The sequence below is a fragment of the Pantoea sp. GbtcB22 genome (assembly GCF_019091025.1).
Taxonomy (GTDB): domain Bacteria; phylum Pseudomonadota; class Gammaproteobacteria; order Enterobacterales; family Enterobacteriaceae; genus Pantoea; species Pantoea leporis.
The window spans coordinates 298,149-353,320 of sequence record NZ_JAGXKB010000003.1 but is presented as its reverse complement, the minus strand read 5'-3'; the positions used below and the strand labels follow the sequence as shown (position 1 = coordinate 353,320).

At 52.6% G+C, this 55,172-nt stretch carries 66 protein-coding genes and 1 tRNA gene (2 of these 67 cut by a window edge); 56 read left to right on the top strand and 11 right to left on the bottom strand.

Annotated features, from left to right (window positions below; all coding sequences use genetic code 11):
* The 4 genes from KVT28_RS13065 to KVT28_RS13050 form a co-directional block, all read left to right on the top strand.
* Nucleotides 1–104, top strand: partial view of a lysozyme gene (locus KVT28_RS13065; protein ID WP_305801708.1) — the final stretch only. The gene continues 400 nt to the left of window position 1, outside the view; the window shows 104 of its 504 coding nt (coding positions 401–504); the start codon falls outside the window, past its left edge; its stop codon occupies nt 102–104.
* Nucleotides 105–135: 31 nt separating this feature from the next.
* Entirely contained in the window at nt 136–471 is a 336-nt protein-coding gene (locus KVT28_RS13060; RefSeq protein ID WP_254633551.1) for a hypothetical protein, read from the top strand.
* A 182-nt stretch (nt 472–653) separates the two neighbouring features.
* A complete protein-coding gene (locus tag KVT28_RS13055; protein WP_217548839.1) occupies nt 654–1,220 on the top strand; it encodes a hypothetical protein in 567 nt (188 codons plus the stop codon).
* Nucleotides 1,221–1,273: 53 nt separating this feature from the next.
* Nucleotides 1,274–1,450, top strand: a complete 177-nt coding sequence (locus KVT28_RS13050; RefSeq protein WP_217548837.1) for a hypothetical protein — start codon at nt 1,274–1,276, stop codon at nt 1,448–1,450.
* 53 nt (nt 1,451–1,503) lie between these two features.
* Here the strand turns inward: KVT28_RS13050 and KVT28_RS13045 are convergent, their stop codons facing one another.
* Nucleotides 1,504–2,082: a hypothetical protein gene (locus KVT28_RS13045; RefSeq protein ID WP_217548835.1), complete on the bottom strand. Its 579-nt coding sequence runs from the start codon at nt 2,080–2,082 to the stop codon at nt 1,504–1,506.
* Nucleotides 2,083–2,103: 21 nt separating this feature from the next.
* Here KVT28_RS13045 and KVT28_RS13040 point away from each other — a divergent pair, with 21 nt between their 5' ends.
* From KVT28_RS13040 to KVT28_RS12950, 19 genes are all read left to right on the top strand, one after another.
* Nucleotides 2,104–2,673 (top strand): terminase small subunit, encoded by a 570-nt coding sequence (locus KVT28_RS13040; RefSeq protein WP_217548833.1) that lies wholly within the window; start codon nt 2,104–2,106, stop codon nt 2,671–2,673.
* Nucleotides 2,660–4,132: a DNA-packaging protein gene (locus KVT28_RS13035; RefSeq protein ID WP_217548831.1), complete on the top strand. Its 1,473-nt coding sequence runs from the start codon at nt 2,660–2,662 to the stop codon at nt 4,130–4,132. The genes KVT28_RS13040 and KVT28_RS13035 overlap by 14 nt, the downstream gene beginning before the upstream one ends.
* Nucleotides 4,133–4,144: 12 nt before the next feature.
* Nucleotides 4,145–5,542 (top strand): DUF4055 domain-containing protein, encoded by a 1,398-nt coding sequence (locus KVT28_RS13030; RefSeq protein WP_254633531.1) that lies wholly within the window; start codon nt 4,145–4,147, stop codon nt 5,540–5,542.
* 120 nt (nt 5,543–5,662) lie between these two features.
* Nucleotides 5,663–6,415 (top strand): DUF6651 domain-containing protein, encoded by a 753-nt coding sequence (locus KVT28_RS13025; RefSeq protein WP_217548829.1) that lies wholly within the window; start codon nt 5,663–5,665, stop codon nt 6,413–6,415.
* Between the two features lie 14 nt (nt 6,416–6,429).
* A complete protein-coding gene (locus tag KVT28_RS13020) occupies nt 6,430–7,554 on the top strand; it encodes a P22 phage major capsid protein family protein (RefSeq protein ID WP_217548827.1) in 1,125 nt (374 codons plus the stop codon).
* 45 nt (nt 7,555–7,599) lie between these two features.
* Nucleotides 7,600–7,845: a hypothetical protein gene (locus KVT28_RS13015; protein ID WP_217548825.1), complete on the top strand. Its 246-nt coding sequence runs from the start codon at nt 7,600–7,602 to the stop codon at nt 7,843–7,845.
* A complete protein-coding gene (locus tag KVT28_RS13010) occupies nt 7,845–8,237 on the top strand; it encodes a hypothetical protein (RefSeq protein ID WP_217548823.1) in 393 nt (130 codons plus the stop codon). The genes KVT28_RS13015 and KVT28_RS13010 overlap by 1 nt, the downstream gene beginning before the upstream one ends.
* Nucleotide 8,238: 1 nt before the next feature.
* Nucleotides 8,239–8,883: a hypothetical protein gene (locus tag KVT28_RS13005; protein WP_217548821.1), complete on the top strand. Its 645-nt coding sequence runs from the start codon at nt 8,239–8,241 to the stop codon at nt 8,881–8,883.
* A gap of 1 nt (nt 8,884) precedes the next feature.
* Nucleotides 8,885–9,706, top strand: a complete 822-nt coding sequence (locus KVT28_RS13000) for a hypothetical protein (RefSeq protein ID WP_217548819.1) — start codon at nt 8,885–8,887, stop codon at nt 9,704–9,706.
* A gap of 3 nt (nt 9,707–9,709) precedes the next feature.
* On the top strand, nt 9,710–9,910 hold the full coding sequence (locus tag KVT28_RS12995; RefSeq protein ID WP_217548817.1) for a hypothetical protein: 201 nt from the start codon (nt 9,710–9,712) through the stop codon (nt 9,908–9,910).
* Nucleotides 9,911–9,968: 58 nt separating this feature from the next.
* Entirely contained in the window at nt 9,969–11,525 is a 1,557-nt protein-coding gene (locus KVT28_RS12990; protein ID WP_217548815.1) for a phage tail protein, read from the top strand.
* Between the two features lie 45 nt (nt 11,526–11,570).
* Nucleotides 11,571–12,002, top strand: coding sequence for a hypothetical protein (locus KVT28_RS12985; RefSeq protein WP_217548813.1), 432 nt, complete (start codon nt 11,571–11,573; stop codon nt 12,000–12,002).
* 9 nt (nt 12,003–12,011) lie between these two features.
* On the top strand, nt 12,012–12,383 hold the full coding sequence (locus KVT28_RS12980; RefSeq protein WP_217548811.1) for a hypothetical protein: 372 nt from the start codon (nt 12,012–12,014) through the stop codon (nt 12,381–12,383).
* A 181-nt stretch (nt 12,384–12,564) separates the two neighbouring features.
* Entirely contained in the window at nt 12,565–13,002 is a 438-nt protein-coding gene (locus KVT28_RS12975) for a hypothetical protein (RefSeq protein ID WP_217548809.1), read from the top strand.
* 365 nt (nt 13,003–13,367) lie between these two features.
* Nucleotides 13,368–13,940, top strand: a complete 573-nt coding sequence (locus KVT28_RS12970; RefSeq protein ID WP_217548807.1) for a Panacea domain-containing protein — start codon at nt 13,368–13,370, stop codon at nt 13,938–13,940.
* 29 nt (nt 13,941–13,969) lie between these two features.
* A complete protein-coding gene (locus KVT28_RS12965) occupies nt 13,970–14,371 on the top strand; it encodes a hypothetical protein (RefSeq protein ID WP_368734928.1) in 402 nt (133 codons plus the stop codon).
* A gap of 134 nt (nt 14,372–14,505) precedes the next feature.
* Nucleotides 14,506–14,853: a hypothetical protein gene (locus KVT28_RS12960; protein ID WP_217548803.1), complete on the top strand. Its 348-nt coding sequence runs from the start codon at nt 14,506–14,508 to the stop codon at nt 14,851–14,853.
* An 82-nt stretch (nt 14,854–14,935) separates the two neighbouring features.
* Nucleotides 14,936–15,286, top strand: a complete 351-nt coding sequence (locus KVT28_RS12955; protein ID WP_217548801.1) for a hypothetical protein — start codon at nt 14,936–14,938, stop codon at nt 15,284–15,286.
* Nucleotides 15,287–15,350: 64 nt separating this feature from the next.
* Entirely contained in the window at nt 15,351–17,648 is a 2,298-nt protein-coding gene (locus tag KVT28_RS12950; protein WP_217548799.1) for a hypothetical protein, read from the top strand.
* Between the two features lie 40 nt (nt 17,649–17,688).
* On the opposite strand, the gene KVT28_RS12945 is transcribed toward KVT28_RS12950, so the two are convergent.
* Nucleotides 17,689–18,240, bottom strand: coding sequence for an ATP-dependent Clp protease proteolytic subunit (locus tag KVT28_RS12945; RefSeq protein ID WP_217548797.1), 552 nt, complete (start codon nt 18,238–18,240; stop codon nt 17,689–17,691).
* Between the two features lie 96 nt (nt 18,241–18,336).
* Here KVT28_RS12945 and KVT28_RS12940 point away from each other — a divergent pair, with 96 nt between their 5' ends.
* From KVT28_RS12940 to KVT28_RS12905, 8 genes are all read left to right on the top strand, one after another.
* Nucleotides 18,337–19,326 (top strand): hypothetical protein, encoded by a 990-nt coding sequence (locus KVT28_RS12940; RefSeq protein WP_217548795.1) that lies wholly within the window; start codon nt 18,337–18,339, stop codon nt 19,324–19,326.
* A gap of 2 nt (nt 19,327–19,328) precedes the next feature.
* Nucleotides 19,329–20,444: a type IV secretion protein Rhs gene (locus KVT28_RS12935; RefSeq protein WP_217548793.1), complete on the top strand. Its 1,116-nt coding sequence runs from the start codon at nt 19,329–19,331 to the stop codon at nt 20,442–20,444.
* Entirely contained in the window at nt 20,441–21,040 is a 600-nt protein-coding gene (locus KVT28_RS12930; protein WP_217548791.1) for a phage baseplate assembly protein V, read from the top strand. Before KVT28_RS12935 ends, KVT28_RS12930 begins: the two co-directional genes overlap by 4 nt.
* Before the next feature lie 9 nt (nt 21,041–21,049).
* Nucleotides 21,050–21,415, top strand: coding sequence for a phage tail protein (locus KVT28_RS12925; RefSeq protein ID WP_217548789.1), 366 nt, complete (start codon nt 21,050–21,052; stop codon nt 21,413–21,415).
* Between the two features lie 4 nt (nt 21,416–21,419).
* Nucleotides 21,420–22,547 carry a baseplate J/gp47 family protein gene (locus KVT28_RS12920; RefSeq protein ID WP_368734927.1) on the top strand — a complete coding sequence of 376 codons (1,128 nt, stop codon included), beginning with the start codon at nt 21,420–21,422 and terminating at the stop codon, nt 22,545–22,547.
* Nucleotides 22,548–23,210: a hypothetical protein gene (locus KVT28_RS12915; protein ID WP_217548787.1), complete on the top strand. Its 663-nt coding sequence runs from the start codon at nt 22,548–22,550 to the stop codon at nt 23,208–23,210.
* A 67-nt stretch (nt 23,211–23,277) separates the two neighbouring features.
* On the top strand, nt 23,278–24,942 hold the full coding sequence (locus tag KVT28_RS12910; protein WP_217548785.1) for a phage tail protein: 1,665 nt from the start codon (nt 23,278–23,280) through the stop codon (nt 24,940–24,942).
* Nucleotides 24,942–25,367, top strand: a complete 426-nt coding sequence (locus KVT28_RS12905) for a tail fiber assembly protein (protein WP_217548783.1) — start codon at nt 24,942–24,944, stop codon at nt 25,365–25,367. The genes KVT28_RS12910 and KVT28_RS12905 overlap by 1 nt, the downstream gene beginning before the upstream one ends.
* Before the next feature lie 60 nt (nt 25,368–25,427).
* Here the strand turns inward: KVT28_RS12905 and KVT28_RS12900 are convergent, their stop codons facing one another.
* From KVT28_RS12900 to KVT28_RS12890, 3 genes are read right to left on the bottom strand one after another with little or no spacing between them, the layout of a single operon-like run.
* The gene (locus tag KVT28_RS12900; protein ID WP_217548781.1) at nt 25,428–27,434 is read right to left on the bottom strand and encodes a DUF6311 domain-containing protein; all 2,007 of its coding nucleotides are present in this window, start codon (nt 27,432–27,434) and stop codon (nt 25,428–25,430) included.
* A gap of 18 nt (nt 27,435–27,452) precedes the next feature.
* Nucleotides 27,453–28,376 (bottom strand): glycosyltransferase family 2 protein, encoded by a 924-nt coding sequence (locus KVT28_RS12895; RefSeq protein ID WP_217548779.1) that lies wholly within the window; start codon nt 28,374–28,376, stop codon nt 27,453–27,455.
* Nucleotides 28,373–28,735, bottom strand: coding sequence for a GtrA family protein (locus KVT28_RS12890; RefSeq protein WP_217548777.1), 363 nt, complete (start codon nt 28,733–28,735; stop codon nt 28,373–28,375). Before KVT28_RS12890 ends, KVT28_RS12895 begins: the two co-directional genes overlap by 4 nt.
* Nucleotides 28,736–28,957: 222 nt before the next feature.
* On the opposite strand from KVT28_RS12890, the gene KVT28_RS12885 reads away from it, so the two are divergent.
* From KVT28_RS12885 to KVT28_RS12865, 5 genes are all read left to right on the top strand, one after another.
* On the top strand, nt 28,958–29,155 hold the full coding sequence (locus KVT28_RS12885; RefSeq protein ID WP_217548774.1) for a hypothetical protein: 198 nt from the start codon (nt 28,958–28,960) through the stop codon (nt 29,153–29,155).
* A gap of 397 nt (nt 29,156–29,552) precedes the next feature.
* Nucleotides 29,553–29,786 carry a DNA polymerase V gene (locus KVT28_RS12880; RefSeq protein WP_192234490.1) on the top strand — a complete coding sequence of 78 codons (234 nt, stop codon included), beginning with the start codon at nt 29,553–29,555 and terminating at the stop codon, nt 29,784–29,786.
* 63 nt (nt 29,787–29,849) lie between these two features.
* Entirely contained in the window at nt 29,850–30,272 is a 423-nt protein-coding gene (umuD, locus tag KVT28_RS12875) for a translesion error-prone DNA polymerase V autoproteolytic subunit (RefSeq protein WP_217548772.1), read from the top strand.
* Entirely contained in the window at nt 30,272–31,534 is a 1,263-nt protein-coding gene (gene umuC / locus KVT28_RS12870) for a translesion error-prone DNA polymerase V subunit UmuC (protein WP_217548770.1), read from the top strand. Before umuD ends, umuC begins: the two co-directional genes overlap by 1 nt.
* Nucleotides 31,535–31,563: 29 nt before the next feature.
* A complete protein-coding gene (locus KVT28_RS12865; protein WP_217548768.1) occupies nt 31,564–31,830 on the top strand; it encodes a hypothetical protein in 267 nt (88 codons plus the stop codon).
* Nucleotides 31,831–31,837: 7 nt separating this feature from the next.
* On the opposite strand, the gene KVT28_RS12860 is transcribed toward KVT28_RS12865, so the two are convergent.
* The 3 genes from KVT28_RS12860 to KVT28_RS12850 all read right to left on the bottom strand — a co-directional run bounded on the left by KVT28_RS12860 (nt 31,838) and on the right by KVT28_RS12850 (nt 34,234).
* Nucleotides 31,838–32,995, bottom strand: coding sequence for a tyrosine-type recombinase/integrase (locus KVT28_RS12860; RefSeq protein WP_217548766.1), 1,158 nt, complete (start codon nt 32,993–32,995; stop codon nt 31,838–31,840).
* A gap of 162 nt (nt 32,996–33,157) precedes the next feature.
* Nucleotides 33,158–33,232: transfer RNA gene (locus KVT28_RS12855), tRNA-Arg, on the bottom strand.
* Between the two features lie 87 nt (nt 33,233–33,319).
* Nucleotides 33,320–34,234 carry a formate/nitrite transporter family protein gene (locus tag KVT28_RS12850; protein WP_137386225.1) on the bottom strand — a complete coding sequence of 305 codons (915 nt, stop codon included), beginning with the start codon at nt 34,232–34,234 and terminating at the stop codon, nt 33,320–33,322.
* Nucleotides 34,235–34,477: 243 nt separating this feature from the next.
* Between KVT28_RS12850 and ccmA the strand changes: the two genes are divergently transcribed.
* Genes ccmA through mlaA form a run of 10 tightly spaced genes read left to right on the top strand, consistent with a single transcriptional unit; the run spans nt 34,478 to nt 42,236 of the window.
* On the top strand, nt 34,478–35,092 hold the full coding sequence (gene ccmA, locus KVT28_RS12845) for a cytochrome c biogenesis heme-transporting ATPase CcmA (protein ID WP_217548764.1): 615 nt from the start codon (nt 34,478–34,480) through the stop codon (nt 35,090–35,092).
* Entirely contained in the window at nt 35,092–35,751 is a 660-nt protein-coding gene (ccmB, locus tag KVT28_RS12840) for a heme exporter protein CcmB (protein WP_217548762.1), read from the top strand. The genes ccmA and ccmB overlap by 1 nt, the downstream gene beginning before the upstream one ends.
* Nucleotides 35,752–35,808: 57 nt before the next feature.
* Nucleotides 35,809–36,549 carry a heme ABC transporter permease gene (locus KVT28_RS12835; protein ID WP_110866541.1) on the top strand — a complete coding sequence of 247 codons (741 nt, stop codon included), beginning with the start codon at nt 35,809–35,811 and terminating at the stop codon, nt 36,547–36,549.
* Nucleotides 36,546–36,779, top strand: a complete 234-nt coding sequence (gene ccmD, locus KVT28_RS12830) for a heme exporter protein CcmD (RefSeq protein WP_217548760.1) — start codon at nt 36,546–36,548, stop codon at nt 36,777–36,779. Before KVT28_RS12835 ends, ccmD begins: the two co-directional genes overlap by 4 nt.
* Complete coding sequence (gene ccmE / locus KVT28_RS12825; RefSeq protein WP_008101293.1) at nt 36,776–37,261, top strand: cytochrome c maturation protein CcmE; 486 nt, start codon at nt 36,776–36,778, stop codon at nt 37,259–37,261. The genes ccmD and ccmE overlap by 4 nt, the downstream gene beginning before the upstream one ends.
* Complete coding sequence (locus tag KVT28_RS12820) at nt 37,258–39,216, top strand: heme lyase CcmF/NrfE family subunit (RefSeq protein ID WP_192233233.1); 1,959 nt, start codon at nt 37,258–37,260, stop codon at nt 39,214–39,216. Before ccmE ends, KVT28_RS12820 begins: the two co-directional genes overlap by 4 nt.
* Entirely contained in the window at nt 39,213–39,770 is a 558-nt protein-coding gene (locus KVT28_RS12815) for a DsbE family thiol:disulfide interchange protein (RefSeq protein WP_101763614.1), read from the top strand. The genes KVT28_RS12820 and KVT28_RS12815 overlap by 4 nt, the downstream gene beginning before the upstream one ends.
* Nucleotides 39,767–40,222 carry a cytochrome c-type biogenesis protein gene (locus KVT28_RS12810; protein ID WP_101763615.1) on the top strand — a complete coding sequence of 152 codons (456 nt, stop codon included), beginning with the start codon at nt 39,767–39,769 and terminating at the stop codon, nt 40,220–40,222. The genes KVT28_RS12815 and KVT28_RS12810 overlap by 4 nt, the downstream gene beginning before the upstream one ends.
* Nucleotides 40,222–41,433: a c-type cytochrome biogenesis protein CcmI gene (gene ccmI, locus KVT28_RS12805; protein WP_217548758.1), complete on the top strand. Its 1,212-nt coding sequence runs from the start codon at nt 40,222–40,224 to the stop codon at nt 41,431–41,433. The genes KVT28_RS12810 and ccmI overlap by 1 nt, the downstream gene beginning before the upstream one ends.
* A 35-nt stretch (nt 41,434–41,468) precedes the next feature.
* Entirely contained in the window at nt 41,469–42,236 is a 768-nt protein-coding gene (gene mlaA, locus KVT28_RS12800; RefSeq protein ID WP_217548756.1) for a phospholipid-binding lipoprotein MlaA, read from the top strand.
* Nucleotides 42,237–42,283: 47 nt separating this feature from the next.
* Here mlaA and fadL read toward each other — a convergent pair whose 3' ends face one another.
* Nucleotides 42,284–43,567, bottom strand: a complete 1,284-nt coding sequence (gene fadL, locus KVT28_RS12795) for a long-chain fatty acid transporter FadL (RefSeq protein ID WP_101763618.1) — start codon at nt 43,565–43,567, stop codon at nt 42,284–42,286.
* Nucleotides 43,568–43,926: 359 nt separating this feature from the next.
* On the opposite strand from fadL, the gene KVT28_RS12790 reads away from it, so the two are divergent.
* From KVT28_RS12790 to sixA, 4 genes are all read left to right on the top strand, one after another.
* The gene (locus KVT28_RS12790; protein ID WP_101763619.1) at nt 43,927–44,223 is read left to right on the top strand and encodes a YfcZ/YiiS family protein; all 297 of its coding nucleotides are present in this window, start codon (nt 43,927–43,929) and stop codon (nt 44,221–44,223) included.
* Nucleotides 44,224–44,389: 166 nt separating this feature from the next.
* A complete protein-coding gene (gene fadI / locus KVT28_RS12785) occupies nt 44,390–45,700 on the top strand; it encodes an acetyl-CoA C-acyltransferase FadI (protein WP_217548754.1) in 1,311 nt (436 codons plus the stop codon).
* Nucleotides 45,700–47,829 (top strand): fatty acid oxidation complex subunit alpha FadJ, encoded by a 2,130-nt coding sequence (fadJ, locus tag KVT28_RS12780; protein ID WP_217548752.1) that lies wholly within the window; start codon nt 45,700–45,702, stop codon nt 47,827–47,829. Before fadI ends, fadJ begins: the two co-directional genes overlap by 1 nt.
* A gap of 195 nt (nt 47,830–48,024) precedes the next feature.
* Complete coding sequence (sixA, locus tag KVT28_RS12775) at nt 48,025–48,507, top strand: phosphohistidine phosphatase SixA (protein WP_101763719.1); 483 nt, start codon at nt 48,025–48,027, stop codon at nt 48,505–48,507.
* Nucleotides 48,508–48,561: 54 nt separating this feature from the next.
* On the opposite strand, the gene smrB is transcribed toward sixA, so the two are convergent.
* A complete protein-coding gene (gene smrB / locus KVT28_RS12770) occupies nt 48,562–49,110 on the bottom strand; it encodes an endonuclease SmrB (protein WP_101763622.1) in 549 nt (182 codons plus the stop codon).
* 160 nt (nt 49,111–49,270) lie between these two features.
* Here smrB and prmB point away from each other — a divergent pair, with 160 nt between their 5' ends.
* The 6 genes from prmB (at nt 49,271) to KVT28_RS12740 (ending at nt 53,898) form a co-directional block, all read left to right on the top strand.
* Nucleotides 49,271–50,203, top strand: coding sequence for a 50S ribosomal protein L3 N(5)-glutamine methyltransferase (prmB, locus tag KVT28_RS12765; protein ID WP_137386216.1), 933 nt, complete (start codon nt 49,271–49,273; stop codon nt 50,201–50,203).
* A gap of 46 nt (nt 50,204–50,249) precedes the next feature.
* Nucleotides 50,250–51,335, top strand: a complete 1,086-nt coding sequence (aroC, locus tag KVT28_RS12760; protein ID WP_101763624.1) for a chorismate synthase — start codon at nt 50,250–50,252, stop codon at nt 51,333–51,335.
* A gap of 8 nt (nt 51,336–51,343) precedes the next feature.
* Entirely contained in the window at nt 51,344–52,168 is an 825-nt protein-coding gene (mepA, locus tag KVT28_RS12755) for a penicillin-insensitive murein endopeptidase (RefSeq protein WP_210081371.1), read from the top strand.
* Nucleotides 52,169–52,176: 8 nt separating this feature from the next.
* Nucleotides 52,177–52,974, top strand: coding sequence for a sulfite exporter TauE/SafE family protein (locus tag KVT28_RS12750; RefSeq protein WP_210081319.1), 798 nt, complete (start codon nt 52,177–52,179; stop codon nt 52,972–52,974).
* Nucleotides 52,975–53,040: 66 nt separating this feature from the next.
* On the top strand, nt 53,041–53,586 hold the full coding sequence (locus KVT28_RS12745) for an elongation factor P hydroxylase (RefSeq protein WP_110866550.1): 546 nt from the start codon (nt 53,041–53,043) through the stop codon (nt 53,584–53,586).
* A gap of 30 nt (nt 53,587–53,616) precedes the next feature.
* Entirely contained in the window at nt 53,617–53,898 is a 282-nt protein-coding gene (locus KVT28_RS12740; RefSeq protein WP_008101252.1) for a YfcL family protein, read from the top strand.
* A gap of 29 nt (nt 53,899–53,927) precedes the next feature.
* Here the strand turns inward: KVT28_RS12740 and mnmC are convergent, their stop codons facing one another.
* Nucleotides 53,928–55,172, bottom strand: partial view of a bifunctional tRNA (5-methylaminomethyl-2-thiouridine)(34)-methyltransferase MnmD/FAD-dependent 5-carboxymethylaminomethyl-2-thiouridine(34) oxidoreductase MnmC gene (mnmC, locus tag KVT28_RS12735; RefSeq protein ID WP_217548750.1) — the 3' portion only. It continues 768 nt past the right edge of the window; the window shows 1,245 of its 2,013 coding nt (coding positions 769–2,013); the start codon falls outside the window, past its right edge; the stop codon is at nt 53,928–53,930.

Below are 55,172 nucleotides of genomic sequence, written 5' to 3'. Positions count from 1 at the left end.
TGCGCCGCTGGGTATATGCCGGTGGAATGAAGTGGAAAGGCCTGATGAACCGCCGCGATATGGAGCGTTCTCTCTGCCTGGCGGATGGCCCAAATGACATTTAGCCTGCGCATCTACCTGATCAGCATCGCTGTGATGATAGCCGTTGCCATCGGATACGGGGAAATCCGTTACCTGAATGGCTGGTATGCACATAGCGCCAAAGTGAATGCCGACCATGCGCTGAAAAAGCAGAAAGCTGAAATAAAGCTGGCGCCCACTGAAGCTAAGGCGGCAACGGCCAATGCTAAAGGCAAGGTCATCTACCAAACCATTTACCGCGACGTGGTGAAATATGTTCAGGATCCGAATCGCACTGTGTGCCGGTTTGATGATGATGCTGTCAGCATGCGCCAGCGTGCCATCGACGCTGCCAACAATATCTCAGGATTTGATGACGCCACCATGCAAGTTAAGCCCGGCGGGAAGTGACAGCGACGCAGACCTGCAGGCGGATATTGAGAGCGCGGAATGCGTAAGAACGCTTCGCCTCAACACTTACCGTTGGCAGGCGTGGTATAGAGCTGCTCAGTAAGGATGTGCCTTTTTATAATAACTCTCAATTTTTCTAAAGCGTTTAAGTTATCATTACCAACTCACATAAGGAGGTGGTAATGAAACAATTGCTTGATTCAATAGAAAATTCATTAGTATCTAAGAACTGGCTTTCAGCCTTATACATGGCAATAACATTGCCAGATATCTGTGCCGCTTCTGAGAATGTAGTAAGCGGCAACGGAGCTAGGTACAAGGACTGGTTCAATCGCTACATGAAGAAAAAATATGACTCAGCTAATTATTATGAATATGTTGAGGCTAATCGTCCTGAAAGGTTGAATGAACTACCGCAAGAAGTTTTGGATGAATATAAAAATCAACCAATTAAAGTTAAATTTACAGCTGATAGTTGTTGGGCGCTTAGAAATGCGACATTGCATGAAGGGATGGATGAAGACAGGCTCAGAAAATTTCGGCTAACTGTGCCGGATGAATTTAACAATATTCACCACCTCACCCATGATGAAACTGGTGAGATAGTCCAGATTGATGCAAGCATTTTTTGCCAAGACATCATAGAAGCAGTTAAGACTTGGGAGGTCGATATGGCTAGCAGACCTGACGTGGTAAGCAAGCTAGGGAAAATGATACGTATTCGTGATCAAAGATTCATTTTCGATTAAAGATAATGATTTCCATATAGCCGCCTACGGGCGGTTTTTTTATTGGAGCCAATATGACTGACACCTACCGCATCACAGTAAAAACAAAGTCAGGTGAAACTCACGTTGGCCTGATGAACAGAGCACAACCTGAAATCGTTAACGGCTTCATCGGTGTAGCCAAAGAACACGGCTCATGGGTTTACCTGGCTCCGGATGACGTACTCAAAATGGAGTACGTGCCGGTGTAAGTGCGCTAAGAAATGTCTAAAATTTCACACGAACATTTCTAAAATTATTTTTTTCAAGACGGTTTTGCTGAAGAGTGAATGCGTTCAAATAACTGAAGTGCTTCATCAGATAGCTCTCTTCGAGTTATCCAATCCTTGTCGCCTAATTGCCACGCCATACCATGCACTTGATGAAGCCCAGGATAAGCGATAGGACTATCATCTGGATTACTCTTTGCAGCTTCCATTTTTGCCAGGGGTATTCTTAATCGGTTTATTTTCCTCTTATACGAATTTATATCTTGATACACGTCGTGTAATGGGGAATCCGCTGGTCTGGCGAATTGATCAAGAGTGCGGACTAATTCATACATACCCAAAACCCAGAGGTATGAAGCTGTTATATGATCGCTTAAATCATTATAAGGTGTTTTAGGGAATCCAGTTTTAACAACTTCAGCATCATCAGGGATTAAGCGAGAATCTAAAGTGCCAAGATACTGAAGCGTGGGCACTGACCAGAAGTTCAGGGCTGCTATAGAGTGTGAGCAATCTACCCACCTTTTATTACGGTCTGTGTCAAATAATCCAGCCGCGTAAGCCCTAAGCCTCCCATTATGTGGCTTTTTAAGTTCTTCTTCCCATTGATCCATAATTGTTCCTTGGAAAATTAAATGGCACTCACCGACAAACAAGAAATGTTCTGTCGCGAGTACCTCATCGATTTGAACGCCACGCAAGCGGCAATTCGGGCGGGGTACAGCGATAACACCGCCCGCAAGATTGGTAGTGAAAACCTCACAAAACCAGACATTGCGCAACGCATCATTGACCTTAAATCAAGTCGAAACGAAAGGGTAGAGGTTGACGCGGATTACGTGCTCCGCCGCCTGGTTGAAATCGACGAGATGGACGTGCTCGACATCCTGAAAGATGACGGCGGCCTGAAGATGGTGCATGAGTGGCCCAAGGTATGGCGCACGACGCTAAGCGGCTTGGACATTCTCACCACCGTCACCAACTTCGATGAAACGACGATGGAGAACATCCTCAAGAAAATTAAGTGGCCGGATAAGGTCAAAAATCTTGAGTTGCTTGGTAAACACATCAGCGTGATGGCATTCAAAGAGCAGGCGTCACATGAGCACACCGGCAAGAACGGCGGGCCGATTGAAGTGGCTACACTGACTAAAGACGAATACAAAGCTGCGCGGCGGGAGATGTTGGAGGATGACGACTGCTGAGCAGAAGAATTACGCGCGCAGGTTAGAGTGTGAAGAGGACGGGCTGTATTACGCTCGTTACTTCTTCAAGCAGCGCACTGGCGGCAAGATGATTGTCGCGCCACACCACAAAGTTATTCAGCAAACGCTAGATCGCGTAATCAGCGGGGAAATAACCCGCCTGATAATCAACGTTCCACCGGGCTACACCAAAACCGAACTGGCGACCATCAACATGATGGGGCGTGGGCTGACGCTGAACAATCGCGCCCGCTTCATGCACCTGTCTTACTCGCACAATCTGGCGCTGCTCAACTCATCAACCGCGCGCGGCATGATTCGCTCAAAAGCCTATCAGGCCATGTGGCCCATGGAATTGCGTGATGACGCAGATAGCAAGGCGATGTGGTGGAACGAGTTCGGCGGTGGCGTATATGCATCATCAGCAGCTGGTCAGGTAACGGGATTTCGTGCCGGACATATGGAGCCAGGCTGGCAGGGTGCATTAATAATCGATGATCCGGTCAAGCCAGATGACGCATACAGCGAAACCGTTCGCGATGGCGTGAACAACCGATTCAACGAAACCATCAAATCACGCCTGGCGATTGAAACGACGCCGATGATTGTGATTATGCAGCGCATCCACTATCACGACCTGAGTGGCTACCTGCTGCGTGGTGGTAGTGGAGAGAAATGGCACCACCTGAATCTGCCAGTGCTGATTGATAACAGTCAGAGCTACTCTGGTCAGTATCCGGACAACACCCACGCCATACCTATTGACCATGGCCTGCCTGATGGCTGGCTATGGCCTTTTAAGCACAACGAAACTCACCGGGTATCGCTTTTCTCTCACCGTCGCACTGCTGAAGCGCAGTATATGCAGAAGCCTCGTCGCTTTAACGCGGAGGGAGCGCTGTGGAATGAGGCGATGATATCCGGCGCTCATGCACTGCAAATTGCTTTAGAGGCGACCCGTACAGTTATCGCGATTGACCCTCAGGCAGTGAACAACGAGGACAGCGATGAAACCGGTATTGTGGCTGCCAGCTCATATGGAAAAGGCAATGAGCGCCTGTTCTCAGTCGATGGCGACTACTCAGGCAAGTTCTCACCAAATGGTTGGGCTAAAAAAGCCATATGGGCTTATAACGAGCACCGCGCTGAAGCGATAGTGATCGAAACCAACCAGGGCGGTGATATGGCCGAGGATACGCTGCGCAATGCGGGGTATACCGGTCGCATCATCCGGGTTCACGCCAGCAAAGGTAAGTACGCTCGCGCTGAGCCAATATCTGCTTTGTATGAGCAGGGCCGGGTGGCGCATCTCGGCAATCTCTACACGCTGGAAAATCAGCTCATGGAGTATGTGCCAGCTACTGCCAAAAAGTCACCTGACCGCCTTGATGCGCTGGTCTGGGCTATCACCGAACTGTTCCAGCCGAAAGGCGTAACTGTCAGACCTTTCTCTGCTTAACCGGAAATCACAATGAGTAATGACGTTCGCAAGCGGTCCGCAAAAATCGAGGCCATTGCCGGTTGCTGGCCTATGATCGCCGCTCTGCTGGGCGGCACTTCAGCAATGCGTGATGCAGGCAAGACATACCTGCCCAAGTGGCCTAATGAAGATGAGAGATTTTATATAAACCGCCTCGCTACGGCCACGCTGTTTCCGGCGTTCTCACGCACCGTCGAGGTTCTCAGCGGTAAGCCATTCTCGCGCCCGGTTTCATGGGATGAGAAAAAGGTCCCTGAGCGCATTCAGCAGATGTTTCCGGATATCGATCAGCAGGGCACCAACCTGCATTCTTTCCTGGCTGATATCTGTGAAGAGGTTATGGCTAACGGTATCTGCGGCATTCTGGTTGAGCACCCGCCAACCGAAGGCAACCTTTCGATAGCTGAAGAGAAAAGGCGCGGGCTGCGGCCTTACTTTGCAAAAATTGGGGCAAACAGCCTGCTCGATTTTGATTCAAAGCGCATCGACGGTCGCGAGACCTTTACCATGCTCCGCTTTGTCGAGACTGTGAGTGAACGCGATCCGGGAAATGAGTTCGTCGTGAAAGAGATTGAGCAGGTTCGGGTGCTGAATCCGGGCCGGTGGCGCATCTATCGCCAGAAGCTCAATGCTTCAAATGTTATGGAATGGCAGCTGCATCAGGAAGGCGAGACCAGCCTGAAGAAAATCACCTTTGTTCCGGTTTACGGCGACAAGCGTGGGTTCATGCAATCCCGCCCGCCGCTGGCACAGCTCGCTTTCCTCAATATTGAGCACTGGCAGTCACGAAGCGATCAGCAGACTATTTTGCATGTCGCACGCGTGCCGATCCTGTTTGGTCGCAAGCTTGGTGATGCGCCAATTACGGTAGGTGCTGCAAACGCGATTGTTTCCGATGAAGATGACGCCGACCTCAAATACGTTGAGCACACTGGCAAGGCTATTGAAGCCGGACGCACTGACCTGCGCGACCTTGAAGACCTGATGCGTCAGATTGGCGCTGAATTACTCGTCATAAAGCCGGGGCGTCAGACGGTCGCACAGACTGTAGCTGATAATGAGGCGGGAACCTGCGCATTACAGCGCGTTGTGGGTGACCTGACTGATGCAGCTAATCTGGCACTGCAATATGCGGCAGAGTGGATAAATGAGAAAGACGGCGGGACGGTTACCATATTCCGCGACTTTGGCGCTGCCACGCTTGCCGAGGCATCAGCAACACTGCTCATGGATATGAATGTCGCTAATGCTCTCTCCAATGAGACGCTGTTTAACGAGATGCAGCGCCGTGGGCTGATTGACATCGAACTCAACTGGGTTGATGAGCAGGCGCGTATTGCGAAACAGACACCTCGCCCGGGTGAAACCAAGACAACACTGACCGGCTGATCCTCAGCCGTAAAGACACAGGCTCATGCTCACGCATGGGCCTTTTTTATTGCCGAAATCTGCGGATGCGGAACGGCGAAACGGGCCGGATGGCTCACCGATAAGGTTGGATAACCCGCAATGAAACTGAAAATCGACGAAAACGGCCATGTGTTCGTATCCGATGGCAAGCCTGTCTACGTGAACGATGACGGCAAAGAAATTGCTTTTGACGCACCAGGCACCCTCCAGTCAATTTCACGCCTTAACGGTGAGGCCAAATCTCATCGTGAGCGCGCAGAAGCGGCTGAGACATCCCTGAAAGCGTTTGAAGGTATTGCTGATCCGAAGGCGGCTATCAAAGCGCTGGAAGTCATCAAAAACCTCGACGACAAAAAACTGGTGGATGCCGGTGAAGTCGACAAGGTCCGCGCAGAAGCGATCAAGGCAGTTGAAGAAAAGTATGCGCCCATCGTTAAGGAGCGCGACGACCTCAGTGGCCGCCTGATTGCCGAAAAAGTGGGGGGAAGCTTCGCACGTTCGAAGTTCATTGCCGACAAGCTGAACATTCCGGCCGACATGGTGGAATCACGCTTCGGTTCAAGCTTCAAACTCGAAGGTGACAGCGTAATCGCCTACGACAAAGCAGGTAACAAGATTTTCAGCGCAAGCAACCCCGGTGAACCGGCTGGTTTCGATGAAGCGCTGGGCATCCTCGTCGAACATTACCCGTACAAAGACCAAATCCTCAAAGGCACCGGCGCATCAGGCGGCGGCTCCAGTGGCGGTAACGGCGGTACGGGCGGCAAAACTATCAGCCGCGCGCAGTTTGAGTCGCTCAGTCCTCAGGACCAAAGCAGCCAGATCGGTGCCGGTGTCACAATTACTGATTAACAGGAAGAACTTGAATGGCTAACAACCTCACCGGCCTTATCCCTGATCTGTTCGCGGCGCGCGATATCGTCTCCCGCGAACTGACCGGTTTCATCCCCGCCGTCACGCTGGACCCATCTGCAGAACGTGCAGCGGTGGGCGAAGCGATCCGCATCCCGATTGCACCTGCCGCTGCTGCGCAGGATGTTGTTCCCGGTCAACTGCCGCCAAATACCGGTGATCAGAACATCGGCAACACGCCATTCACCATTCAGAAGTCTCGCATGGTGCCATTCCAGTGGACGGGTGAAGAGCAGAAGGGCGTAAACAACGGTCCGGGCTACGCCAATATTCGTCGCAATCAGATTGCGCAGGCAATGCGTACGCTGGTCAACGAGATGGAGTCAGACCTCGGAAAACTGGCGCTGAATTCATCCCGCGCTGCTGGTACCGCTGGCACCACGCCTTTCGCAACCAACCTGAGCGACACCGCGCAGGTCCGCAAAATCCTGTCTGATAACGGCGCACCGCTGAGCGAACTGCAGTGTGTTATCGACACCACGGCGGGTGCAAACCTGCGTACGCTGGCGCAACTGACCAAAACGAACGAAGCAGGCACCGATGAGCTGCGCGCTCAGGGTACGCTGCTGGAGCTGCACGGCTTCAAAGTGCGTGAATCCGCAGGCGTGGTCACTCACGTTCCGGGTACCGGCGCAAGTTATGTGACCAATGGCGCGCTGACCGTGGGCACCACTATCATCCCGGTACAGACCGGTACAGGCACCATTCTGGCTGGCGATATCATCACTATCGGCAACTACAAGTACGTAGTGACCAGCATCCTGTCAGGTGGTTCTCTGGCTATCGGCGCGCCGGGCCTGCGTGAGAACGTGGCGACCGGAGCCACCGTCACGCTGGCGGCCAGCTTCACCGCCAACTTCGCGTTCAGCCGCTCAGCGATTCTGCTGGCAACCCGCGCACCGGCACTGCCGCAGGAAGGTGATATGGCCGATGACCGCATCACCATCACCGACCCTCGCACCGGCATGGCGTTTGAAGTGTCGATGTACCGCCAGTACAAGCGCGTGCATTACGAGATTGCCGCTGCATGGGGCTGCGCCAACATCAAGCCTGAGCACACCGCACTGCTGCTGGGTTAATCCATAACCCGCCGGGAAACCGGCGGCTTCAATCCGGAGATAAACATGGTTAAGAAAGCTGGCGGAACCGAAGATAACACGCCTGAAGTCATTACTGATGGCAGTGAAGTTACAACCGGCACTAAAGCCGAGGCTGGCGCTGATGTGCAAAATGCCTCATCCGTTGCGTTTGTAACGATGGTGCGTGATCCGGAGGTTCACCCGGCACCGCACACCGCTCAGGTGCATCCTGAAGAAGTGAAAAACTACTACTCAGGTGGCTGGGCGGTAAAACAGGAAGAGGCTGAATAATGCTGACTGCCGGTCAACTTGTGGATGTGCGCCGATTTATGGGCTATCCGATGCAGGGTGATATTCCTGCCACGGATACCAGCGATATGGCTTACGGCTGGGTATCCTCAGGTGCCTGGCAGACGCTTTATCACCGCCTCTCAACGTTGCGCGCTGAGGAAGAGATCGTGGTAGTGAACTATGTCACCACGTTAAAAACGCTCGAATCAGCCATTACTGGTGCAGGTGACAACCTCGATACGGATCAGGCGGCGGTCTGGAAGCGAAACACTAACGAAGTGCGCGACCGAACAAGGCTGTTCAATCAGTGGCGTCGTGAGTTGTGCGGCTTCATTGGTATCGCGCCCGGACCTGCGCTTGGTAACGGGACCACGCAGATAGTCAGGTGCTGAAATGGATGCTGCAAAGCTGAGAGAGAAGGTTTACATAGGCTACGGTAAGGCGGCAAAGCGTATCGGGTTTAGCGCCCAGCAATATCGTGCTGACAGTGCGTTTGACCCTCTTCAGGCTGTTGTCCTGCAAACCCTGCCAGCCTCTTTCACCACGAACTTCACCTACAGCGCACCGAACAAATACGGTCAGGCCACATGGCTTGGCGTATTCGACGGTCGCGAGTTTGTGCCGGGTGATTTTCTTGTGTCGCCTGAGGATGGCATCTTTTTTGTGGCCGCCATGCAAACCACGCTGCCGATCTACTGCGTGCAGACCAATCGCACCATCAAGGTGCTGAGAACGTCACAGGCACCTGGTGGCGGCGGGGTGCAGGGCTACGGCGGCACAACGGCCGCAAATGAAGTGGCGATTATGTCTGGATGGCCTGCCAGCATCCTGCAGGGTACAAAAGGGGAGAAAAGCTCCGTCAATCTGCCCGCTGATGCTAAGACTCCCTGGTATGCGATCCTGTTCCCGAACTTCGGTGACATTGTTCTGCGCACCAGTGACATCATCACCGACGACATTGGCCGCCGTTACATCATTTCCAGCGCTGAACTCACTGAAATGGGCTGGCGCATAACAGCAATGCAGGCACTGGTGTGATATGGCTGATTCATCTGACGTAAGCAACACGATTGCCGGGATGATCGCCTCCACGGTTTACCCACTCGGCACATCGGAACCCAGCATTTCCGGCTCGAATATCAAGATTTACCCTGGCTGGCCCGTGCCGAACATCCTGCAAGAAGACATCAATGCCGATGGTGCTCACATTTCGATTTGGGCACTGCCGGCAGAGAGAAAAATCGGCAGCGAACTCGGCAGGCCATATCGTGTGGTAGTGAAGGGCGAACCGCCGATGATTGCCACCGTCGATGGGATGAATATCACTTTGTCTGGTGCTGCTTCAGTACCAACTAACGTGTATTTCCTCATTGATGGCATTGGGTACCACTATCCGGTGCAAACTGGCGACACGCTTTCATCTGTAGCGACTGCGATGGCCATTCAGATTCCCGGCGCTGTGAGTAGTGGTGCAGTAATCACGCTTGAATCTGCGCATTCAGTTATTGCCCGAACAGGCGGTGTTGGTACCGCTATGCGCGAACTTCGCAGGCAGGCTAAGGATTTCCAGATAACCATCTGGGCGCCAACGCCAGCTATGCGCGTGCTGATCGCATCTGCTGTCGATGGAATGCTCTCTGAGTCCAGCAACATATCGCTGGGTGATGGTGCGCCTTCAATGATGCTCTACACCCGTCAATTCGATTCTGATGCCAGTGAAAACTATCTGGTGTACCGGCGCGACCTGATTTACACGGTCAATTACGCCACGACGCAATCCATCTCTGCGCCGCAGGTTATCGCACCGGTTATGAATGTGACTGATACCTCAGGCAACCCGATTAAAACCTTTTTGGAGTAACCCATGGCTGATAACGACAGCACGCAGGCATCAACGCCAGCGGCGACCACTTCTGCCACAAAAGCAGCCCCCCTTGGCTACATCCTCGTTGTGCGTCACGCATTCGGTGATTACCAGGTGGGCGAAGAAATCACAGACGCCATCATCATCAAGGAAATTCTTGAAGGTGAGCAGGCGATTTATGTGATCAAACGCGCCGCGTAAGTCTCCCTCAGTAACACCTCAGCCCGCCAACTCGGCGGGTTTTTATTTGGAGAAGAAAATGCCGATTTACCAATCTGGCAGTTTGAACACTACGGCGCTGACAGCACCTGACCTGTATGTGCAGGTGGTTGCGCCGAAAACGCGATACATCAATGGCGTTGCGACTGACGGCCTTGGTATTGTCGGCATTGGCAGTTGGGGGCCGGTAAACAGCGCATTCCTGATTGGCTCCGATACTGACCAGGCGCTTTACCTCGGCTCGCCACAGATACGCAAATATGACCTTTCGACAGCTGTATCCATTTCGCTTCAGTTGGGCGCTACAAATCTGAACTGCGTGCGCGTCACCGATGGTACCGACGTCGCGGCGAGCATTCCGCTTAAAGATGTGGCATCTACGCCAGCAACTGGCATGACGCTGACTGCCATTTACACCGGAACGCGTGGTAACAGCATTCAGGCGGCGATCACGGCTGGCACGGCAGTTAACTCGTATAAGCTGACGATTAATCTGCCGGGTCAGAGCGCCGAAGTGTTCGACAACATCACCGGTACTGGCGCCGCGCTTTGGCAGAACATGGTGAATGCTGTTAACAACGGACAGACAAGCGTTCGAAGTGCCAGCCAGTTGTCGATCGCGACTATCGGCACCGGTACCGCGCTGCCAAACGTTGCGTCAACCTACACTATGACAGGCGGCACCGATGGTGCGGCGACAATCACTGATACCACCTTGCTCGGTACCGATGGCACCAGCACGACCCGCAAAGGTATGTACGCGTTGCGCGGCACCAACTCGCAGGTTATCAACCTGGTTGACCTGACGGACACAACCTCATGGGCGACAATGGCGACGTTCGCCAGCGCGGAGGGTTCGTTTGCAATCAGCCAGGGCAGCGCAGGAACAACGTATTCAGCGTTGAGCACGCTTCTAAACACTTCTGGTGTTGATGACTGGCACTTTAAAGCGATGGTGGGCGACTGGCCTTACTGGAAAGACACCGTTAATGGCGTCAACCGCATGATCGCGCCAGCGACCTTTGAAGCGGCTAATATCGCTTCCCGTTCGCCGCATATTTCCACGTTGAACAAGCGTATCAGCACAGTAATTGCTACTCAGCGCCAGTTGGCAAATCAGCCGTACTCAATTGCGGAAATCGGCGCAATCAACTCTGCCCGTCTGGACGTCATCACAAACCCATGCCCCGGTGGCAATTACTTCGGCATGCGCTCCGGCCGCAACACCAGCTCGGTACAGAGCCAGAACGATGACACCTACACCCGCATGACCAACTACCTGTCGCTGACCATCGCGGCAAGCTTTGGTGATGTTGTGGGCCAAAACCAGACAACCGAGCTTCGCCGCGAAACAAAGAGCACCATCGAAGCGTTCCTGTCGAATGTGGAAGACCAGGGGATGATTGGCGATCCGAATGGTGGCCCTGCGTTCTCCGTTAAACTGGACGCAACCAACAACCCTGATTCACGTGTCGCGCTTGGCTACATGCAAGCAGACGTACAGGTCAAATATCTGAACGTAGTGCGCTACTTCCTGGTGAATCTGGAAGGCGGCGGCAGTGTTTCCATTTCGGTATCGAATAACTCATCAAGCTAACCTTCTGGCCTCGCGTAATGCGGGGTTTTTTTCTGGAGAAAGACCATGCCGCAACTTGGCTACACAGTAGGCCGCGATGTCGCTGTTGATATCACCACGCCAACCGGGAAGCTGCGCATCCCGAAAATCATGACCTTCGATGCTAAACCGCAAGTATCAAATCAGAAAATCACCCCGCTAAACGGCGTGAGTGATGAGCTTCAAATCCCGACAGGCTGGAACGGCACCATCACCGCCGAGCGCATGGATGGCACGCTCGATGACTTCTGGGCGCAGTGGGAAGAAAACTACTTTAACGGTATCGATCAGCAGCGCGGCACCATCACCGAGAGCATCACTGAATCAAATGGCACCATCAGCGTTTATCGCTATGAAGGCGTTTCATTCCACCTGACCGATGCCGGTAACAAGCAGGGCGAGAAAACCGTGAACCAGACGCTCTCATTCACAGCAAATCGCCGCAAAAAAGTTAACTAAGGATAAATAATGGCAAAGGTAACAGTGCACGAAAACGAACAGCCGGCAGCAGCGGTAGCAGAAGTTAAATCTAACCAGGTGAAGGATGCTAAAGGTCGACTGATCACCATGCGCGAACTCGACCCTGTGCAGGAATCACGTCTGACGGTTGCTGTTGGCCCGGAAATGGCAATGAACGTGATGTACATGAATCTGTATGCGTTCCCGGTCGCCGCCGTTGCTGAAATCGACGGTGAAGAATATCCGGTTCCCCTGAACGCTAAGCAGATTGAAACCATGCTCGCTATTCTCGGTAAGCACGGCCTGAAAGCTGCGTCATCTTGGCTGCGTGAGAAATCCAAAGAGGAAGATGACGCAACGGAAGCCGCCGCAAAAAACTAGCGCAGAACCCCGAATTCGTTAACCAGTGCTGGCTGATGAAATCCGGGGTTCCTTTCAGCGTTATTTTCCCCGAACTGATTAACCTGATGCCCCATGAACGCATAGCCATGGGGGTTGTCATGCGCGAGTTCGAGGGTGGCAGATACAACTGGAACACCAAGAAATGGGAGGAGGCTAACTGATGGATCTTGATATGTTCGCGCGGGAAATGTCGTTCGCCTCCGCTAAAATTGCCGCAGAAATCGAGATTGGTTTCCACATCATCGTAAAAGAGATTGAGGAAACAGCTAAAGAAGAGATTGGCGTGTATCAGCCAGCAGTCGGCCCATTTGAAGCATGGGCGCCGCTTGCTGAATCCACTAAAGCCGACCGCGTCCGCTCTGGTTACACCGAGGACGATCCGCTGCTGCGTTCTGGAGAACTGAAAAACTCGATTGAGAGTGAAGTGGTGGGGCTGGCGGCTATTGTTGGCACCAAAAGCGAAATCGGACTTTGGCAGGAAGTTGGCACCGATCGCATACCGCCGCGGCCCTTTATTGGTCCTGCGTACGTTCGGAAAATCGACCCGCTGATGAACGCGATTGGATTGGCTATCACTAATGGATTTAAAGCTTACTGATGACTATCTGGCGAGGAAGGCGAGGCGGCTGGAGAGGGTTTAAAAAAAAGTCGCGGAGTATACCCCCTGCATACGGTAAAAAACACCCATAAAAATCTCTTAGCTTTAGCAAATAATGCTATTTTTTTCCCAGTAGTAATGTACATGCGTTCAGGTTTTTAGGCCGAACTTGACGCCATCGTCAATTACCATATTGGTATTTGGTTGCGAAAATCGGCGAACTTGCAAAACCACCTTTCAAATCGTCGCCGAACTTGCTTCGATCTTGCTCGTTTTGAGATTGCTCATTTTTGAGGAAAAGATAATATTGACAGTGTGTATTAATACGCACCATTAAGTTCCAATGCATTTTATGAGGTTTTTATATGTTCAGCGAAGAAAAAGTAGCACAGATGGCTGCTTACCTACTTCTCAAGAGAGGTGGGCGCATGGCATATCTTAAATTGATGAAACTGCTCTATTTATCTAATCGAAAGTCTATGCTTTCTTACGGTCGCATGATGGGAGAGGATAGCCTCTTTTCAATGCAGCACGGACCAGTCATGTCTACAACCTTAGATTTGATTAAGGGAAAGGCACCAATCTCTGGTGATTACTGGTATTCACTAATCCAGACTGTCGGGCATGATGTCATGCTTCGTACAGATCCGCGCCAGATGGATTCAGATGAAATTTTCGATGAGCTCAGTAGAGCCGATGTTCGTATTTTAGATGAGATTTATTCTCAATACGGGCATATGAATAGATTTGAATTAAGAGACATGACACATTTACAAGAGGTATGCCCTGAATGGCATGACCCGGGCAGATCTTGCACGCCAATCGATAAACTTGAGATTTTCCTTAGTGATGGTAAAACATATGAGGAAGCATCTCGTATTATCGAGAGCATGAACGAATCTCAAAAACTCAAAGAGTTCTCCAGCCAACTGACATGAAAGAATTTCAGTCATACAGGAAAGGTACCGTGTTGGCTCCATCGGGACCAACAAATCATTTGCATGTAATATGTAATGACCCCGTGTATTACCCTATTAATGACTGTTATTGCATTCTCGTAGTAAACATCTCCAGTGTTAAACCAAGCGTGCCTCATGACCCATCTTGCATATTGCACGTAGGTGATCACGATTTTATAAAACACCCTAGTTATGTGGTTTACGCAGAGGCCGTAATTTGGAGAGTTGATACTGTTGCAAAGAGGCATAAAGAAGGCGAAATTGTGCCACATAAAGATATGTCTGAAGCCACGTTTGCAAGAATTCTGTCTGGATTTGATTTATCTGAACAAGTTAGTCCGAAAAATTTAAGATTTAAAAATAAATATTGCTCTTCACAACCCGCTCAGAATGAAAAAACAGGCAACTAATTGTTTAATGCCATCTCTGCTATGAATATTTAACAGTCTATCCGCTGCTTACATCCTTCTTGACAATGCTTTTGCACCAACTTGCGCCCACCCATGCTAGGATTTATCCCAATGATACCAATGGGGATAGGGATGTGAAATTAGTTATAGCCGCAGTTGGCTTAATGACGTGCTTTGTGGCACACGCTAACTTAGAAGGCGCAGCTGATAACCTCAGCCGCTGCGTTACCACATATGCTGAAAGCCAAGTCAAAACCATCAAATCAGCCAGCAGCATTTCAGATGAAGCTTTTGATAAATGTGGCGCTGAACTCTCTGAGTACCATGATTCAATTGGTCCAGATAAAGCGCAGTGGTCTGGTTTAAGTGCTCAACAAAAAGAAGCCATTTCGAAAATCAGGGACCAGACAACTTTAAAAGTTCGCGAGAGCTTAAGTTCCCAGATCGTCACTTTCATCACTGAATCGCGCAAACGCTCTTAACCCGCTTAACTGCGGGTTTCTTGCTTCCTTTTGCATCAGTTCCCCTTTAGGATTTATCCCACTACATGACGAAGGGAAATGAATGAAAAGCCTAATATTAGCGACTTTGGTCACGTTTACTATGCCAGTGTCGGCAGCTCAAATGTTCAAATGCAGCCTGACCCATAACCTCGACCATGGCGACGCTGCCCCATCAGTTGAAATACTCAGCCGTGATGCAACTGTGCTTGATACCGGCAACACCTTCACTTTCTCGACTGATGGCAAAAACAAAATCACTAGCCCAGAGCTGAAGCTGGTTAAGTCTGAAGATGGCGAGACAGTACTCGCAGCGAAGAAAAAAGATTTACTCTTTGTGAAGCTCAAATACTCTTATGTCCTTCGAAACGAAAGCGAAGGGTATGTCTTCGGTGAGTGTGTCCCGGATAAGTAGAGAATAAACAATCACTGAACCCAGCTCCGGCTGGGTTTTTTTATGCTCGTAAAACGAGGTTTCTATGGATGTTCAGGCTTACCGCGTAGCCGTGCGCCTCGCGCTCGATGACCAGATTACGCGAAACATGATGCAGGTGAGTCGTGACGCTGTTCAGTTGAACAAAAAGTTCGTTGAGATGGCGCGGAACATCAAGGCAGTGACGAGCGCAACTAAAGAAGCAACATCCGCAATTCGCTCACTAAATTCTGCATTAAGTAATAAATTTTCTGGAGCGATTAGTGGCGCCAATCAATATGCCAACGCCATGCGAGCAGCAGCAGATCATGCTCAACGCGCAAGCACCGCCACTCGCAATATTCCAGCAATAGGCGGGGGATATGGCCAATCAATGGCGCTCCCTGCATTAGCTGCTGGAGCGATGCTGGCGAATGGAGGTGGCGGAGGTGGTGGTGGCTATCGTAATACAGGTGGGCTAATGGCTTTGCCTCCACCGCCAGGATCATCATCAGGCTGGCGCGGATGGAACAATGGCGTGCCTCCGGGGGGTTGGGGCGGGGGTGGTGCTGGTTCGGGTGGTGGTAACGCTGGGGGAAATGGAGGTTACGGCGGCCATTCTAACGGAATGACAAACCTTGCCACTGGTTATCTTGGCTTCAAAATGCTTGATGGTTTCGTAGATGAAGCCGCCAAATATCAAACCATGACCGAGAAGTTCAATCAATACGGGATGGGCGAAGCGGCCCGCAAAGATGCTGAAAATTTCGCGCAAACAACCAAGATTTTAGGCACGTCAACCACTGATATGCTGAAGTATTTCACCGAGGCGCAGGGTGTATTTCGTGAATCAGGAGCGAAAACACTAGATGAGCAACTGCGAGCAGCAAAATTAGCAGCGCCGGTTTTAGCGAGGATCAATTTTGCATCTCAAGGGCTTGATGAGCACTCAAAAGAAATTACAACAGCCAAGCAAATGGACATGTTGCGATTCGTCGAAACCGCAGGTGGCCTTAAAAGTCCGCAGCGCTTTAATGAGCTGATGGATTCAGGATTCAAGGCGATCCAATCATCCGGTGGTAACGTAGATTTCACGCAGTATCGGCAGTTTATGGCTAAGGCAGGTACGTCAGCGTTTAACCTGAGCAACAAAGCGCTGTTTGCTGAACTCGAACCAATCATCGGTGAGTTGAAGGGTAGTTCTGCTGGTGATGCGCTCATGACGTCGTATAACCGCCTCAATGGCATCGTGAAGCTGCCTAATCAGGTCACGCATGACTTGATGAAAATGGGTGTGTGGGATGCAAGTAAAATCGAACTGAATAAGATGGGAGGCATTAAGCGATTTAACGGAAACCCACTTATCAATTCTGAGCTGTTCAGCCAATCACCAATTGAATATTACGAGAAAATGATTCTTCCAATCTACCGGAAGAACAATTACTCGGAAGACCAAATCCAGCGCCAAAACGCCCTAATCTTTGGTCGAACTGGCGGCAAGATGTTTAACCTGGTCGATAAGCAGCTGGCAACAATCCATCACTCAGTTGAGTCTTACGAACAAGCGCGTGGGCTTGATTCAGCTTATGGCGCGGTAGGCGGCACCTACAACGGCAAGAAAATCGACTTTGAGAAAAAGTGGGAAAATTTGCAGCTTGTAATGGGCAAAGACGGCGGTCTGCTGGATACGTTCACCAAGGGATTAGAAGGCCTCACCAACACCATGCAGCGCATGACCGAAATAGCCCATAAAAACCCAGAGTTGGCGAAGTTTGTCGGTCAGGCAGCTTTGGCGGTCACTGGATTGGCAGCGATGAGTGGAGGTTTTTGGCTGATTAAACACGCTGCCGGCGCTTTGGTATCGCCGCTGAAAATGGCAAGTTGGGGTATTGATTTGCTTGTTGGCAGAACGGCTACCACTGGTCTAACTGGTCTATCCGCAGCGCTTGGTGGGCTGCCTATGCTTATTGGAGCCGTTATAGCGGCAGCTTTGTACCCAACAAGCACGGCGTCTCAAACCCGGGAAGATGCAGAAAGAATGAGGTTAGGTCGGCAGAACGCGGGAGATAATGGCAGTGTCTATAAGCCGTGGTCGCCGACGCAGGCTGATTTCGATAACCAACGCGCTAGTGAACAAACCTATCGTAAAACCGGAAAGTACCCAGCAATACCACCTGTGCCGGGGGCTAACTCAAACCAACCGGTTAATCTGATGATGACACATGAAGGTCGCCAGGTAATTGTAGCCACAGTGGTAAGCGGAATGAGTAAGCAAGCCACTAAAGCCCCATCATCGACCAGCACCTTCGACTCATCCATGCTGATGACTCATCCGGGTCAGGTAAGCAAACTCTCAACCCAATAACCCGCCTGCCAGCGGGTTTTATTATTGGAAATTGTCTATGTCAGCTAATAACCCACCAGTATGTTCCCGGTGCCAGAGGGATCTTGGCATCCTCAATAGCGGATATCATCCCCCATTCAACTCCGGTGGAGGCATTGGCTATGGAGGCAGTGGAAATAACCTTCTTCCACTCATCTCTATCCTTGAGTCCATTAGTTTGAGCCTGAAGGATATCGATATATCTCTCAAGATCGCTATCGAGAGATGCGGACCACTCACTAACTCTGGTGTGGTCAACGCTGGTACCGATTAATCCCCAGTGAAATGGATGAAAGAGAAATCTGCACCCACTGGTTCCTGTTCTTTTCTCGCCAGCTAAAAAAATGATATTCGCTATGGACTCTATATTGCTCAAATTATGTGTATGTACAGGAATCGGTAGTGATTTTAAGAAGTGATAGGCAGTAAAGCCTGAAACTAAATCACCACCCGGGCTAGACATGTGGATGCTTAATTCTAAGGCGCCCTGATTAATAGCATTGAAGCAGTTGGAAATAAGGCCACTAACTGTTGATTGGTTTACTGAGGCCGAAAAATTGATTGTGTGCAGCATATTTTCATCCTTAAGAATATTCCGAGTGCTTAACTTATTATCTCCTGAGCACTTTGGTAATCCTGACATTTGATCAGTACCCTATCAGGTAAAATTATGTCTTTTACAAGCGCCCTGAATAACTTCGCGCAGGGGTTAGATCCGACCGTCACACGCTTGGTGCTTGGTGATTTTGAATTCCTTGATTTCGAAGTTCCTGAGCGCCTAACTCTGCCCGGCCGTCAAAAGGCAGTGCTTCACCAGATGATTGGCGGAAAGCGCGTTATAGACGTGCTGGGCGTCGAATATGATCCTCTGACATGGTCAGGTATTATCACCGGCTCGCAGTCTGGCGATCGTGTTAAAGCGCTGGAGCGGATGCGCGATGCCGGCGAGCAGTTAACCCTGACGCTTGATGATTACAGCTTCACGGTGGTTATCACTTCATTTACTCCGGTTTACGAGTTCATATACCGCAGGCCGTTCACCATTGAAGTGGCGATAGTAGCTAATAATGCGTCCCCACTTAAGGTTGATGCGTTAACCGGTGCACTGCAGGGCTTGTTGGATAGCGACATTGGGCAGGCGCTGGGCTTGTCTGACATTATTGATGTGCAGTCAGTCACTGACGCAGTAACTACAGTGCAAAGCACGGTCAAGCAGGTTACGGATTTCGCCCATGCAACGGTTGAGCAAGTACAGGCTGTTGTGCGCCCAATCATCGCCGCTCAGACCATAATTCAACAGCAGATTGCGCAACTGGAGGATGCTGCCAGCCAGATTACTACGCTGGGTGGTTTGGTGCCGGGCAATCCTATATCGAAGACGGTAAGCAATTTGCTTAGCCAGGCTGACCAAAGCACGCGAATACCGGCGTTGTACAGCCTCCAGAATGTCCTGAGTCGTCTTAACAAAAATGTTAATTCAGGACAAACGGCGGATGGCGTCAGGACTGTCACGCAATCCGGCGGCAGTCTATATCAGGTTGCATCTGACCAGTACGGTGACGCTTCACTATGGAGCAGCATTGCTACTGCAAATGACCTGACCGACCCGCAACTGAGTGGCATTAATACGCTGACCATTCCATCCAACCCAACGAGTTAGCCATGGATGTAAATAACCCAATAGTGGAATCCAGCGCCCGCCATATCAGCGGGCGTTGTCGTTTAAATGGTACCGAAGTTCCTTTCGTCTCGTTCAGCGTAGAGGATGTTGGTTTTCGTGGCGCATCGACGTTTGATCTTGTTCTCGCGCCTTCTGCGATGCCTGCCGACATGCAAATGCTTAACTGGTGGGCAACGCAGACCACTATTAAGGTGGAGTTATCTGTTTCGATCATCACCAACTCAGGAACCGATGAGAAGAAGCTAATCACCGGAAACATCGATAACTGGCATTACGATCCGGCACGGTTTGAAGTGACCGCTGACGGTCGCGACTTTACGGCACTGATGATTGACGCCAAATCTGCCGGGGAAAGCTTTAAAAACTACACCAGTTCGCAGATTGCAACGATGCTGGCGCAACGCCACGGACTGACGCCGGTAGTGACGACGACAACTCAGCGATTCGGGGAATTTTACCAGATTGACTCTGCTCACCTGACCGGGGAGCAAACTGAGTGGGACTTGATCACCACGTTGGCGGGAATTGAAGATTTCTCCGTCTATGTCGATGGCGAAAATCTTCATTTCGAGCCTATTAAAGACCCGGCCATAACGGATAACTACGTTATTCGCTGGCAACCTCCCGGCGCTCTCGCTTTTCCACAGTGTAATATGTCTGATGACCTGTCGTTCTCGCGCGCGTTAACGATATCAAAAGGTGTCACTGTTGAGGTGTTGAGCTGGAATGCAAAGAGGAAGAATCAACAATTCATAGCTTCCTACCCGAAGTACTCCAAAGGCACTACGCCCGGCAATGCCACAGCAAAGACGCAGGTTTACCGCGTAATACGTAATGGACTGACGCCAGAATCGGCAAGTGCATTGGCACAAACCATTTACCGCAACGTTGTTCAGCACGAAATGAAGTTCAGCGGTTCGACTGCTGGCGACAACCTGCTAACTCCGCAAACACTGGTGCGTATCGAGGGAACGCAAAGCCCGTTCGACCAGCTTTACTGGTGCGACAGTGTTCGCCGGTCGTTGAGCTGGGAAAGTGGCTACACCATGAGCATGTCCGGCAAAAATCATAGCCCAGCGCTGGAGGTAACGCAGTGAGAGCATTTCTGAATGCGATGGCAGCTACAGCACAACAAACTAGCGCAGGGATCAGCGGAGCGCGGCAGGGAATAATCACTTCCTACGACCCGGACAGCTATGCAGTGAAAGTGCAGCTGCAACCTACAGGTGAAGAAACAGGATGGATACCGCTAAGTTCACCGTGGGTTGGTAAAGGTTGGGGGATGGCGGCAGGGCCAATGATTGGTGCCGAGGTAGAAGTGGAGTTTGATTCCGGCCTGATGGGCGCCGGAATGGCAGCGGGGCAATTTTATAACGATGTTGACCGAAGCCCCGGACCGCCGTCAGGTGAGTTCTGGCTCATCCATAAAAGTGGATCGCTTCTGAAATTTCTAAACAGCGGCGAAGTCCTGCTGAGTTCCGCTACCAAAATCACGTATGACGCTCCGGCGCACCACTTTACCGGTGGCGATGTGACGATGGACAACAACCTCGTCGTTGTGAAGGACATCAGCGACAACAACGGCATTTACGGCACCGTGCAAAAAGTTCGAACCACTTACAACGGGCACAACCATCCAGAAAACGGCGATGGCGGCGGCACAACCAACAAGCCAAACCAACAACTCTCATAGCGGTGAATCATGTACGACATCTATCACTATGTTGGCGGTGAACTAAGCACCTCGCCTGCGGGAGACCTGCGCCCGGTATCCAGTACAGAACGCGGTAAGCAGCGCATATTGCGCCGCCTGATGACTAACCCCGGAGACTATGTTTTCCATCCTGAATATGGTGCCGGGCTTGGAAATAAAGTAGGTCAAAGCGTCAATCTCAACGAATGGAAAGCGCTTATATCCGGGCAGATGTTACTTGAAGACACTGTTGCATCTAACCCAGCTCCAACGGTTTCCCTTTCGCTGGTAGAAGGCGGCGTTAGCGTGAATATCAAATACACCGATTCAACATCAAACACCCCTGAAACACTCAGCTTTGACGTAACGAGGTAATCGCGTGGCATCATTAAACATTAAATCATTCGCCACTCTGGTAAGTGACCAGGTCACGGCAATGCAGGGGCGGGCGGCTGGCCTTGTTGACCTGGCGATCGGCAGTATCTTGCGCGCTCTGGCAGAATCAAATGCAGGCGTAGCAACTTGGCTTCAGCAACTTATAGTGAATCTGCTGGTAACCACTCGCGCTGCTACCTGTTCAGGTGAAGACCTTGATAGCTGGATGGCGGATTTCAGCTTTACGCGGCTATCTGCGGTACAGGCAACCGGTATGGTTACGTTCAGCCGGTTTACCGCAACAAATCAGGCGCTGATCCCGGTTGGTTCCGGCGTGACCACTACAGATGGCACGCAGGCATATGCGGTCGTCGCTGACACCACCAACGCAGCCTATGACGCAACGCAGTTGGGGTATGTGATTGCGGCCGGTGTTAGCTCGCTTACAGTGCCGGTGCAAGCCAACATTGCAGGTGCTGGAGGAAATGCGCAGGCAGGTACGATCACAGTGATTGCCGGTTCACTCCAGTATGTAGACACGGTAACTAACACTACAACATTCACGAACGGTGAAGATGCTGAAACTGACGACGCGTTCCGCGCCAGATTTGTGCTGTGGATTGCTTCGCTCTCAAAAGCCACGAAAGCGGCGATTGGTTACGCATTATCCAGCATGCAAAAGGGCGTCACTTATACCCTGACTGAAAATTTCGCATATAACGGCACGTCTCAGCCGGGTTATTTCTATGCGGTTGTCGATGATGGAAGCGGCACGCCATCGAGCACGTTCATTGAACAGGCTTACGCCGCTGTTGATGCTGTGCGCGGTTTCACAATCACCTTCGGCGTGTTCCCACCAACCGTTGTGCCTGCAAATGTCGTGATGGTAATAACTACTGATTCATCAGGCGACCACGTGACGATTGTTGGAATGGTTCAGGCCGCGATTCAGCAATACATTGCCAGTTTGTCATTGGGGCAACTGCTGCCTTACTCGAAGCTGTCCAATATCGCATACGGTGCAAGCTCTCTTGTTACCAATGTGTCTTCAGTAACCCTCAACGGCGGCACATCTGACCTTGCTGCTTCAGGCAAGCAGGTCATCCGCGCCGGCACAATTTCGGTGAGCTAAATGGCGACAGGCGATCAGAACGATATTTTGAATCGACTTAAAGCGCTACTGCCGCCAACCTGGTTTGATTCCAACAGCCCATTTCTTGATGGCGTCTTAACTGCCTGCGCACAGGCGTTAACCTGGTGCTATTCCCTTTATGTTTATGCGAAATTACAGACGAGGATCGGAACGGCAACCGATGGATGGTTGGATCTGACTGCATATGACTTCTTTGGCAAAAACTTGCAGCGTGCAGCAGGGCAATCGGATGAATTGTTCCGGCAGCAGATGAAAATCAGTCTATTTCGTGAACGCGGAACGAGACAGGCAATTATTGATGTTCTGGAAGATTTGACAGGGAAAACACCGCATATCTTCGAGCCGCAGCGCCCACTTGATACGGGCGCATATGGAGGGCCAATGATTGGCTATGGCGTGGCGGGCGGATATGGCTCACTTAAGTTGCCATACCAAGCTTTCGTCACTGCTTACCGACCAAGCGGCGCTGGTATTCCATTTATTGCAGGCTACTCATCCACACCATCTGGTTACAGCATCGCATCACGTGGAGAATACGCATCGCAGAGCATGATTACCGGAAGTATTACTGATGCACAGGTCTACGAAGCCATAGCGGCAGTGAAAATGGAAGGCACTATCGTCTGGGTTCGACAGCAGTAAACACACATCAATTCACCGTCCTCTCCAGGCCACCTCAATAGGGTGGCTTTTTTATTGGGAAACATAAATGGATCGTCAAATCATTTATCCGGGCTCAATTCCGCTCGAAACAGACCTACTGAACACAAACAAATACGCCATGGTTGGCCTGGCTAAACTGGCGGCCGCCATGATGGGTACAACAACCTATTTGCGTGGATTGACTTGTACGCCATCAAGTCCGGCATCTATGGTAATTAACATTGCCCGCGGCGAAATCTACAGCGTGCAGAACGTCGACAGCACTGCTTATTCATCACTGGCGGCTGACACCACAAATACGATCCTGAAGCAGGGAATTGTTTTATCGTCCACCGCTTTTACGCTGACCGCGCCGACGACAGCGGGGCAGAGCATCAACTACCTGATTCAGGTGGCCTACTCGGATACTGATTCAGGCGCTACCGTGCTGCCTTACTATAACGCCGCAAATCCATCCGTGGCATACAGCGGTCCGAACAATTCAGGTGCCGCGCAAAACACAGTTCGCTCTGGTGTCTGTACAGTGGCGCTCAAGGCTGGAGTTGCAGCTACTACCGGCACACAGACCACTCCATCTGTCGACACCGGATTCACGGCAGCATGGGTTATCACTGTTGCTCAGGGAGCAACCACCGTTACCGCTGCGAATATGTCTGTAGCGCCAAACGCTCCTTTCCTGCCGGTAGGCGGCTTGGTTGCAGCAATCCAGCAAAACACTATGAGCTATGCAGCGGACACAGGAGCAGCTAATGCGTATGCGGCTCAGTTTGTGCCATCCATTCCTACTCTGACGGATGGGATGCGCTTCACCTTTAAAGCTAAGGTTGCCAATTCCGGAGCCAGCACTTTCTCCGCAAATGGAGGTTCAGCTTATCCGCTCTATTCGCATGCACACCAGGCATTGCAGGGTGGTGAAATTGTCGCAAATGGGCTGATAGAAGTTGAATGGAGCAGCACGCTAACGGCGTGGGTGATGTGTGGGAATAGTGGCGGGGCACTGCCAGTGGCTGCAGCAACACAATCAAACCATGCACTTCAGCTTGGACAGGCAGTAGGGCGCTTACTTAATACCACTATCTTCACTTCCTCGGGCACCTTTACGCCCCGCACTGATACAAAACTGATTCGTGTTCGAGGTGTGGGAAATGGTGCAAATGGTGCAGGTACTGCAGCTACAAGTTCATCTCAAGCTGCCGCTTGCGGCGGCGGCGGCGCTGGCGGATTCGTAGAGGCAATCTTTACATCAGGATTTAGTGGACCTATTACTGTAACCATCGGTGCTGCTCAGTCGGCTACGAGCACTTCCGGCACTGATGCCAACGCGTGTAGCTTTGGCTCTCTAATTTCGATCCCAGGAGCTAAAGGTGGGCTCTATTCGCTGCAACCCTCATCTGTGGCTTATTATGAAGCCGGTGGCGGTGATGGTTCGACTCCAACGGTATCAGGAGCAGCTTTTAGCATTATCAGTAAAGGTCAGTCCGGATGGAACGGAAAGCTGCTATCAAACTTCTGTTCAAGTGGTGTTGGCGGCTCTGGTCAGCTTGGATGTGGTGGGATCGGTTATGTCAGGACTGCCTCCGGATCGGTACCTGGTGGTCCTGCAGGTGGCTACGGCGCGGGAGGTGGCGGCGCTTCGGCATCAATTAGCTCAAGCGCAGCGCTAGGCGGCCTTGCAACCTTGGGTATCTTTATTGTTGAGGAATTCGCTTAATGAACGTTGCAATTGTTTTGAATGGGTCAGTACTCAATGTTGCCTACTTCGAAGATAACTCTGACACAAAGGGTTTTGACTTCGAGCAGGTCAACGGAGAGGGGGCTTACGGCGTACCCGTAGAAGATGGCACAGCTGTGGGCGCTGGTTACACATATGCAGATGGTGTATTTACAGCCCCTCCTATGACTGATGAAGAAATTGAGCAGCAGCGTGCTCAAAAACTACAGATGAATATTGATATTAAGGCGGGTTTAATATCACAAACTATCAGAATGATGGCACCTCTACAGGCTGCGGTTGATATAGGTAATGCGACTGATGAAGAAACATCATCTTTGAAAACGTGGCAGCAATATCTCGTAGCATTAAATCGAATAGATCCAAATACGTCAGATGATATTGATTGGCCTGAAGCACCATAAGTTAAGCCCCTTGCTTATCAAGGGGCTTGTTTATATAGAGAGTAAATGAATCTTCAGAATTTACTCAAAATTTATTGATTGAATGCTTAGGCTTATCAATCTGCTATCTGTATTTAATCCTACTTTTCTTGGCTCGATAGCATCAGGCGTCTCAATTGTTAATGTTGAAATGTTACTATTGTTTTTATTAGTCCAGTTTAAGTTGATTTCACCGTTACCATCAGCCACCAATTCTTTCAATAGCACGCCATTAACTTTGAATATCAAGCGTTGTTGTTTCGCCTGCTCTGGAGTAAATAAGTTATAAGAGATGTTTAACTTATTATTTGGCTCGCTATTCTTAATCAGAATCAGAGTTCTCTCGCCATCGTTCCATTGCCCGAACACTTGCTTCTCTAGCCAGTTGCTTTTAAATATATATATATTGCGGTCAGGCATTTGCTTAACAGGTGAGCATCCATCGCATCCATTAAAACCGTGAGCCAAGACGTTAAGCCCATCAATTTTATATATCGAGTCTCCGCCTTTAAGTGAGACATAATCCACCAAGTCATCCCTTATTACGTAGACTTCATTGTTTTTGTAATCTCCAAAAACAAGCTCTGAGACAACTTTGTAATTCAAGTTATTTACAATTTTACCACTAAACCGAGCTAGGTATACTGCATCTGTTCTAATCTTAGCATTCTCAGCGACCTTGGATAATTCATACCAAGGGCTAATGTGGTTTTGGAAAGGAACATATCTTATCGCGTCATAACGCTTTAAGTCTTCTGACCAGAATTTATTTGTCAACTCACTATCTGTTATTTGTCTTTTGAAAAAATAAAAAGAATTACTGTTGTACCCCTTGCTTGTGTCAATTATTTGAATAAATGCGCAAAATGACAAGATCATATATAAATATTTTGGTTTTACATTTGAAGAAAGAATTGTTATTGAAGTTATTAGTATAATGTAAGTCACTGGCCAGAAAAATCTACCAGAAGCACGCACGATAGATAAAGCATCCAGTACCTGATAAGGAAGGTCTATCCGATAACTGAATGTTCCAACGCCGATCACATTCGTGGTGTATAAAATAGAGAAAAATACACATGCAAGTAGGAAAGTTATTGTTTTATCCTTTCCGAAGGGTAGTTGGGGTTTTTTAAGCCAAACAATCCCTGCCAATAAGGCCATTAATATTGCACCCACGCCCCAGAAATTAAATGATTCAAATCCTGATGCTGGCAATGAAAGGCCACTCATAAGATACGACCATCCGCTAGGCATTATTGGGGAAAGAGTGTTGTTTCCAAAGGTACCATACTGCCCAGATTTAGAAACATCTGTTACGGTGAAATATCCAAGGATATACATCAAGCCAATAGATGCTGCTATTATGATTGTGAATTCTAAGAAGATATCAAATACCTTTTGTTTTCTTAGAATTATTCTTGATAAGATTCCGCACCCCCAAATGGCAGATACAATTAAGGCTATATAAAAGTGAATGGAAAATGACACCAAAATCAAAGCTAACCATTTCGTTTTCTGAGCTTTGTCTAACCCGGAAATAACCAAGTAAATCGCAGCTAGTATTAAGAAGTGAGCTACAAGGTTAATATGACCAACTCTGTTTATCCATGCAGGGTTGAACATTAGAAGTGTTGTTGATAAGAATTTAATTATAATATTGTTGGTGAATTTGGATATAATTTTCCATATCAATAAGCTTTGGAATGCACAGCATAGTAACAGCCATACACCAAAATATTGGAAATCTTTCGGCAATATAGGTGAAGCAATCTTAAATATTACGGCAAGCAAAGGGTTGGAATCTGAATAAACAATAGAACTTCCAATCTCCATGCCAAAATTAGGTGACGAGCCAATAATAGGAAAAGACCAAGGGGACTGCCTAAAGAATTGCCACCCAAGGTAGTTTTGCATGGCATCAGTTCCGCCGATCCACGAAATGTCAAAAACATTAAGAGGTTTTGTGCCAAATATGAATACAAAAAAAACAAATCCAAGCAGTAATGGTATAAGATACTCAAGATTTTTGGCTTTATTATTAATCACAGCAAACTCCATTTAATGTTATTTATTTTTTCTTGGTTGTTTTTTTACTATATATCTTGGCCTTGCCTTCGACTCAATATATATCCTTCCGATATATTCCCCTAGGGCACCTATGCCTATTAGCTGGACCCCCCCAAGGAATAGTATTGATGCCATCATAGATGGATACCCGCGCACAGGGTTCCCAAATATAAGAGTATCTGCAATCATGAAGGCCGCGTAAATGAATGAAAGGCCAGCTACAAGCAGGCCTAAATACGTCCATATCCTGAGTGGGAAGGTTGAGAAAGAGGTGATGCCTTCAAGAGCAAGATTCCACAACTTCCAGCCGTTGAACTTTGAAACCCCAGCAACGCGCTCGGCCCTTGTGTACTCGACGACTTCAACGCGTCCACCTACCCATGACAGCACGCCTTTCATGAAAAGGTTCCGCTCTGGCAGCAATTTTATGTGATCGACCGTTTCGCGCGACATCAGTCTGAAATCACCGACATTCTCTTCTATATTTGGTGAGCTAATCATGTTGTGCAGGCGGTAAAACCATTCCGCAGACTTGCGCTTGAGATGCCCATCAGTGCTTCTGTCAGTTCTCTTTGCCAGAACAACATCAGCACCGGCTTCCCATAGCTCAATCATTCTAGGGATAACAGATATTGGATCCTGAAGATCAACATCAATTGGTATAACTGCATCGCCGGTAGCGTGTTCAAGCCCTGCAAAGAGGGCAGGCTCCTTGCCGAAGTTGCGAGTGAATGACAGTGCTTTTACTTCCTGGTCAGAAACAGCCAGGGCATTAATAATTCCTTCGGTTCCATCCTTACTCCCGTCATTTATGAAGACGATTTCAACTTCGTACTTCGATAGGTCTCGCCGAACAGCCTGATAGAAAACAGGTACTGCTTCCTCTTCATTGAAGACCGGCACCACGAGAGATATCTTCATTTTGCCCCCCTGAAAACGATGTATTTTGAATAAATGAAGCCGCAGACAAGGCTGATAGCTGAAAAAACAACCAGCGTTACTATCGGTGGCATAGCGCACTTATCTGCTGCCCAGCCTACAGATGATGCTACGGCGCCCATAAAGATTACATAGAGCATGTAGCGGAGAGCGGTTGCTTCGGAGTTGAAAGTCCATCTCGCATTGGCAAAGAAGGAGAAGGTGACGGCAAAGCAGAACGCGCCAAAGTTAGCCAAAGACTGATCTGCATCGAAGGAATAGAGGATGATGAAGAATACGCCCCAGTGAATGGCCGTGTTTAACACACCAACACTCAGATAACGTGAAAATAGTTTCAGCATAATGATTTAATTTCGTTAAGAGTTGCCAGATCTTATACAGAATGAAAGAGAGTGCAACCATAGCGCCAAATAGGCATAAAAAAGCCCCGGCGACGGGGCAGAGGTATACCGCGCCGATCTGAGCAGGCTGCGGGTGTAACTTGAGGTTAGACCATTTGAGCCGTTTCTCATGTGATTACCTTGCTGCAGGCGTACCGTGAAAACTCTACAACAGGAGGATGCATGGACATTGAAGTTTGCGACCTTGCGATGGATGCCGTGCGGAACGTCATGGGCCAAGCGGTGATTAACATGCTTGATGAGGGAATCCCGATCACCAATGAATCTCTGGTTGGTTACATGGCAGAGATGTTTGAAGATGAGGACGGGAGTTGTGTAGCTGAGTTAGCGATGTATCTCTTTGGAGTCAGCAAGCACTAAAAGGTGCCCGCTGACCTTCAATCATGCCTGAGGCTGACCAACCGGTCCTTTACCTAATGGACCGCCTGGCACGGACTCACCACTTGGCGCGTGCGGTCTGCCATCCGGGCCTACAGCAGGGCTTTCATGCTGGCAACCTGCTAATGTCATCAAACTTGTAATTATGATCATCCCACCTAAGAAGCTCTTCATCATTTCCTTTCCCCGTTAAGGCAACGATATGTTGCTAATTAAGCGTAGATTTCTAATCGCTTAAGTCAAAACTACATCAGTTAAAAAACTAAATTTCTTTACCCACCAATGGCTTTACAAATTCCTCAAGCGCAGCGACTTGATCAATTCCACCGATCGATATTACTGTATTTATATACAGTATCTATCAGGGAGGGAGATGACCATGCCCCGCGACTACGAAATCAAAGACGCCTTCAGATTCGCAATCAAACGCGATGCTGCTGGCCGCTACACCGTAAGCACACTCGACTTTGTCAGTGAACTTGAGCGCCTGAACTGGCATTACACGCCACGGCAAGCGAATAACTGGATCGAGGCTCACAAGTCAGTATTCCGGGATATCTCAACATCGGAAGGTGATGAGCGCGTGTTTCAGGTATTCAATCCAAATGGATGAAATCCAATCACACCTGAACATAAGCAATTTAATTCCGGATGATCATCGATTGAGATAACAGCCATGAAGTTTTACAAGCCAGCGGAAATCCGCGCCATATTAGAGTTGCCATTATTTATCGAACGTGTGCCGTGTGGCTTCCCGTCCCCGGCCCAGGACTACGTCGAACAACGCATTGATTTGAACAGCCTGCTTGTCAGCCATCCAAGCTCAACCTATTTCATCAGGGTAAGCGGCGACTCAATGATTGATGGCGGGATAAGCGACGGTGATATGTTGGTTGTAGATAGCTCAATCAAAGCCGAGCATGGCGACATTATTGTCGCTGCTATATCCGGTGAGTTCACCGTAAAGCTGCTGATGACCAAGCCTTTCCTTCACCTGAAGCCGATGAACACGGCACACGCCATTATTCCCGTTACCGACCCGGATCAGTTTGAAATTTTCGGGGTGGTTAAGCATTCGATAAAATCGATGAGCCGGTAATGTTCGCCCTGGTGGATGTTAATAATTTCTATTGCGGATGTGAGACGGTCTTTCGCCCCGATCTTCGTGGAAAACCGGTGCTGGTTCTGAGCAATAACGATGGCTGCGTAATTGCCCGCAACGCCGAAGTGAAAGAGCTGAAAATCCCGATGGGAGCGCCTTACTTCAAATTGAAGGATGAAATTCGCCGACACAAGATTACCGTGTTTAGCTCCAACTACCCGCTGTACGCAGACTTTAGTAGTCGCGTGATGACAACGCTGGAGCAAATGGTGCCATCCGTGGAGGTTTACTCAATCGATGAAGCCTTCCTGGACCTGACAGGTTTGAGAAATTGTCGAGTTCTGGAAGATTTCGGGCGGGAAATTCGTGAACGGATCAAGCGCGACACACACCTGACCGTGGGCGTCGGTATCGCGCAAACCAAAACTCTGGCTAAGCTCGCAAACTATGCTGCCAAAAAGTGGAAGCAGACCGGTGGCGTCGTTGACCTGTCTAATGTCGATCGCCAGAGAAAGCTGATGGCTCTGGTGCCGGTAGAGGAAGTGTGGGGCGTAGGCCGACGCATCAGCAAGAAGCTGAACGCGATGGGCATCATCACCGCCAAAGACCTGTCAGAGCAGAGCACCTACATCATCCGCAAGCACTTCAACGTGGTGCTGGAGAGAACGGTGCGCGAGTTGCGCGGCGAGCCATGCCTTGAGCTGGAAGAGTTCGCGCCGACGAAGCAGCAGATTGTTTGCTCCCGATCGTTCGGTACACGCATCACCGAGTATATGGATATGCGCCAGGCGGTTTGCTCATACGCAGAACGCGCTGCCGAGAAGCTTAGGCGTGAGCGCCAGTATTGCCGACAGGTGGCCGTGTTCGTCCGCACCAGCCCGCACGCTGAAGGCGAGGTGTTCTACGGCAATCAGGCTATGGGCAGGTTGCTAACGCCGTCCAATGACACACGCGACATCATCCGGGTTGCTATGCAAGGCCTCGACCACATATGGCGCGACGGGTGTCGTTATATGAAGGCAGGCGTCATGCTGGGCGACTTTTACAGTCAGGGCGTGTCTCAGCTCAATCTCTTTGACGAATTCAAACCACAGGCCAATAGCGAATCGCTGATGCGTGTCGTTGATGGTCTCAACCAGAGCGGGAAGGGGAAATTATGGTTTGCAGGACAGGGTATCCAGAAATCCTGGGAGATGAAGCGAGAAATGTTGTCGCCGGCATACACCACCAGACTGTCGGACCTGCCAGTGGCGAAGTGACATTTCTTCTTCAGCCGCTGCAGCACATCTTGTCTACACGTGATACTTCCAGCATGGTGGAGCTGAATGGCCGCAGGTGCATAATCGACAAGCAGCGTTACCCGGTAAACGGTGACACTGTGCTGATCGATATCTCAGGCATGTATGAGTGGGCGATGATAATGATTCAGCCGCGCCGACTCATTACCGACGATGGCGCATTCCTGATGGATGACCTGCTGGAAGATATTGCGGTGGTTGGAGTGGTAACGCACGAAATCACGACCATGCATGAGGATGACAGGCCGACGATCTGAGGGGGCATTACGCCCCATTTCCTTCCAGATAATCCGCCCACCACTGCATCATCTCCCTGCGTTTTTCAAGGTACTGCGCGTGGTTATAGATGCCTCGGATGTTATTGCGATCGACGTGAGCCAGCTGGCGCTCTATCGCATCATGCGGCCAGCCGTGCTCGTTCAAAATCGTGCTGAATTGGTGCCGGAAACCATGCCCACTGGCAAGCCCCTCATAGCCGATCTGGCGAATTACCAGCAGCACGGCCGCGTCACTGATTGATTTTGATTTGTCATTGCGACCGGGGAATACGAATGCCGAGGTGGAGGTGATTGGGTGCAGGAACTTCAGCAGCGCCTTTACCTGACGTGACATCGGCACAACGTGCTGCTTGCGATTTTTCATCACATCCGCGGCGATCGTAATCAGGTCGTTTTCGAAATCGACGTCTGTCCATTGCATGCTACGCATCTCTTTAGTGCGCAGGGCGGTGTACTGAAGGATTTGGGTAGCAACGCGGGAAATGACGCTTCCTGAATAAGTGGCTAGCGCTGCGTTAAACGCTGGTATATGGTCGGCCGGCAGGAACGGATAGTTCTGTTTGCGATAGCCTTTCATTGCATCAGCAAGGTCTGGCGCCGGATTGTATTTGCAACGTCCGGTGACGACTGCATAGCGAAACACTTCACCGCAGCGGCGCCGCGCTTTGTTGGCTCGCTCCATCGCGCCCCGTTCCTCAAACCTGCGCAACACCTTCAGCAGAGCCATCGGCTCGATGTCATCCATCTGCAGCTTGCCAATATAAGGAAGGATGTCGTCATCAAACATGCGCCTGAGTTCACTGGCGTACTTTTCAGACCAAACCTGCTTCTTATGCTTGTACCACTCCTCGAAAATTGAACCAAACGAGTCCGGTTGCTTTCCCTTCTGTTTTTTCTTAACGGCCGGATTAAGGCCAATAGCCAAATCGCGCTTCAGCTCAAATGCCATGCTTCGGGCATCCGCCGGACCAATCTCAGGATACTTCCCGATCGTGTGCACCTTCTCTTTTCCTTCGAACTGGTAGCGCACCTGCCAGACCTTCTTTCCTGATGCCGGCACATAGAGGAATAGTCCGTTTCCATCTGCAACCCTGTAAGGCTTCTCTTTGGGTTTTGCAGCGTCAATCTGCTTGATCGTGAGCATTGGGTAAAATCCGGGTGGGTAAAATTGATTTACCCAGAATTTACCCAGCCAATAGTCTGGCTGTCAACGAACTATGGCGAACGATTGCGAACGGTAATTTGGGTGAGTACTTGGTGCAATGGGGTTTTAGCGAACGGAGAAGGATGGGTGCGAACTGCTATATGGTGTCCCCTGCAGGAATCGAACCTGCAACTAGCCCTTAGGAGGGGCTCGTTATATCCATTTAACTAAGGAGACGCCGGGCGCGCAGTATAGCGCACCGCGAACCTGATTTTAACTATGCAGCGGTTGTTTGCTCAATCTATCAGCAATTTAAGACCAGGCTTACGCCTGTTTTTGCTTCTCTTTCCGCTTCTGTTCCGCACGCGCTTTGGCTTTCGCCGCTTCACTCATATCGTTACGAATCTGCGCATGGCTGATCAACGCAAATATCAGCGTACCGCCCGTGATGTTGCCAAGCAGCGTAGGCAAGGCAAATGGCCAGAAGAATTCGTACCACGGCAGCGTGCCCGCAAACACCAGATATAGCACCTCAACCGAACCGACCACGATATGCGCTAAATCACCTAACGCCACCAGCCAGGTCATCATCACAATCACTACAATCTTTGCGCCACCCGCATACGGGAACATCCATACCATGGTGGCGATAATCCAGCCTGATATCACCGCATTAGCGAACATTTCGCTTGGTGAGTTCACCATCACTTTTTCACTGATGGCGGTAAAGGCCTGACGCGTCGCATCGTCGAATATTGGCATATGATTAAAGGCCAGCGCCCCCAATGCGGTGCCAATCAGATTGCCGAGCAGCACCACGCACCAGAGCCGTAACAGCAGCGCAAAGTTGCTGCCGGTCGGTTTGTGCATCACCGGCAAAACGGCGGTAACGGTATTCTCGGTAAACAGTTGCTGGCGCGCCATAATCACGATGACAAAGCCAAAGGTATAACCCAAATTTTCCAGTAAAAATGCGCCCGGCACGCCTTTAAGATGGACCTGAAAAATGCCTTTCGCCATCAGCGAAGCGCTCATTGACAGTCCCGCCGCAACCGCGGACCAGAGCAGCGCCATGCCGTCACGTTCGAGCTCTTTTTCCCCATCCTGGCGTATCTCTTCATGAATCGCCGCAGCCTGCGAGGGCAGGGCATCTTCATCGACTTCGATCTCCTTACCTTGCTCCTTCTCATCACTCTCTACATCGTTGTCACTGTTTGAAATCGATGGTGATTGTTTCATGTTTTCCTCAGGTGATAATACCATTGCGTCATAAGCGTAGCTGGTTTTTGCAAGGTCGATTTGTTACGAAGATTCAAATTAAGAGTAACGAAATTTTAACTGAGTTGGATTTTTGAGCAATTTGTTGATCTGGGGCGCACGAATACCCCATTTGGGGTAAGTGGGAGCCAGCTCACAGACTTCGGCCCACAGATTCAATGTGGTATTATCCCCGCCTCATTCATTGCCGCGATTCTCCTTTCTATGCTCGAAGTCATTAATCTCTCATGCGTTCGTGATGAGCGAACCTTGTTTCATGGGTTGAGCTTCCGCGTGCAACCGGGTGACATTGTGCAAATTGAAGGGCCAAACGGAGCCGGGAAAACTTCGCTGTTGCGCCTGCTGGCCGGATTAAGCCGGGCGGAAGAGGGCGACGTAACGTGGCAGTCACAGCCCCTTCGTCAACAGCGCGAAGTATGGCAACAAAATCTGCTCTATCTTGGCCATCATCCCGGCGTGAAATCGGTACTCTCACCGCTAGAGAACCTGCATTTCTGGCACGGTAGCAGCAAAGAAGACGCGATTTTTGCCGCGCTTGAGCAGGTCGAACTGCTGGGCTTTGAAGAGGTGCCGGTGGCACAACTCTCCGCCGGACAGCAGCGGCGCGTGGCATTAGCACGCTTATGGCTCAGTCCGGCGTCGGTGTGGATCCTCGATGAACCCTTAACCGCCATCGATAAAGGCGGTGTGGAAAAATTAATGGCGCGATTCGTCAGCCATGCCGATAACGGCGGAGCGGTGATTCTGACCACGCATCAGGATCTGCCCGATCACAGCGCGCGCGTGCGTAAAATTCGTCTTACTTCGGAGTGGGCTTGATGTTAGGCCGGGTCATTCAGCGTGAATTAAAAATCGCTTTTCGTAGCGGCGGGGAAGTGATCAATCCGCTGTGGTTTTTCCTGATTGTTATCACGCTGTTTCCGTTAGGTATCGGACCGGAGCCACAGCAGCTGGCGCGGATTGCGCCGGGCGTGGCGTGGGTTGCCGCGTTACTGGCCTCATTGCTGGCGTTGGAACGGCTGTTTCGTGACGATTTTCTTGATGGTTCGCTTGAGCAACTACTTCTGTTGCCGACGCCGCTGCCGATCACGGTGCTGGGCAAAGTGATTGCGCACTGGCTGATTACCGGGCTACCGCTGATTTTATTGTCGCCGCTGGCGGCATTGTTGCTGTCGCTGGATTTTGCCGGCTGGCGCGCGATGGCATTGACGTTATTACTTGGCACGCCAACGCTGAGTTTTCTCGGCGCGATTGGGACCGGATTAACCGTTGGGTTGCGGCGCGGCGGCGTATTACTGAGTTTGCTGGTATTGCCGTTGTCGATACCGGTTTTGATATTTGCCAGCGCGGCGATTGATGCCGCCGGAATGGGATTGCCGATCAGGGGTTATCTGGCGATTCTTGGCGCGATGCTGGCGGTAAGCGCAACGCTGTCGCCGTTCGCGACGGCAGCGGCCTTGCGTATCAGTCTGCATTAATTCGTGCCGCCCCAGAGCGGTCGAAACCTGAATTCTCTTTATTGTGAGCTATGCAAAATGTGGAAATGGTTACACCAGTGGGCAAAGCCTGAGCGGCTTTACCAGCTATGCGGTCGCTTGATTCCGTGGTTCGCGGTGCTGGGTGTTGGCACGCTGTTACTCGGCTGGGTCTGGGGATTCGGCTTTGCACCGGCGGATTATCAGCAGGGCAACAGCTTCCGGATTATGTACATTCACGTGCCTGCAGCGATGTGGTCGATGGGCGTGTACGCGTCAATGGCAATCGCGGCGTTTATCGGCCTGGTGTGGCAGATGAAGATGGCCGATCTGGTCTCGGCGGCGATGGCGCCGATTGGCGCGGTGTTCACCTTTATCGCGCTGATTACCGGCTCCGCCTGGGGTAAACCGATGTGGGGAACCTGGTGGATCTGGGATGCACGCCTGACATCTGAGCTGGTGCTGCTGTTCCTTTATATGGGCGTTATCGCGCTGTATCACTCCTTTGAAGACCGCCGCACCGCCGGGCGCGCCGCCGGCATTTTGATTCTGGTTGGCGTGGTTAATCTGCCGATCATTCACTTCTCGGTGCAATGGTGGAACACGCTGCATCAGGGCTCATCAGGCATTCTGCAGCAGGCCATCGATCCGAGCATGCGCACACCGCTGCGCTGGTCCATTCTCGGTTACCTGCTGGTGTTTGGTGCGCTGACTTTAATGCGCCTGCGCAATTTGATTCTATTCACCGAGCGTCATCGTCCGTGGGCGATTGATGTGGCGCAGGGAGGAAGCAAATCATGACGCCAGCCTTTGCATCGTGGAGCGATTTCTTCGCCATGGGCGGCTATGCCTTTTACGTCTGGCTCGCCGTTATCCTTACGTTGATCCCGTTATTCGGTCTGGTGCTGCACACCATACTGTTCCGCCGCCGTTTGCTGGCGGAAATTCGCCAGCGTCAGTCCAGGGATCGCCGCATTCGCGCGGCTAAATCGAAAAAAGCTGCCAGTGGAGCAGCGGGAGAATCCGTGTGAATATCCGTCGTCGTAATCGCCTCTATGTGGCGATCGCGGTGTTGATCGGGCTTGGCCTGGCGACCGCGCTGGTGATGTACGCGCTGCGTTCCAACATCGACCTTTTTTATACCCCGAGTGAAATTATCAACGGCAAAGGTGAAGATCATCAGAAGCCTGAGCCGGGCCAGCGCTTGCGCATTGGCGGCATGGTGATGCCGGGCAGCGTAAAGCGCGATCCGAAAACCCTCGCCGTCTCTTTCAAACTGTATGACGCCAACGGCGTGGTCAGTGTGACCTATGAAGGCATTCTGCCGGACCTGTTCCGTGAAGGGCAAGGCGTGGTAGCGCAAGGCGTGCTGGAAGAGGGCAATCTGGTGAACGCCAAAGAAGTGCTGGCGAAACACGATGAAAAATATACGCCTCCCGAAATTGAAGATGCCATGAAGAAGAATCACACAGGACCTGCGGCAGCTTATCAGCAGTCGGGTGCGCAATCATGATGCCGGAAATTGGTAGCTTTCTGCTGTGTCTGGCGCTGGCTTTAGCGCTTCTGTTGAGCGTCTATCCGTTGTGGGGCGCTGCGCGGCAGGATGCGCGTTTGATGGCCATGGCGCGCCCGTTGACCTGGGGCATGTTTATCTGTGTCGCCGCCTCTTTTGTGGTGTTGGTGCACGCCTTTGTGGTGAATGACTTTACCGTTGGCTATGTCGCCACCAACTCCAACACCTTGCTGCCGGTCTATTATCGCATCGCGGCAACCTGGGGTGCGCACGAAGGTTCACTGCTGTTGTGGGTGCTGCTGCTCAGCACCTGGACGCTGGCGGTGGCGATCTTCAGCCGTGGAATGCCGCAGGATGCGCTGGCGCGCGTGCTGGCGGTGATGGGCATGATTAATCTCGGCTTCCTGCTGTTTATCATTCTCACCTCGAATCCATTTACCCGCACCTTGCCAAACTTCCCGATTGACGGCCGCGACCTCAACCCAATGCTGCAGGATATCGGGCTGATCTTCCATCCGCCGCTGCTGTACATGGGTTATGTCGGCTTCTCGGTGGCCTTTGCGTTTGCCATTGCCTCGCTGATGGCCGGACGTCTGGATACCGCATGGGCGCGCTGGTCACGTCCGTGGACCACCGCCGCGTGGGTCTTCCTGACCATCGGTATCGTCCTCGGTTCGGCGTGGGCTTATTACGAACTCGGCTGGGGCGGCTGGTGGTTCTGGGACCCGGTCGAAAACGCCTCCTTTATGCCGTGGCTGGCCGGAACAGCGCTGATGCACTCGCTGGCGGTGACGGAAAAGCGCGGCAGCTTCAAGTCGTGGACGGTGTTACTGGCGATCACCGCGTTCTCGCTAAGCCTGCTTGGCACTTTCCTCGTGCGCTCCGGCGTGCTGGTTTCCGTGCACTCTTTCGCCTCCGATCCGGCGCGCGGCATGTTTATCCTCGCTTTCCTGGTGATTGTGATTGGCAGCTCGCTGCTGCTGTACGCGCTGAAAGGTGGTCAGGTGCGCAGCCGCGTACAGAGCGAAGCCTGGTCACGCGAATCCTTCCTGCTGGGTAACAACGTGCTGCTGATCGCCGCGATGCTGGTGGTATTACTCGGTACGCTGCTGCCGCTGGTGCATAAACAGCTTGGTCTCGGCAGCATCTCGGTGGGCGAGCCGTTCTTCAACACCATGTTTACCTGGCTGATGGCACCGTTCGCGCTGATGCTCGGTATCGGTCCGCTGGTGCGCTGGCGTCGTGACCAACCACAGAAACTGTGGAAACGCCTTGGCGTGGGCCTGTTAGTGACGCTGATTCTGTCGATCGCCCTGCCGTGGCTGCTGCAGGATCGCATTGAGGCGATGACGGTTATCGGCCTGCTGATGTCGATCTGGGTGATCATGCTGACGTTGATGGAACTGCACGAGCGCGCCACCCATCGCCACTCTTTCTTCAAAGGTTTACGACATCTGTCGCGCAGCCATTGGGGCATGGTGCTGGGGCATTTAGGCGTGGCGGTGACCGTGGTTGGTATCGCCTTTAGCACCCAATACAGCGTTGAGCGTGATGTGCGCATGAAGGCGGGTGATACCGTTGATATCCACAATTATCACTTTACCTTCCACGGCGTGCGCAACCTGCAAGGGCCGAACTACAGCGGCGGCGTGGCGGTGATTGAAGTGACGCGCAACGGCAAGCTGGAGGCGGTGATGCAGGCGGAAAAACGCTTCTATGCAGCCGCGCGCACCATGATGACCGAAGCGGCGATCAGCGGCGGTTTCACCCGCGATCTGTATGCGGCGCTGGGCGAAGAGCTGGATGACGGTTCGTGGGCGGTGCGGATTTACTACAAACCGTTTGTGCGCTGGATCTGGTACGGCGGCGTGTTTATGGCGGTGGGCGGCTTGTTCTGCCTGTTCGATCCGCGCTATCGCTCACGCAAAAAAGAGCAGCGCGAGGAGCTGGCATGAACAAAAAAATCCTGTTTATCCCGTTAGTTCTGTTTTTGCTGCTGGCCGCGGCGCTGCTGTGGCAGCTGTCGCGCAACGCCAACGGCGATGATCCAACGCGTCTCGAATCAGCGTTGATCGGCAAACCGGTACCCGTATTCAAACTGGAAGCGCTCGATCAACCCGGCAAAATCTACGATCAGCAGGTGCTGACCGACGGCAAACCGATTCTGCTCAACGTCTGGGCAACCTGGTGCCCAACCTGCCGCGCGGAGCATCAATACCTCAACACGCTGGCGGAAAAAGGCATTCGCGTGGTTGGCCTCAACTATAAAGACGATCGCACCAAAGCGGTGACCTGGCTGAACACGCTGGGTAATCCTTATGCGCTCAGCCTGTATGACGGCAACGGGATGCTCGGTCTCGATCTCGGCGTTTACGGCGCACCGGAAACCTTCCTGATCGACGGCAAAGGGATCATTCGTTATCGCCACGCAGGCGACATGAACGATCGCGTCTGGCTCGAAGAAGTGAAACCGCTGTGGGACAAATACAACAAGGAGGCGGGCGTATGAAACGGCTGCTTCTATTGTTAGCGGGCATTCTGCTCAGCACCAGCCTATGGGCGGCGATTGATACTTATCAGTTCGATTCGGTGCAGCAGGAAGAACAATACCGCGATCTCACCGCATCGCTGCGTTGCCCGAAATGCCAGAACAACAGCATTGCCGATTCCAATGCGATGATCGCGTCGGATATGCGTCTCAAAGTCTACGAGTTAATGAAGCAGGGCGAAAGCCGCCAGCAGATCATTGATTACATGGTGGCGCGTTACGGTAATTTCGTGACGTATGAGCCGCCGGTAACGCCTTCCACGCTGATTTTGTGGGTGGGGCCAGCGCTGTTTGTGGTGCTGGGCGCGCTGATCATTATTCTGCGTAATCGTCGCGGCAAAGCGCGTAGCGAACTCGACGACAGTGAACAACAGCGCCTTGCGGCGTTACTCAAGCGTGACGGGAAGCCGTAATGACTGGATTCTGGATTACCCTGATTATCTTACTGCTGGCGGCTATTGCGCTGTTTCTGCGTGCCGGCTGGCGCCAGCGCGAGGCCAGCAGTGGCGATCGCGACCGTCTCAACACCGATTTCTATCAGCAACGCCTGCGCGAGCTGGAGCGTGATGAAGAAGAGGGCGTGGTGGCTGAGCGCCCGGACATGGTGCGCGAACTGCAACAAACACTATTAACTGATGTGCCGCAGCAGGATGCCGCGACCATTCATCGCAGCAGCCGCTGGGTGTTGCTGCCGGGCGTGATTGTGCTGCTGGTGGTGTCGGTTGGCATGTATCTGAAAACCGGCGGACTTACGCAGCAAACCGCGTTTGTCAGCGTACAGCAGGAGTATCCTGCGTTACGTGCGCGCGTGATGGATCCTAAAGCTCAGCCGCTGACCATGGAAGAGTTGGCGCGTCTGCAGCTGGGTCTGCGCAGCTCGCTGCAGCACGACGCAACGAACCTCAACGATTGGGCAATGTTGGGCCGCTTAGGGATGGTGCTGAATAATGCCACCGATGCCAGCCAGGCATTTGAACATGCGCTACAGCTGGCGCCAGACAATATCGAACTGCAGCAGGATTATGCCGAAGTGCTGACGCGCTCCAGCGATCCGCAGGATAACCGTCAGGCCAACGTGTTGCTGAAAGCGCTGCTTAAACGCGATCACAGCGATGTGCGCACGCTGAGTCTGCTGGCGTTTAATGCCTTTGAGCAGCAGCAGTACAATGAGGCGATTGGTGCATGGCAGGTGATGTTGAAACTGTTACCGGCAGGCGATCGTCGCATCACCATGATCGAGCGCAGCATTGAACAAGCGAAAACTGACGCGGGACAGCAAAATAGCAGCCTGGCATTGACGGTGAGTTTGACGCCGCAGGCAGAAAAAATGTTACCGCAAGGCGGAGTGTTGTATATTTCTGTGTCTGACGGTGTTTCACCGGTGCCTGTGGCTGTGAAGCGTTTACCGCTGAGCCACTTCCCGTTATCGCTCACGCTCGATGACAGCAATGCCATGATGCCCGATCGCCTGCTTTCGGCACAGCATCAGGTGCAAGTCAGGGTGCGCATTTCGCGCGATGGCAGTGCCAATCCACAGTCTGGCGACTGGTTGGGTTTAAGCGCGGTCACACCCTGGGATGGTCATCAGCAACTGGCTGTGGAAATTAATCAACAGCAGCCCTGAAGCGATACCTTACTGATCCGCACAGGGAGAGAAGAATGAATAACCGCCTGACCGGTTTGGCGCTAGCCAGCTTACTGCTGGTGGGTTGTGCCAACTCAAAACCGGCTGAAAATACGGAACCTGCGCAGCGCAGCGATCCGCTGGAAGGCTTTAACCGCACGATGTTTAACTTCAACTACAACGTGCTGGATCCGTATGTTCTGCGTCCGGTGGCAGTCGCCTGGCGCGATTACGTGCCGGTGCCGGCACGTAGCGGCATCAGTAATGTGTTATCCAACGTTGAAGAGCCCGCCAGCATGGTCAACGCCATTCTGGTGGGTGAACCGCGCCAGGCAGGCATCCACTTTACCCGCTTCTTCCTGAACACCGTGTTAGGGCTGGGTGGCTTTATCGACGTGGCGGGCAAAGCCAATCCGGCGCTGGCGCGTGAAGTGCCGCATCGCTTTGGTAGCACGCTGGGACGTTATGGCGTCGGTTACGGCCCGTATGTTGAATTGCCGGCCTACGGTAGCTTCACCATCCGTGAAGATGGCGGTGACTTCGTTGATACGCTCTATCCGGTCTTAAGCTGGTTGAGCTGGCCGATCTCGGTAGGTAAATGGACGCTGGAAGGGATTGAAACCCGTGCGCAGTTGCTGGATTCGGACGCCATTTTGCGTCAGCAGCAAGATCCGTACGCCTTTATTCGTAATGCCTACTTCCAGCGACATGACTTTATTGCCAACGGCGGTAAGCTGAAGCCGGAAGGTAATCCGAACGCCAGTGCGATTCAGGACGATCTGAAAGATATCGATTCTGAATAAAACAAAAAGGCGACTCAATGAGTCGCCTTTTTTTATCAAGCTACGTATCAGAACTTGTAGTTAAAGTTCGCGCCGTACAGCCAGGCTTTACCTTCAGAGTTAAAGGTATACGGGCCTTCTTTCACGGTGACTTTCTGACCGTGCATGTAAGAAATACCCAGGTCGACAGAAGCATCTTCATTGAAGGCGTAAGACGCACCGGCACTCAGCCACAGACGATCCTGATCCGGAATAGAGATAGAACGCTTATCGGCCGGAACCGGGCTGTCATCAAAGGCGATACCGGTACGGAAGGTCCAGTTATCGTCGTAGAAGTAAGTGGTACCCAACGCGATACGGTAGGCATCGTGGAAACTTTCATCCTTATAGAACAGCGTCTGGCCATTGCTGCCGGTGGCTTTCAACTCCTGGAATTGACTCCAACTGGTATAAGTCAGGCTATAGTGAACCGCCCATTGCGGCGCCACTTTATGCCAGCCTGACACTTCCCACATCTCTGGCAGATTCAAAGTCAGAGAACCCGGAATCGTGGTACCGCTGGTGCCGTAAGGCAGGCCTAAAGCCAGTGCCTGCGGTGTACCGTTAAAGGCAGTGGGGATATTGCTCTTGTAGTCGCCGTCAAAGTCGACTTTTACTTCTGAGCGGTAGGTAAAGCCAAAGCGGTTATTTTTATCCACTTCGTACAGGATGCCGGCGTTCCAGCCGTAGCCCCATTCATCACCTTTTAAATGCGCAATCTGGGTATCGGCTGGCAATCCTGCCACGGCACCTGCTTCACCTGCATAACGCTCAATTTTCGCTTTTGCGTAGACCGCATCAAAGCCGATACCGAAGCTGAAATTCTCATTCAGTCGATAAGCGGTGCTGATATTAAAATTACCGGTCATCAGGTCGGTTTTGCCGCCATAACCACCTGCGGTATAGCCGTCATTAAATTCGGTTGCTAAACCATAGTTTGAGGTCGCAGATGCACCAATCCACCACTGATCGTTAATTGGGTGCACATAGTGAAGATTAGGGATCCACTGATTTGGGGCGATATTTTTGGCATCGAGGCTGCGACCTGTCGGGCTCTGACCGCTAATATCCACTTCGGGATCAATATAAACCGCGCCGATAGAGAAAGAAGGGCGATCCATTAATGCCATGGTTGCCGGGTTACGGCTGGCAGAGGCGGCGGTATCACCCATCGCACCTTCGCCGGAATATGCACGACCTAAACCAATTGCTGAGAATTCATTCAGTTGAAAGCCCGCGGCGTAAACATGAGAACAGACGAGCGTTACTGCAGCTGCCACAGCTGACTTTGCAAACAGGTTTTTATGGTTCATGACCACAACCTCATCCAGATTTATTATTTAACGTTGTTACGTCGCGTAACAAAGAGCGGCGAATTGTAGGGACTGATGGCAAAACCACATATCAGACCAGTGCGACGAGTATAGGTCCGACCTGTGTATTTGTTGCAATATTGTTTTTTAAATATTTCTGATTTGATCGATAAAATCAGATCTGCTTAACAAAATCTTAGCGGTTCGACTTAAACATAGCGTTCAATTTTGCTGTGGATCAATTTTTAGTGTGATATTCGTCACTTAGCGGCTTGATCGTGGATGTGAAAACGCAGCAGGCGTACACTTTGCGGCAGAAAATAATCCGATTACGTTGAAATTATCGTCAGGAGAGAATCATGACTGATGCCATTAAAAAGTGTAATGCCAACGAAACGGCGGCCTGCTGCTGTGTCGATGTGGGAACCGTGATGGATAACACCGATTGCACCGCAAGCTGGTCTGGCGTGTTTGCCGATCGCCATGCGGCGGAAGCGATGCTGGCGCATTTGACTGAGCGCGCGCGTCAGGTGGAATCCGATCCTTGCGATATTCGCGCGGATTTTGCCAATGAAGGCGACGCGGTGCGCCTGTCTATCGACTTCACCTTTGCCTGCCAGGCCGAAACCCTGATTTTCCAGCTCGGCCTACGCTAATCATGCCGCTGCCGAAACCCCTTCGGCAGCCTTAACTCATTTTCGTGTATTCCCTCGCACTTTTTTCCTCTGCTTATTGGCTACTTAGCAACACTTAGTTAACACTGATGATCAGGTCAGACCTGTTTGGCAATGATGCCCCGGTCAAAAAATACAGGTGATTGCAATGAGTAAAGCGCAGCCGCTGCTGACGCGTCAGGGCGAACGTATCGCCATAACCCACGGATTACGCACCCCTTTTGCCCGTCAGGCGACCGATTTCCACGGCATTCCCGCGCTGGAGCTGGGGCGCATGGTGATCAGCGAACTGATGGCGCGCAGCGAATTACCGGTCGAGATTATCGATCAACTGGTGTTTGGCCAGGTGGTGCAGATGCCGGAAGCGCCCAACATTGCGCGTGAAATTGTTCTGAGCAGCGGATTAGGCGTGCATACCGATGCCTATAGCGTTAGCCGCGCCTGCGCCACCAGTTTTCAGGCGGTGGCAAACGTGGCGGAAAGTTTAATGGCGGGCACCATCGATGCCGGCATTGCCGGTGGCGCGGATTCATCCTCGGTGCTGCCGATTGGCGTCAGTAAAACTCTGGCGCGTGCGCTGGTGGATCTCAACAAAGCGCGCAGCTTTAGTCAAAAACTCAGCATCCTGCGTCATTTGCGTCCGCGCGATCTCTTGCCGGTGCCACCGGCGGTAGCGGAGTATTCCACCGGATTACGCATGGGTGATACCGCCGAGCAGATGGCGAAAAGTCACGGCATCACGCGTGAACAGCAGGACGCGTTAGCGCTGCGTTCGCACCAGCATGCGGCGCGCGCCTGGCAATCGGGCGTGTTAAGCCAGGAAGTGATGCCCGCATTTGTGCCGCCGTGGAAAGCGCCCATCGAGCAGGACAACAATATTCGCTTCAACGCCAGCGCCGCCGATTACGCCAAACTGCGCCCGGCGTTTGATCGTCGCCACGGTTCGGTGACCGCCGCCAACAGCACGCCGCTGACCGATGGTGCCGCAGCGGTGATCCTGATGCGTGAAGGGCGCGCGCGCGAACTCGGCATTCAGCCGCTCGGCTATCTGCGCAGCTATGCTTTTACGGCGATTGATGTCTGGCAGGATATGCTGCTTGGACCGGCCTACGCCTCGCCGCTGGCGCTGGAGCGCGCCGGCATCACGCTCAACGATCTGACGCTAATTGATATGCACGAAGCCTTTGCCGCACAAACCTTAGCCAACCTGAAAATGTTCCGTGACGAACGCTTTGCGCGCGAGGTGCTGAATCGTCCGCATGCGTTAGGTGAAGTCAATGAAGAACGCTTTAACGTGCTTGGCGGATCGATTGCTTATGGTCATCCGTTCGCTGCCACTGGCGCACGCATGATCACGCAAACGCTGCAGGAACTGCGGCGGCGCGGTGGCGGATTGGGATTGGTCACCGCCTGCGCGGCGGGCGGCCTGGGCACGGCAATGGTTTTGGAGGCCGAATAATGAGCGAATCCGCCTTTCATTTACACATGCGCCTCGACCACGTCGGTGTGATCACCATCGATGTGCCGGGCGAGAAGATGAACACGCTGAAGGCCGAGTTTGTGCCGCAGATCAAAGCGGTGCTGGACGAAGCGCGCAGCCATCAGCAGTTGGCTGGATTAGTGTTGATCTCCGGCAAGCCAGACAACTTTGTTGCTGGTGCGGATATCAGTATGATCGCCAATTGCAAAACGGCGCAGGAAGCTGAGGCGTTGGCAAAGCAGGGACAAGATGTGATGGCGATGATTGCCGCGCTGCCGTTTCCGGTAGTGGCGGCGATTCACGGTGCCTGCCTCGGCGGCGGTCTGGAACTGGCACTGGCCTGCGATGCGCGCATCTGTTCGCTGGATGACAAAACGCGCCTCGGTTTGCCGGAAGTACAGCTCGGTCTGCTGCCGGGTTCTGGCGGTACGCAACGTTTGCCGCGCCTGATTGGCGTACAGCAGGCGCTGCCGCTGATCCTCACCGGCAAACAGCTGCGCGCTAAACAGGCGCTCAAGCTGGGGATTGTCGATGACGCGGTGCCGCAATCAATTCTGCTGGAAACGGCGATTGCGCGCGTACACAAAGGAAAAGGCGCACGGCGGGAGCTTTCGCGCCGCGATCGTTTTCTGCAGGGACCAATCGCGCGTCAGGTGCTGTTCTCGCTGGCGCAGCGGCAAACCCACAGCAAAACCCAGGGCAACTATCCAGCGGCCCAGCGCATTCTTGACGTGGTGCGCATCGGTCTGGAGCAGGGCAGCAGCGCCGGGCATGAAGCGGAAGCGCGCGCCTTTGGCCAACTGGTGATGACGCCAGAATCGGCCGCGCTGCGCAGTTTGTTCTTCGCCTCAACGGCCTTAAAGAAAGAGTCGATGGCCAGTGTCGAGCCGCAAGTGCTGAAGCAGATTGGCGTGCTCGGCGGCGGTTTGATGGGCGGCGGCATCGCCAGCGTTACGGCGCTGCAAGCCGGTTTGCCAGTGCGCATTAAAGACATCAATCTGGTCGGCGTGAATCATGCGCTGCAATACAGCTGGGATCTGCTGAGCAACAAGGTGAAGCGGCGTCAGCTAAAAGCCGCCGAACGCCAGCAGCAGATGGCGCGCATCAGCGGTGGCACCGATTACCAGGGATTTAGCCAGCGCGATCTGGTGATTGAAGCAGTATTTGAGGATCTGGCGCTCAAGCAGCAGATGGTCAGCGAAATCGAAAGCCATTGCCAGCCGCACACCATTTTCGCCTCCAATACTTCGTCGCTGCCAATTGCTGATATCGCAGCCAAAGCCCAGCGGCCTGAAAACGTAATCGGTCTGCATTTCTTCAGTCCTGTGGACAAAATGCCGCTGGTGGAGGTGATTCCTCACGCCAATACCTCGGCGCAAACGCTGGCAAATACGGTGCAGCTGGCGCGTCAGCAGGGCAAAACGGCGGTGGTGGTGGCGGATCGTCCCGGCTTTTACGTTAACCGCATTCTCGCGCCCTATATAAATGAAGCGATGCACTGCTTGCAGGAAGGTGAGCCGATTGAGCATATCGATCGCGCTCTAGTGAAGTTTGGTTTCCCGGTTGGGCCGCTGCAGCTGCTGGATGAAGTGGGCATTGATGTCGGCAGCAAAATCAGCCCGATTCTTGAGCAGGCTTACGGTTTGCGTTTCAGTGCCCCCAACGCCGCGAACGCCATTCTGGCCGACGGCAGAAAAGGGCGCAAAAATCACAAAGGGTTTTACCTCTATCAACGTTCGCGCTGGCCGGGAAAACGCAAAGTCGATGCTTCCCTTTATTCACTGCTGAATATCAAACCGCAGGCAAGGCAGAGCGCAGCGCAGATCGCAGATCGCTGCGTATTGATGATGCTGAACGAAGCGGCACGCTGTCTGGATGAAGCGGTGATCCGCAACGCGCGTGATGGCGATATTGCGGCGGTATTTGGCATCGGTTTTCCGCCGTTCCTTGGCGGTCCGTTCCGCTATATGGATCAGCGCGGCATTGGCGATATCGTCAAAGCATTAAGGTCATTAATGCAGCAGCACGGCGAGCGTTTTACGCCGAGTGAGGCGCTGATCGCAATGTCAGAACAGCAAACGAATTTTTACACTTCTGCACAATCGTGAATAGGCGCACAGATTCAGCGGGTTAGTCAGCGGGCCGTGCAGCGGTAAGCGCGGCACCATTCTGAGATATGCTTATTTAATAAACAACCGGTTGACTATACTGAAGCCATTGGGGTAAAACACACCGTTCATTCGCAGAATGAAGCGTCTGGTGCTGTGGTACCGGCCGATATCGACAAACAACAGCGGTGCTTTATGCAAGTTTTTATCATGCGTCATGGCGATGCAGCTCTGGAAGCAGCGAGTGATTCCGTTCGACCTCTCACACTCTGTGGCTGTGATGAATCGAGAGCGATGGCGAGCTGGCTCAACGGCAAAACGCCAGAAATTGATCGCGTATTAGTCAGTCCTTACCTGCGTGCCGAGCAAACGCTCGCCACGGTGCGCGAAACCCTGAAATTGCCAGAAGGGCAGGATGTCTTGCCGGAACTGACGCCGGGCGGCGATCCAGGCATGGTGGCCTGCTATCTGCAGGCGCTGGCACAAAAAGGGGTTAAATCGGCGCTGGTGATTTCGCATCTGCCGCTGGTGGGTTATCTGGTGTCTGAACTCTGCCCGCAGGAAGCGCCGCCGATGTTCGCGACCTCGGCAATAGCCTGTGTGAACTTTGATGCAGAGGCCTGCGAAGGCAAGCTGGAGTGGCAGGTCAGCCCGTCAAAATTGGCTAAAGCGATGTAATTCCGCTCTATGGGCCGCTTACAAATGCGGCCCTATCCTTTTTTACCGCAGCCTTTACGGCAGTTCTGGCGGTTGCCACTCTTCCACCTCAATCAACACCAGCAGTGCGGCGTCGCCGCCAAACATTTTCGGTGCCTGATGAAACGCCATCACATGCGGATGTTGTGCCAGCCACAGCGGTGTTTGCTGCTTGAGGATGTGTTTGCCGTGCCCGGTCATCACGCTGGCGCAGAACAGATGTTCGCGACGACAGGCGGCAATCAACGCGCCGAGTTCCTGCTTGGCCTGCATCTGCGTTAAGCCATGCAGATCGAGAAAAATTTCCGGCGTGTAATCGCCACGACGCAATTTCTTCTGCTCGTAATGGCTGACATCCGCGCGCACGTAGCGCACCGGACCTTCGCTCGACAGCAACGGCTGAAACTCGTCTGAAAAATAATGGCTGTTATCGACCTGTTCTGAAAGCAGGCGTTTGAGCGGTACTTCGCGCGTTTTCACTACCGGTTTATGCACGATAGTGTCCTGTTTCAGCTTGCGGGTTCCACTCATTAACTGGCGGAACATCTCCTGATCGTCCTGGCTTAGCGGCGTTTTCTTACTCATGGCTCTGTGATTGGGTCAGAAAAGGCTGGTTAAACAGCCGGTGGCATACCTTAACCGTTACTGTTAACAAATGTCAGCTTTTTCGCCTCGCTGCGCTGAATTCTGCCCGGCTTCGTGGCACACTATCGGCCGATTGATTTTATGGCCTGCGGAGGGCTACGTGGACAAGATATTCGTCGATGAGGCAGTGAATGAACTGCACACCATTCAGGACATGCTGCGCTGGGCTGTCAGCCGTTTTTCGGCGGCAGGCATTTGGTACGGCCACGGCACGGATAATCCCTGGGACGAAGCAGTCCAACTGGTTCTGCCAACGCTGTGGCTACCGCTGGATATTCCAGAAGATATGCGCAATGCGCGCCTGACTGCCAGCGAGCGTCATCGCATTGTTGAGCGCGTGATTCGCCGCGTCAACGAGCGCATTCCGGTGGCGTATCTCACCAACAAAGCCTGGTTCTGCGGCCACGAATTTTACGTTGATGAGCGCGTATTAGTGCCGCGTTCACCGATTGGTGAACTGATTGAGAACCGCTTTGCCGGTTTGATCAGCGATTCGCCTCATCACATTCTGGATATGTGTACCGGCAGCGGCTGCATCGCCATTGCCTGCGCTTACGCCTTCCCGGAAGCGGAAGTGGATGCAGTCGATATCTCCACCGATGCACTGGCTGTCGCCGAGCAGAACATTGAAGAGCACGGCCTGCTGAACCACGTCACGCCAATCCGCGCCGATCTGTTCCGCAACTTGCCGCAGGTGAAATACGATCTGATCGTCACCAATCCGCCGTACGTGGATGCGGAAGATATGGACGATCTGCCGAACGAATATCGCCACGAGCCGGAACTGGGTCTGGCGGCGGGCAGCGACGGCCTGAAACTGGTGCGTCGCATTCTGGCCTGTGCGCCGGATTACCTCACCGAACAAGGCGTGCTGATTTGCGAAGTGGGTAACAGCATGGTGCACATGATCGATCAGTATCCAGACGTGCCGTTTACCTGGCTGGAGTTTGATAACGGCGGTGACGGCGTGTTTATGCTGACGCGCGAGCAAATCGTGGCGGCACAGCATCACTTCTCATTTTACAAAGACTAAATAAGAGGGCGAGCGCTCGCCCGCAACATCGCAACAAGGAACCAGCATGGCCGGAAACAGCATCGGACAAGTTTTTCGCGTAACCACTTTTGGCGAGTCGCATGGTATTGCGCTGGGCTGCATCGTTGACGGTGTGCCACCCGGCATTCCGCTGACGGAAGCCGACATCCAGCACGATCTCGATCGTCGTCGTCCTGGCACTTCGCGCTATACCACGCAGCGCCGCGAGCCGGATCAGGTGAAAATTTTGTCTGGCGTGTTTGAGGGCGTGACGACGGGAACCTCAATCGGTTTGCTGATTGAGAACACCGACCAGCGTTCACAGGATTACGGCACCATCAAAGATCTGTTCCGTCCTGGCCATGCCGATTATACCTACGAGCAGAAATACGGCCTGCGCGACTACCGTGGCGGCGGCCGCTCTTCGGCGCGTGAAACCGCGATGCGCGTGGCAGCAGGGGCGATTGCCAAGAAATATCTGCAGATGAAGCACGGCATCGTGGTGCGCGGCTATCTGGCGCAGATTGGCGATGTGGCCTGCGAGCTGAAAGACTGGAGCATCGTGGAAGAGAACCCGTTCTTCTGCCCGGATGCCTCTAAACTGGAAGCGCTGGATGAGCTGATGCGCGGCCTGAAAAAAGAGGGTGACTCTATCGGCGCCAAAGTTACCGTGCTGGCAGAGAACGTGCCGCCGGGCCTGGGCGAGCCGGTATTTGATCGTCTGGATGCGGATTTAGCGCATGCGCTGATGAGCATTAACGCGGTGAAAGGCGTGGAGATCGGCGACGGTTTCGCGGTGATCAACCAGCGCGGCAGTCAGCATCGCGATGAGATTCGTGCCAACGGTTTCCAGAGCAACCACGCCGGTGGCATTTTGGGCGGCATCAGCAGCGGCCAAACCATTAGCGCCAATCTGGCGATGAAACCGACCTCCAGCATCACCGTGCCGGGCAACACCATCACCCGCGAGGGTGAAGAAGTCGAGATGATCACCAAAGGTCGTCACGATCCCTGCGTCGGCATTCGCGCTGTGCCGATTGCCGAGGCGATGATGGCGATTGTGTTGATGGATCACCTGCTGCGCCAGCGTGCGCAAAACGGTGACGTCAACAGCAGCGTTCCGCGCTGGTAAGCCCGATGATGCGCCGTCTGCTCATTATCTGTGGCGCGCTGCTATGCAGTGCGGCCGCCGTTGCCGCCACGCCGTGGCAGCAAATTCATCAGCCGATTGCCGGCAGCCCGCAGTCGATTGGCGGCTTCGCCAACGGCTGTATTGTGGGTGCGCAGCAGTTGCCGCTTAACTCACCCAATTATCAGGTGATGCGCCAGGATCAGCGCCGCTATTTCGGCCATCCCGATCTGATCGCCTTTATTCAGCGTCTCAGCACCCAGGTTCATCAGCTTCAGCTGGGACAAGTGCTGATTGGCGATATGGGCATGGCGGCGGGTGGACGTTTTAGCAGCGGCCACGCCAGCCATCAAACGGGTTTAGACGTCGATATCTGGCTGCAGCTGCCGAAAACCCGCTGGACGGCGCAGCAATTGCTCAAGCCGCAGCCGCTCGATCTGGTTTCTGCCGATGATAAACAGGTGATTGCGCGTCACTGGCAGCCGCAAATCGATAGCCTGATTAAACTGGCGGCGAAAGATGATGAAGTGACGCGTATCTTCGTCAATCCGGCAATCAAAAGGCAGCTTTGCGCCGATGCTGGCAGCGATCGCGCGTGGTTGAATAAAGTGCGTCCGTGGTTTGCCCATCGCGCGCACATGCACGTGCGTCTGCGATGCCCGGCGGGGAGCCTTGAATGTGAAGACCAGGCACCTCAACCGGCCGGCGATGGCTGTGGCGCTGAGCTGGACAGCTGGTTCCTGCCGAAAAAACCAGGCAGCACGCCGCCGGTGAAGAAAACGCCGCCGCCATTGCCGCCGTCTTGCCAGGCTTTACTTGATAAGCATCTTCTGTAGGTATTTCAATGGATTGGTTCGTTGTCAGCCCGCTGATTATCGGCGTGCTGTTTTTTGTGGCAGTGCTGGCGGCGTTTATCGATTCGATCGCTGGCGGCGGCGGCCTGCTTACCGTGCCGTCTTTGCTGGCTGCCGGGTTGTCGCCTGCACAGGCGTTAGCCACCAATAAGCTGCAATCGGTCGGCGGATCGTTCTCCGCCAGCCTCTATTTCATCCGACGTGGTGCGGTGAATCTGAGCGAGCAGTGGCTGAATATCGCCATGACCTTCCTCGGCGCGATTGCTGGCACCATTCTGATTCAGCACTTACAAGCGGATGTGCTGCGCCAAATCTTACCGCTGCTGCTGATCTGCATCGGTTTGTGGTTCCTGCTGATGCCGCGTTTGGGCGAAGCCGATCGCGAACGTCGTCTGCACGGTTTGCCCTATGCGCTGGTAGGCGGCGGCTGCGTCGGCTTTTACGATGGCTTCTTTGGTCCCGGCGCCGGCTCGTTCTATGCGCTGGCCTTTGTTACGCTGTGCGGCTTCAATCTGGCGAAAGCCACCGCCCACGCCAAAATCCTAAATTTCACCTCGAATTTTGGCAGTTTGCTGTTCTTTATGTTCGGCGGAAAAGTGGTGTGGGGCACCGGCGCGATTATGTTGCTCGGCGCCTTTATCGGCGCGCGCCTCGGCGCCAGGCTGGTATTGAGCCGTGGTCAGAAACTGATTCGCCCAATGGTAGTGATCGTTTCTGCGGTAATGAGCGCTAAATTGTTATGGGACAGTCACGGCGCAGAATTGATGGCCTGGCTGGCCACGCTGTAATCCAACTCTCGTCAAGACCGGCTGCCAATGCGACAATGGCGCCGGTTTTTTTAAAGATTAAAAATTATGAGTACAACACACCATTACGATCAGCTGATTGCCATCTTTGATGGCTGCTTCGTTGACGATTTTCAGACCCGTCTAATTAAAGGCGACGACGAACCTATTTATCTTCCAGCGGATGAAACCTCACCGTGGAATCGCGTGGTGTTCGCGCACGGCTACTACGCCAGCGGACTGCATGAAATTTCCCACTGGTGCATTGCCGGTGAAGCGCGCCGCAAGCTGGTGGATTTTGGTTATTGGTATTGTCCGGACGGACGCGATGCGCAAACGCAGAGCCAGTTCGAATCGGTTGAGGTAAAACCGCAGGCGCTGGAGTGGTTATTCTGCGTGGCGGCGGGCTTTCCCTTCAACGTAAGTTGTGACAATCTCGAAGGCGATTGTGAGCCAGATCGCATAGCGTTTCAGCGCAAAGTGCATGCACAGGTGATGACGTATCTGCAGCAGGGCATTCCGGCACGACCAGCTCGCTTCATCGATGCACTGACGAATTATTACGGCACGCCGCCACTGACGGCGGCACAATTCCCCTGGCCGGAAGATCTGTAATCCGCGAAGGTTATAAGAAGAGAGGAAGAGATGATCGTAGAATTTGAAACCCGCATTCTGGCCCTGATTGATGACATGGTCGATCACGCCAGCGATGACGAGCTGTTTGCAGGCGGCTATCTGCGTGGTCATCTGACCCTGGCAGTGGCGGAGATTGAGCTGAGCGGTGAACACACGCCGGAAGCGCTGCAAACTCACGTCACCAACAGCCTGCAAAAAGCCATTGCTGCTGGCGAACTGTCACCACGCGATCAGGCGCTGGTCACCGGCATGTGGGACAATCTGTTCCTGCAGGCACGTCAAACCGCTTAACGTCTCGGGGCGATCGCTCGCCCCGCAGATTATCGACCCGCTTTTTTACCCTTCAGCAGTTTTCGCACCCAATAGCGATTTGGACTCATCGCCGCCAGCGTGGCTGCATCCAGCGGCTGCGGTTCGCCGCTCATCTGCGCCGCCAGCACTTCGGCCGCCAGCGGTGCGCTGCATAAACCACGCGAACCTAATGCGCCCAACACAAACAAACCGTTATGCACCGGCGCATCGCCTACGCTTGCACCGCGCGCACGCTGTTCTGGCAGATCGGCGTATTGCGTGAGTGTCGCTCCATAATCTGGCGCGCTGCCGCTCATCGGCAGATGATCGCGCGTGGCACAGCGCACGCCGTTGCGCGCCTGGTTATCGGACACATCAACCTGATGCGGCCATTGGCTCTGCGGCAGACAGTTAATCAGCCGTTGGCGATTCTCCTGCTGATCGTCGGTGCGGAAATCTGTGGCGGTATCGACACGATGATAGCTGGCGCCGATGCAATGGGTGGCGAAGTTCGGGCTGACCGGCGTGAGATAGCCGTCGTAACACAGCACGGTGCGTAGCGCGCCCAACGACGGATTGGTCGGCGCGTGGCTCACTTGTCCCGCCACCGCGTACACCGGCAGCGTTTTGCTGTGCTCAAGTTCCAGCAACGCGTGACCATTCGCCAGCACCACTTGGGAATGCTGCACCGGCGGCTGCTCATCAAAGTGCAGCGTCCAGCGATCTTCATCGCGCGTTAATTGCGTGACGCGATGCAGCCAGTGCAGGCGTAATCCCCGCGATTGCGCGTACTCCAGCAGATTGCTGGTCAGTTGTGCAGGTGACAGCCAGCCACCTTGCGGATAAAAAATCCCGCCAACATCAAGTTCAACGCCCGCCAGCTGTTGCGCTTCTTCTTTATTAACACCGTACGCGATGTCATGCGGCAGTGCCATGTTGAGCATCTGCGCAATTTTCTCCGCGCTTTTATCATCCCAGCCCAGCTGCAACACGCCGCTCCAGTCATGCTCAAACTCCACTGGCAGCCGATCGTATAGACGTCGGGCAAAACCAAAAGCCGCCGGGAAGAAGGTGGCCAGCGCGGGATCGTGCTGATTCAGCAGCGGATAGAGCGCGCCCTGACGATTGCCGGATGCGCCCAGCGCGGGTGCGTCATCGGCGCAGTAGAGCGTTACGCGCCAACCGCGTCGCAGCAGCGCGAGCGCCAATACTGCGCTGGCGATGCCGCCGCCAATCAGCGCCACTTCATTGCTGCCTGCCGGCGGGCGCGCATA

Coding starts and splice junctions, on each gene's coding strand:
- KVT28_RS13060 (WP_254633551.1), top strand. CDS start 136: ATGATAGCCGTTGCCATCGGATACGGGGAAATCCGTTACCTGAATGGC.
- KVT28_RS13055 (WP_217548839.1), top strand. CDS start 654: ATGAAACAATTGCTTGATTCAATAGAAAATTCATTAGTATCTAAGAAC.
- KVT28_RS13050 (WP_217548837.1), top strand. CDS start 1,274: ATGACTGACACCTACCGCATCACAGTAAAAACAAAGTCAGGTGAAACT.
- KVT28_RS13045 (WP_217548835.1), bottom strand. CDS start 2,082: ATGGATCAATGGGAAGAAGAACTTAAAAAGCCACATAATGGGAGGCTT.
- KVT28_RS13040 (WP_217548833.1), top strand. CDS start 2,104: ATGGCACTCACCGACAAACAAGAAATGTTCTGTCGCGAGTACCTCATC.
- KVT28_RS13035 (WP_217548831.1), top strand. CDS start 2,660: ATGACGACTGCTGAGCAGAAGAATTACGCGCGCAGGTTAGAGTGTGAA.
- KVT28_RS13030 (WP_254633531.1), top strand. CDS start 4,145: ATGAGTAATGACGTTCGCAAGCGGTCCGCAAAAATCGAGGCCATTGCC.
- KVT28_RS13025 (WP_217548829.1), top strand. CDS start 5,663: ATGAAACTGAAAATCGACGAAAACGGCCATGTGTTCGTATCCGATGGC.
- KVT28_RS13020 (WP_217548827.1), top strand. CDS start 6,430: ATGGCTAACAACCTCACCGGCCTTATCCCTGATCTGTTCGCGGCGCGC.
- KVT28_RS13015 (WP_217548825.1), top strand. CDS start 7,600: ATGGTTAAGAAAGCTGGCGGAACCGAAGATAACACGCCTGAAGTCATT.
- KVT28_RS13010 (WP_217548823.1), top strand. CDS start 7,845: ATGCTGACTGCCGGTCAACTTGTGGATGTGCGCCGATTTATGGGCTAT.
- KVT28_RS13005 (WP_217548821.1), top strand. CDS start 8,239: ATGGATGCTGCAAAGCTGAGAGAGAAGGTTTACATAGGCTACGGTAAG.
- KVT28_RS13000 (WP_217548819.1), top strand. CDS start 8,885: ATGGCTGATTCATCTGACGTAAGCAACACGATTGCCGGGATGATCGCC.
- KVT28_RS12995 (WP_217548817.1), top strand. CDS start 9,710: ATGGCTGATAACGACAGCACGCAGGCATCAACGCCAGCGGCGACCACT.
- KVT28_RS12990 (WP_217548815.1), top strand. CDS start 9,969: ATGCCGATTTACCAATCTGGCAGTTTGAACACTACGGCGCTGACAGCA.
- KVT28_RS12985 (WP_217548813.1), top strand. CDS start 11,571: ATGCCGCAACTTGGCTACACAGTAGGCCGCGATGTCGCTGTTGATATC.
- KVT28_RS12980 (WP_217548811.1), top strand. CDS start 12,012: ATGGCAAAGGTAACAGTGCACGAAAACGAACAGCCGGCAGCAGCGGTA.
- KVT28_RS12975 (WP_217548809.1), top strand. CDS start 12,565: ATGGATCTTGATATGTTCGCGCGGGAAATGTCGTTCGCCTCCGCTAAA.
- KVT28_RS12970 (WP_217548807.1), top strand. CDS start 13,368: ATGTTCAGCGAAGAAAAAGTAGCACAGATGGCTGCTTACCTACTTCTC.
- KVT28_RS12955 (WP_217548801.1), top strand. CDS start 14,936: ATGAAAAGCCTAATATTAGCGACTTTGGTCACGTTTACTATGCCAGTG.
- KVT28_RS12950 (WP_217548799.1), top strand. CDS start 15,351: ATGGATGTTCAGGCTTACCGCGTAGCCGTGCGCCTCGCGCTCGATGAC.
- KVT28_RS12945 (WP_217548797.1), bottom strand. CDS start 18,240: ATGCTGCACACAATCAATTTTTCGGCCTCAGTAAACCAATCAACAGTT.
- KVT28_RS12940 (WP_217548795.1), top strand. CDS start 18,337: ATGTCTTTTACAAGCGCCCTGAATAACTTCGCGCAGGGGTTAGATCCG.
- KVT28_RS12935 (WP_217548793.1), top strand. CDS start 19,329: ATGGATGTAAATAACCCAATAGTGGAATCCAGCGCCCGCCATATCAGC.
- KVT28_RS12925 (WP_217548789.1), top strand. CDS start 21,050: ATGTACGACATCTATCACTATGTTGGCGGTGAACTAAGCACCTCGCCT.
- KVT28_RS12915 (WP_217548787.1), top strand. CDS start 22,548: ATGGCGACAGGCGATCAGAACGATATTTTGAATCGACTTAAAGCGCTA.
- KVT28_RS12910 (WP_217548785.1), top strand. CDS start 23,278: ATGGATCGTCAAATCATTTATCCGGGCTCAATTCCGCTCGAAACAGAC.
- KVT28_RS12905 (WP_217548783.1), top strand. CDS start 24,942: ATGAACGTTGCAATTGTTTTGAATGGGTCAGTACTCAATGTTGCCTAC.
- KVT28_RS12895 (WP_217548779.1), bottom strand. CDS start 28,376: ATGAAGATATCTCTCGTGGTGCCGGTCTTCAATGAAGAGGAAGCAGTA.
- KVT28_RS12890 (WP_217548777.1), bottom strand. CDS start 28,735: ATGCTGAAACTATTTTCACGTTATCTGAGTGTTGGTGTGTTAAACACG.
- KVT28_RS12885 (WP_217548774.1), top strand. CDS start 28,958: ATGGACATTGAAGTTTGCGACCTTGCGATGGATGCCGTGCGGAACGTC.
- KVT28_RS12880 (WP_192234490.1), top strand. CDS start 29,553: ATGCCCCGCGACTACGAAATCAAAGACGCCTTCAGATTCGCAATCAAA.
- umuD (WP_217548772.1), top strand. CDS start 29,850: ATGAAGTTTTACAAGCCAGCGGAAATCCGCGCCATATTAGAGTTGCCA.
- umuC (WP_217548770.1), top strand. CDS start 30,272: ATGTTCGCCCTGGTGGATGTTAATAATTTCTATTGCGGATGTGAGACG.
- KVT28_RS12860 (WP_217548766.1), bottom strand. CDS start 32,995: ATGCTCACGATCAAGCAGATTGACGCTGCAAAACCCAAAGAGAAGCCT.
- KVT28_RS12850 (WP_137386225.1), bottom strand. CDS start 34,234: ATGAAACAATCACCATCGATTTCAAACAGTGACAACGATGTAGAGAGT.
- ccmA (WP_217548764.1), top strand. CDS start 34,478: ATGCTCGAAGTCATTAATCTCTCATGCGTTCGTGATGAGCGAACCTTG.
- ccmB (WP_217548762.1), top strand. CDS start 35,092: ATGTTAGGCCGGGTCATTCAGCGTGAATTAAAAATCGCTTTTCGTAGC.
- KVT28_RS12835 (WP_110866541.1), top strand. CDS start 35,809: ATGTGGAAATGGTTACACCAGTGGGCAAAGCCTGAGCGGCTTTACCAG.
- ccmD (WP_217548760.1), top strand. CDS start 36,546: ATGACGCCAGCCTTTGCATCGTGGAGCGATTTCTTCGCCATGGGCGGC.
- KVT28_RS12820 (WP_192233233.1), top strand. CDS start 37,258: ATGATGCCGGAAATTGGTAGCTTTCTGCTGTGTCTGGCGCTGGCTTTA.
- KVT28_RS12815 (WP_101763614.1), top strand. CDS start 39,213: ATGAACAAAAAAATCCTGTTTATCCCGTTAGTTCTGTTTTTGCTGCTG.
- KVT28_RS12810 (WP_101763615.1), top strand. CDS start 39,767: ATGAAACGGCTGCTTCTATTGTTAGCGGGCATTCTGCTCAGCACCAGC.
- ccmI (WP_217548758.1), top strand. CDS start 40,222: ATGACTGGATTCTGGATTACCCTGATTATCTTACTGCTGGCGGCTATT.
- mlaA (WP_217548756.1), top strand. CDS start 41,469: ATGAATAACCGCCTGACCGGTTTGGCGCTAGCCAGCTTACTGCTGGTG.
- fadL (WP_101763618.1), bottom strand. CDS start 43,567: ATGAACCATAAAAACCTGTTTGCAAAGTCAGCTGTGGCAGCTGCAGTA.
- KVT28_RS12790 (WP_101763619.1), top strand. CDS start 43,927: ATGACTGATGCCATTAAAAAGTGTAATGCCAACGAAACGGCGGCCTGC.
- fadI (WP_217548754.1), top strand. CDS start 44,390: ATGAGTAAAGCGCAGCCGCTGCTGACGCGTCAGGGCGAACGTATCGCC.
- fadJ (WP_217548752.1), top strand. CDS start 45,700: ATGAGCGAATCCGCCTTTCATTTACACATGCGCCTCGACCACGTCGGT.
- sixA (WP_101763719.1), top strand. CDS start 48,025: ATGCAAGTTTTTATCATGCGTCATGGCGATGCAGCTCTGGAAGCAGCG.
- smrB (WP_101763622.1), bottom strand. CDS start 49,110: ATGAGTAAGAAAACGCCGCTAAGCCAGGACGATCAGGAGATGTTCCGC.
- aroC (WP_101763624.1), top strand. CDS start 50,250: ATGGCCGGAAACAGCATCGGACAAGTTTTTCGCGTAACCACTTTTGGC.
- mepA (WP_210081371.1), top strand. CDS start 51,344: ATGCGCCGTCTGCTCATTATCTGTGGCGCGCTGCTATGCAGTGCGGCC.
- KVT28_RS12750 (WP_210081319.1), top strand. CDS start 52,177: ATGGATTGGTTCGTTGTCAGCCCGCTGATTATCGGCGTGCTGTTTTTT.
- KVT28_RS12745 (WP_110866550.1), top strand. CDS start 53,041: ATGAGTACAACACACCATTACGATCAGCTGATTGCCATCTTTGATGGC.
- KVT28_RS12740 (WP_008101252.1), top strand. CDS start 53,617: ATGATCGTAGAATTTGAAACCCGCATTCTGGCCCTGATTGATGACATG.